Genomic DNA, 57671 nt, shown 5'->3' with positions numbered 1-57671 from the left:
ACGATGTATGACTACTATAGTTTGAAGGAGCAGCTGCGCAGTCAGATCAACTCCAATGATTTGTTTTACTCGGTGTATATTTACAGTGCTTTGAATGAACGTTTTATGACTTCAAATGAAGGGCTATTTGATGCAGATGGATTTTACGATCAGCAAGTCTTAACCCAGATTCGCAAAGAAGGCCGGCCGCATTTTTGGTATCAGGTTCGGGAAGACTATGTCACCTTCTATAAAGATATTCCCGTCACTGAGAGTAAGCCGCTAGGTACTCTGGTCATTAATATGCAAAAGAAGATGTTTCTAAATACGATGTATAACTTAAACATCGGGGATGAAGAGCGCACTTTCATCGTGGACCCAAGTGGTTTTGTCATATCGTCGCATCCGCAAGTGGAGAACGAAGCGATTCACCAGGTGATCGCGGATGGCGATGCAGCACCATCGTCAGGCACGATGCATAAAATCGTTCTGGATCATACGACTTATTTTGCCCATATCGCCACGATGAAAGGAAACAGTTGGACCCTCGTCAACTTGATTCCTTATGCCAGCTACAAGGAAAAGCTGGTTGAAAAGCTGTCCAAGCTCCTTACTATTGTCTTGTTCGTGTTCTTGATCGGCTTGGTTATTGCTTATGCGTTTGCGGTTAAGATGTACAATCCATGGAAGAAAATGATGGAAGTACTCTCTGGCGTCGGGGGGAATAAATCATCTTCCGATGAGTACATGCTCGTCAGTGGGGCCATCAGCTCCATGATGGCGACGATCAAACAAAATGAGCCGGTGATGAAGGATCACCTCATTTCGGATATTTTACGTAATAAAATTTCTGACAAACAAACGATTTCAGCGCGGTTGGAACAAGTTGGTCTCATGTTTACGGAAGCTAACTATGCCGTCATCGTCGTTGTGTTTGATGATATGCAATCGGAGGATGCGGAGGACCCGCAACGTAATCTTTTTATCTATAGCATGGTTTTGGAAACGTTGAAGGCGTATTTGCCCGTGGAGGGGACGATATTGGAACGGAGCAAGCTGGGCTTTATCGTTAATTTACCGCAAAAAGGCATGGACCCCGGTGTACGAGAGCTTATTCATCAATCTTACGCAGAAATGAACGCGGTAGGGCAGGGAGAACTGAACGTATCGCTTCAACTGATTGTAAGCGACGCGGATGCACCTGAACGTCTGCATCTTGCTTACGAGCAGATACGCAGAATGTTGAACTACAAGGCAGTTATCAACCGCAATGACATCGTCTTTTTACAGGATCATAAAAGTGAATTGAAGTTTGTTTACCCGCTGTCGCTGCAAAAGCAGTTGATTCACGCCGTCACAACGATGAACCGCGAGAAGGCGAATCAGTGCATTGGTGAACTCTTTGAACAGTATATCTATAAATCGAAATATCCGCTCGAAAAGCTGCAGGGCATGATTGTTGTCCTCATGAGTTCGGTGCTGACTGAATTGCTCAAGGAAGGCTATGACATTGGAAGTTTACATGAGGAAGCCGATATTTTTAAGCTGAACGAATGCCAAAATAATGATGAGTTGCATCAATTTATGATCACGCATATTCATAAAATCATTGCGTTCCTGGAAACGCTGCAGGACAAGCAGGTCACCAATTCCTATGTAGCCAAAACGATTACATATATGGAAGAGCATTATGCAAACCCGCTGTCCATTACGGAGATCGCAGAGCGCATTGGGGTCAGCAGCGGCCACTTGAGCCGTACATTCAAAGCTGAAATAGGGAAATCCATGTTGGAATACTTAACGGAATTCCGGATTAAGAAAAGTAAAGAGCTCCTGAGCACGAGAAATGATTCCTTGCAAGAAATTGGCCATGCCGTTGGCTACCATGATGTGCAGAGCTTTATTCGGTTTTTCAAAAAGTATGAAGGCATGACGCCCGGCGAATACCGTAAAAGCATTTAGAAAAACAGATAGTTATATTAAATTTCTAACATTGGCAGGACCTATATCATGAAATCCTCATGTTTATTGCAAACTGAGGATTTTTTTTATAGCCTCTCCCCACTACGATGAAAGCGTACACAGCAGCATGTGTAACACACGGTCGAGAGGAGGGGATGGGATGAGTCATCCCATGAAGGTATCGCATGGCGCGGTTGTAAATGCAAGACCTCGTGCAAGATCATCCGCCTTTAGGAAGTCGTTCCATAAACACAAGTACTATTATGTTTTACTACTGCCTGGTGTCATTTATTTTCTTCTCTTTAAGTACATTCCGATGGGCGGAATTGCAATCGCTTTCCAAGATTTCAAGATTGCAGGAAGTGTATTCGATAGTCCTTGGGTAGGGTTAAAATGGTTCCGCATTCTGTTCGACTCGCCAGACTTTTGGGTGGCGCTTCGGAATACGTTGATTATCAGCTTTTATAAGCTGCTGTTTAACTTTCCGGCACCGATTGTGCTTGCGCTTCTACTCAATGAGCTGTTCAACGGCGTATTCAAGCGCATCGTGCAGACGATTATCTATTTTCCGCACTTTGTTTCTTGGGTTGTGCTTGGAAGTATTCTGTTCTCCGTATTTTCGGTAGATACGGGGGTAGCGAAGCTGCTGGGCATGTCCGCGTCGCCACTCATGAATCCAGAAGTATTCCGGGGCTTTTTGGTCGGTTCGGAAATGTGGAAGGAAGTTGGCTGGGGAACAGTCATTTATTTAGCCGCCATTGCCGGGGTGAACCCGGAGCTGTATGAAGCAGCTAGAATTGATGGTGCGAATCGCTTTCAACTGGTCCGTCATGTGACCCTGCCGAGCATTGCATCGACGATTGTCGTGCTGCTGATTCTGCGGACGGGACAAATTCTGAATGTCGGCTTCGATCAGATTTACATTTTATATAACCCGCTCGTCTATAATGTAGCAGACACGCTGGATACGTATGTGTACCGTGTGGGGCTTACGATGGGCAGATTCTCGTTTGCTACGGCTGCAGGGCTCTTCCAATCGGTTGTAGGCTTATGCTTGCTGCTGTTTACGAACTGGCTTGTACGTCGTATGGGCGAACGAGGATTGTGGTAAGGAGGTGGATGGGAATGCGTAAAAGTTGGGGTGAACACAGTTTTGAAGTAGGGAATGTGCTGTTTCTGGCTATGCTGAGTATCGTGACGTTTTATCCTTTATGGCATGAAATATCCATATCATTAAGCTCGGCGGCTGGCGCCATGCAAGGCGGGTTGTTCTTCTTTCCGCGTGGCTTTACGCTGGATGCTTATAAGAGTGTACTGGCTTCGAGCTTTATTTGGCTGGCGTATCGCAATAGTATTCTAGTGGCCGTCATAGGGACGTTCCTGCATGTCTTGTTTACAGCGACAACGGCTTATGCGTTAAATAAAAGAAGCTTGCCTGGCGCTAAGGTCATCACGCTTCTGGTTATTTTTACGATGATTTTCAGCGGTGGGATGATTCCTACCTATTTACTTGTGAAAAGCTTAGGATTAACGAATACCCTATGGGCGCTCATGCTGCCGGGGATGATCTCTGCTTTTAACGTCATTGTTATGCAAAGTTTTATGAGGACCATTCCGGAAGAGGTCGAGGAGTCAGCTGCCATGGACGGAGCGAATCCGCTGCGGACGTTCTTCACCATTATTATACCGCTGTGTAAGCCGGTTATCGCGACGATAGCACTCTGGGAGTGTGTCGGCCTGTGGAACAATTTTATGCAAGCGTTGATTTATTTGAATGATAAAAGGCTATTTACCCTACCGTTGTTATTAAAAGAAATTATTGCTGGCCAGCAATTGGCGACAGATACCGGTCAGTTTACAACGTTTGCTGCCGAATCTGCGATTGCCGCTACTGTCATTATTTCCATCGTACCCATTCTTGCTGTGTATCCGTTTTTGCAGAAGTACTTTATGAAGGGCACCATGTTAGGCTCTGTGAAATCATAATTTGAAGATCATAAAAGGGGTGTTCTTATGAAAAAAATGAGTAAAATGGGTTCCGTATTGTGTGTCACATGTCTTGCAGGATTAGTAGCTGCTGGTTGCGGCTCCAATGAGCAAGGAAAAAGCGCGTCATCTTCTAGCCCAGTTTCCACGAAGCCGGTTACTTTCAATATGTTCTTTAATTATGGAATCCCGGAATATCCGGACACCGGTGGAGAAGCGAAGCCGAAAATTATTTCATTGATGGAGAAGGCAGGAATACCGGGTATAGATTACAAAATTAGCATGATTTCCGGCGATGAATACAAAACGAAACTGAATCTCTTGGTATCCTCTGGTGAGATACCGGATTACTTCAGTGTGGATACGACACAGCTTGCGCAGTATGTGAATCAAGGGCTATTGAAGCCGTTGGATGATTTGCTGGCAAAAGCGCCGCACTTGATGAAGTACATTCCGAAAGAGCGTTGGGACGGCGTCAAATTTGATGGCAAAATTTACGCAATTCCGCAAGGGGTTAGACAGGAGTCGTTCAACTCCCCGAATACGGCGGGCTTGTTGATTAGACAGGACTGGCTGGATGCACTCGGCATGAAGCAACCGACTACTTTAGATGAACTGCATGAAGTTCTCAAGGCGTTCACGTTCAAGGATCCGGATAAGAATGGTCAAAATGATACGTATGGGTTTGGCGGCAACAAATCCTCGCTGTTTAATACGGTCTTTGGCGCTTTTGGCATCGCACTAAACGGCCCCGTCTTCTGGACAGAGAAAGATGGAAAGATTGTCAAAAGCTTTGTGACGCCTGAGGCGAAGAAAGCTTTAGCCGTTCTACAGCAATGGTATAAAGAAGGTCTAATTGACCCGGAGTTCCCTGTCATGGAATTAAAGCAGTCAGAGGCTAGGATCGTGAATTCCAAGGTCGGCGTTTTTGAAGGCGATGCTTTTGCAGTCAATGCGACTGGCGGCGGCTATTACACTTCGCTGCTGAAAGTGGTGCCATCAGCGAATATTGCGATGATTAATCGGGTGAAAGGCCCCGACGGCAAGCTGGGCTGGCCGCAGGTTAATCCTTATTCGGGAGGAGCGCTGCGTGCGATAAGTGCGAAGGCGCAAGAACCAGAAAGACTTATTCAAATGCTGGATTGGTCGGTCAGCGATGACCCGAACGGCGGCGTGGATCTGCTTACCTATGGTGAGAATAACGTGGATTATACCTTTGACAAGAATAAAAATTTAATTGCCCAAACATCTAGTTATTCCGATTTATACAAAAAAGGTTTCTCTAACCCTGTTCGCTTTGTGCAAGTAACAGACCGTCGTTGGACGGACGATAAAGTGCGGGCGGCGTTGGAAATCGCTTCAAAGGATATTGTTAAGAATCAGCTTTGGAAGACAGTTCCGGCCGAGCTGGATTATCCAGATTTAGAGAAGAAACTGTGGACAGAGTACTTCGTGAAGATTGTGACAGGCGTGTGGTCTATCGACAAGTTTGATGAGTTTGTACAGAAATACTACCAGCAAGGCGGACAGAAGATCGAGCAGCAGGCCAACGATGAGTGGAAGAAAGCTTGTAAGTAAATAAAGATGAAGGTGATGGGGAAAAGATGAGAAAACAGCCGAACGTCATTGTTTTTTTTACGGATCAGCAGCGATTTGACACGACGGGAGTTCATGGGAATCCCCTCGGGCTTACGCCGAACTTTGACCGCATGGCGATGGAAGGGACGCATGTGTATAACTCGTACACCTGTCAGCCCGTGTGTGGCCCGGCACGTTCTTCCCTGCAAACAGGGAAATATGCCACGGAAACCGGGTGCTATGTCAATGGCATTCCACTGCGGAGTGATGAGCTGACGCTAGCTCATCACTTCCGTGAAGCGGGCTATCACACAGGCTATATCGGCAAATGGCATTTGGCTGGTCAAGAGCCTGTCCCAGAGGCGCAGCGCGGCGGTTATCAAGAGTGGCTCGGAGCTAATGTGCTTGAGTTCTCCTCCGATGCCTACGATACGGTCATGTACAACGGGGATAATGAACCCGTGAAGCTGCCGGGCTATCGGGTCGATGCGCAAACGGATGCGGCAATCCGATATATCAACAAGCATCAGGAGGAACCGTTCTTCCTGTTCCTCTCGTATCTGGAGCCGCACCATCAGAATCACAGCGACAATTACCCAGCACCACGTGGCTATGAAGGGCGCTACAGCGGCAGCTCCTTCGTGCCTGGCGACTTGGCGTCGCTGGGCGGCACGGCACATGCCCATCTCGGCGGCTACTATGGCATGGTCAAAAGGCTCGACGAAGCGCTCGGCCGCTTGTTCGACGCCTTGATCAGCCTCGGGTTAGAGGACGACACGATTGTGATGTTTACTTCGGACCATGGCTGCCATTTCAAAACCAGGAACAATGAGTATAAACGGTCGTGCCACGACAGTTCCATTCGTGTGCCGACCGCCTTCACAGGTGGCCGCTTCAAGTCAGGCGGTCGACTGCAGGAGATGGTATCGCTCGTGGATTTACCATCAACGCTGCTGGACGCGGCAGGGATTCCGGTTCCGGCTTCCATGCAAGGGCGCTCCCTGCTTCCGCTGCTGCGCGGGGAGCGGGAAGGCTGGCCGGAGGAAGTCTTCGTGCAAATCAGCGAAGCGCAAGTTGGCCGAGCCATTCGGACGCAGCGCTGGAAGTACAGCGTCTCCGCGCCGGAGCAGAATCCGAACCGAGACGCAGGATCGGATGTCTACGTAGAGGAATTCCTCTACGATCTGCAAGCGGATCCGCATGAATTGCACAATCTAGTCGGCGTGCAGTCGTTCGGCACGGTGGCGGCCGAGCTGCGTGAGCGCTTGATTCGCCGGATGCAGGAGGCCGGGGAGGCCACGCCTGTCATTCAGAGTGCGCCGCTGCAGCGAAATTCCGGTGCACGCCGTGTGGCTGTGAGTGAACTGCGGAAGAAGTTGTAAGGGGCTTTATTATTAAAACCTGGAAGGATTTTCATGCATTTACTTGAATGATTATGATACATGGTAACAATCAAGGGAGCAGGAGATCTTATGGTGAATAAATGGGATGAAACGTGTATACCCGATCAATCGGGAAAAACAATCATCATTACGGGTTCTAGCAGTGGACTTGGATTGGAAACTGCGACAGCACTCGCCAGCAAAGGTGCAGAAGTGATTCTTGCTGTTCGAAATGAACAGAAAGGAATTGAAGCGGCCAAGCAAGTGAATAGGCGTCACTCAAAGGCAAATGTAAAGGTAATGAAGCTTAATTTGGGTGATCTTAACGACATTAACAATTTTGCGGTAGATTTTAAAAAGCAATATGCAAGGTTGGACATCTTGATCAATAATGCGGGCGTCATGATGCCGCCCTACGAGAAGACAAAGGACGGGTTCGAACTGCAGTTCGGTACAAACCATTTGGGTCATTTTGCATTAACCGGGTTGCTGCTGCCCAAGTTGCTCAACACACCGAACTCTCGCGTGGTGACGCTTAGCAGCTTAGCTGCATTGAAAGGGCACATATTTTTCGATAATCTGGATGGTTCCAAAGGATATCGCGGATTCCCTTTTTATAGGCAGAGTAAGTTAGCTAACCTGTTGTTCGCAAAGGAGCTTGACCTACGGCTTCGTGCAGCCAAGATGACCACAATAAGCATCGCGTGTCATCCTGGCATTGCAGCAACCAATATTACTTCCCGGGGTTCGGGGCGCGACATGAAGTTCTTAACCACATTAATGAACGCGTTGTTCCAAACAGCAGCGATGGGTGCGCTTCCAACCTTATACGCCGCCATAGAACCGTCGTTAATCGGAGGGGAATACATTGGTCCCGATGGGCGAGGGGCGAAGAAGGGATATCCGGCAATCGATACGTCCAATCACAAGATGTTTGATAAGGGTGTATCAGAGAAGTTATGGCAGATTTCGGAGACGCTGACAGGGGTTCATTACACATTTGTCGGGTGAGAAGAATACGAATCAGATTAATTACCGCGTAATCGCGGTTTTTTATTATTAATGGCTGCTAAAGGGGGAAATTTATGAAACCAATTATGATTGATTTTCCAGATGAGTTTCATACGGAACGATTAGTAATTAGAATGGCAAAACCAGGGGATGGTAAAGAAGTTTTTGAAGCCGTTAATGCTTCGATGGATGAGTTGAAACCCTGGTTAAAATTTGTACAAAATGAATTAACCGAATATGATATGGAACTTGCAGTTAGAGAGGCACATGTCCAATTTTTAAGTCGTGAAAGTTTAAGATTTCTTGTCTTTTTGAAGGAAACAGGACAATTCGTTGCTACCTCAAGTTTACATAACATTGATTGGGATGTACGGAAATTTGAAATTGGCTATTGGGTAAATACACGTTTTAGTTGTAAAGGGTATATGACTGAAGCCGTTAAAGCTATCTGTGATTTTGCATGTAATCAGTTGCAGGCCCGGAGGTTGGAAATACGTTGTGATACGAAAAATACTAGAAGTAAGTTAATACCTGAGCGATTACACTTTGAACTTGAGGGGACTATCAAAAACGAGGATTTATCGGCAGATGGAAGTGAATGGAGGGATACATTTATTTTTGCAAAGATACAATGATGATATGCTTTATTAAGCGATAGTGTAAAACGGAAATGCTAGTCCTTTAGAAATGTGAGTAAAGGATTCTTGAGTAAATCATGAAAGAGGCATATAAAGGATTTGAATGCGAAAGCCAAGTTGAACCTGACTTGAGCTTTTTTCTTTTGGTCGCACCATTGGCGCCCAACTTTCAAGCATTTCGCTTTTCTAACGCATAAGGTGTAATCATGGAAGGAGTGGGTGGATTGACGACAATCACAATCGCTGCAGTCGGGGATTTGTTGATGAAAAAGAAGATGATCACCTCAGCCGCACGCGAAGGCGGATTTGATCCTATTTTTTCCAAAGTAAAACCTTATCTGCGAAAAGCTGACTTAACGATAGGCAATCTGGAGACGACATTCTCCGGCAACGATTTTCGCGAAGAACCTGGAAAACTATTGTTTAATACCCCTGATGAATTCGCTGCTACACTCCGGAATTTGGGCTTTGATGTGGTAGGCACAGCCAATAACCATTGCATGGACGGGAAACGATCCGGTTTGAGAAGAACATTAGACGTCCTCGATCGACATGGACTGCGACATACGGGAACGTATCGCTCTGCACAGGAAGCCCGCCAGAAACTAATTGTGAATGTAAAGGGAATCAACATCGGAATATTGGCTTATACGAAAGGCACGAACGGGATCTCAGTGCCAGAGCCATGGTTAGTCAACCGGCTAAACCATCAAAAAATAATAGCGGACGTACGCAGTTTGAAGAGTCATACAGATTTTATCATCGCTTGCCTACATTTCGGGAAAGAATTTCGAACATATCCCGACCGCAACCAAATCAGGCTCATGCAGCTGCTGTTCAAACAAGGTGTTAATGTCGTGCTGGGAGCGCATCCCCATGTACTGCATCCGATAAGAATGTTTAAGGTGAAGGATATCGACGGACTCATTAGAAATCGGGTAGCGGCATCTTCTCTGGGAAATTTCGTATCGACCGAACTTCCCCAGCATACTGCTAGACTGCGAGGAACAATCTTGATGTTAAAAGTAACGAAAAATGCAAAAGGAACAACGGACGTGTTGAAAATATCAAAAGTACCAACCCGTATTTTGCAAAATGCAGGGAAGAAAAACGTATATCGGGTTGTACCGGATTAGTAGAATGGGTATCTACAAATTGGGGTGAAGGTATGGTTTATTGGAATAACAAGTTAGGCAAGTACAAGGCGTTATTAACTAATGAGCAACTAGCACTTAATCTACCACCAACAAACCTTGCAACTGAAGCAACTGTGGAGCGGATGTTAGGAAAATATCATGTCGTCTATCTTAAACCCAGTCATGGCACCGGAGGGCATGGCATATTTAAGTTGTCTCGCGCTAATGCTGGATATCGGTTGGAGAACGGCACGCGGTCCCGCTCATTCTCAACCTTTAAGGGAACATACGTCGCTTTCCAGAAAGCAAAAGGGAAGAAAACCTACTTGGTTCAGAAGGGCATCCCCTTACTCCAATATCAGGGACTTCCGTTCGATTTGCGTATTATGGTGCAGAGAAACCGCACGCGTAAATGGGAGGTTACCGGTATCGTAGGACGATTAGCCATGCCTAATAAGATCGTGACTAACTACCATAGCGGGGGGAGACCAATGCCGGCGGGGAAGCTGCTTTCCCCTTTTATACCTAAAAAGGAGCAGGTTTCCTATGTTCAATTACTTAAGGATCTAGGCGTTAGGACCAGTAAACATATGAGTAGAATTTTCCCGAATTTTAGGTCGTATGGGGTGGATATAGGCATTGATAAAGAGATGAAGCCATGGATCATAGAGGTCAATACGCGGCCAGATAAATACATTTTTAATGCCCTTTCTGATAAGCGGATGTATCGCAAAATCTTACTTTACGAGAGATTCACATTGAAATAATAGATAATCTCCGATGTTAGAATATCAAATATTGGGGGACAAATTTGCTGAGAAAAAACAAGGAAATACTAACGCATGTGCGTTAGTATTTTTCATTAATAATATTATTGCCGTAAGCACGGTCGCGCCCGCGCCAGGGTCACCCCCTGCGCGTACGCTGATTATCAGTAGCTAAGAGATATAGAAAATAGGGTGCCCCGATAATGGCAACTATGATCCCTGTGGGGAGACCGGCAGGCGGTAGAATAACCCTGGATAAAGTATCCGCAACGGATACTAGCAATGCCCCTACCAGCGCACACACGGGTATCAGGATAATATGTCTGGAGCCTACCAAACGTCTAGCGAGGTGTGGCGCAATCAGCCCCACGAAGCTTATACTCCCGCTGACAGACACACAGGACGCTGCTAAAGCAACAGAAACGAATAACATATTCCTGTGCTGTTTCACAACCGAAACACCTAAGCTGACTGCGGTGTCATCACTCATGCTCAGTACATCTAATTTTCTCGAATTGTAAATGATGTAGGGGATCAAGATGAGAAGCCACGGGAGCAGGGCTAGCACAAATCGCCAATCTCCCCCCCATATACTGCCTGCTCGCCACACGGCTACAAAGTCGAACTGTTCCTCGTCTAGCTTGATGACAAGAACGGTGGTTAGGGCAGAGATTCCAGCCTGCATAGCAACTCCTGTTAATATCAATCGCATAGGCGCAATGCCATCTGTTTTCTTGTAAGCAAGGACAACTATTAAAATAGCCGTTAACCCGGCACCGAGTAAGGCTAGAAAAGGCAGCGTAAATACAGACAAGAAGGATGCCGTGCCAACAAACATGGTAAATAGAATGACCATAAGCCCTGCGCCTGCGGATATACCAAGCAGTCCAGGATCTGCCAACGCGTTTTTGGTTACCCCCTGAACTGTACATCCAGATAAAGCGAGCCCAGCACCTACAAGTATGGATAAGGTTATTCGAGGCAACCGGAAATCAAATAAGATGACATTTTCCTTCTCTGTTCCTCCCCCGAATAAAGTGCGCAGGGTATCAAGTGCAGAGAGCTTTGTGTGACCCGTATTCATACTAACAATAAAGGAAACGATAAGTGCGCTCACAAAGATGAGAACGATCGTTGTATTTCGAAACGCCACCTTTTTCTTGTACGCTTCATGCTTCTTGATCAGTTCACTCATTACACGGCTCTCCTTTGCCTGCGCGATAAATAAAGGAAGAAAGGAATGCCAACCAACGCAGTCAACACACCAACAGGTGTTTCAAACGGTGGGTTTAACATACGCGCACCCAAATCCGCGCTCACCATCAGGATTGCTCCTAATATAGCCGAGACAGGTATAATCGAGCGGTAATCAACGCCTACCAGAAATCTTGTTACGTGTGGTACAACCAATCCAACGAAACCTACGGCGCCTACTGCGGATACCGAAGCTCCTGCTAGAACCAGCACAGTCAGTGAGCATAGCAGGTTGATAAGCTTCGTATTTAAGCCCAAGCCCTTTGCTACATCTTCTCCCATATTGAGGATCGTAATATACCGAGCAAGGACAATAGCACTAATTAATGCTATGCATATCCAGGGAGACATGAGAATAATCTGTTCCCACGTGACACCAGCAACACCGCCCGCCATCCAAAACATGATATTTTGCGCAACTTTGTTATAAAGCGCAATACCCTGGCTTAGCGCGATAAACAAAGCACCGACAGCTGCGCCTGCCAGCACGATACGCATGGGCGTTGCAGTACTACGGCGAAACATGGCGATTCCGTTGACCATTAAGTAGGCGATTGTTGCACCGATAAAGGAAAAAACAATGATATTACTGTATCCAATTTGCGGAAAAAACGCGAAACAAACGGCCAGAGCCAAGCCAGCGCCGGCATTAAGACCCAAAAGGCCAGAATCCGCCATAGGATTGCGCGTTATGCCTTGCATGACTGCGCCTGAAGCTGCAAAAGCAGAACCGACTAGAGCGCTAGCAAGCACACGGGAGAGTCGAAGGTCCATAATGACGATGTGTGACATGTTGTTGCGGTCAAGGTTGAAAATAACTTCCCAGAAAGTTGAAAGCGGAATATTTTTGGCTCCCTGTGTAACAGAAAATGCCATTAAAATTAGCAGGGCGATACTCCCGCCAAGCATAATAAGGTAAGCTGTCATTCCGTTTTTATTATGAATGACGGAAGATGTAGCAGCGGATTTAGAAACCATACGGAACGCCCTCATTCTATAGAAAATAACATAAGAAATCGGGAGACTGGTAGAGTCGCCCGATTTCTTATGCGGTTTGATTCGCTATTTAACAATGCTTGCTACCACTTTTTCAATAGCAAGTTTCTGGCTTAGTGGGGCACCTGATTTAGAACCAGGAGGAAGATTGAAAACGTTATTCGTTTTTACAGCCTTTAAATTCTTCCATATTGTCGTGTCCGCTGTACCAGGCATAAGCCAGGTTGGCGCATAATTGTCTTTCTCCGCACCATCTATATTATCTAAGAATATGTAATCCGGATCCAATGCAGCCAATCCTTCTAGTGATATCTGCGAGTATTTCTCAGGGTAACCTTTCGGCGGGGTCAAGCCATACCCTACAGTCTTATCAAACCATGCGGTTTGACTAGTAGGACCCGAACCAACAAGGCCAAAGGTTTTGTTACCCAAGTCGCTCATAACAACAGAAGTTTTGTCCTTGTATGGAGCCAACTTTTCACGGGATTTCGTGATTAAACTTTCTAGATCGCTGATGATTTTCGCAGCTTCTTTTTCTTTGCCCAGGACCTTACCATAATTATTTACAACCGCTTGCCAAGTTTGAGTGTTAAATAGCAGTGTGGGCGCAACCTTATTAAGTGCTGCATAATCATCAACCGAATTAGCTGTTCCTACAATTAAATCTGGCGAGACTCCCATCATTTGTTCAAAGTCTTTTGAGCTACCCAATTCTTTGATGTTCAATTTATCTGCCATCGGCTTGAGCACTTCTCTAGTCATAACATACGATTTTGCGGTTGGTGCTGCAACCGGCGGCACACCAAGTGCTATAAGCGTTTCAATGTGTCCGAAATAAATTGGGATTATTTTTTCAGCTGCCTTTTTTAAAGTAACGGTATGCCCAAAATCATCCGTGATCGTTCGCGGCCACGCGCTTTCGAAAGTTGATGCCGTTGGAGCCGCTGACGGTGCTGTTGAAGGCGCCGTTGTAGGCGATGCTGCAGCCTTGTTTTCTGATGCTGTGGGTGTACTTGCACAACCTGTCATTATACCCACAATTAATCCGAAAGAGATAATAGTACTCATACTTTTCTTCATTTTTTTCCCCCGCTTTGTAATATTGATAATGATTATCAATATCGTTTTCTTTTTAGAATTTTATAGGCACTAGCTTTAATTGTCAATACTTTCTTTTACAAATACCTTAGGAGCGCTCAACAAGAAATTCACGTTTGTAAATTTCATCAATTCTTTCCAAAACGTTTCGGGATTGATCGTTAAATTTTAATTCCGTGGTCCGACCTTTCAACAAAAACACGCCGGTCTCATTGCAGTGTTTCCCAAGGGCCACCTCGTACAACTGGTTCGCACCGTGGGTAGGTGGAGAGAAAAATAGCTTCATTAGCCATGTTACCACTAGGGGCAGCCCAGATTTTTTCCCTTTTCTTAGTGTATTATTGCCGCCCGGATCAACACGCGAATCTTAATACCTTCTTTGGCAAGTTGCGGTGCAGAAGCCTGAGTCCACAGCGAAAGAGCTAACTTGGAAGTAGCATAAGGTCCCAGCAGTTTACGGAAGGTTTTAGGATGTTCTAGGATTTCGATAGTAAACTCTTTCACATAATTTAGTGCTGAAGATGAGGTGTTGATCACCGTCTTTAAGCTGCCATTACGGTTCCCCTGATAGCTCACATTCTAAAACTTGGAGTCGGCTCCAAGTCAAGACGAGGCAAAAGAGAGGTTTGACCCAAGGAGTGAAGACTTGACTTAGCGTCAACTCCAAGATGTATAATGTACAAAATAATCTCTGGGAGGGAACGGGATGAAGACAGAGCTAACTTTTACGATAAAACAAACCGCCGAAAAAACTGGAATTTCCGAGGATACGATCCGATATTACGAAAAGATCGCGTTGCTTCCTCGAGCGGAGCGGAAGGATAACGGTCATCGCATATACCGGCAGGAAGACATCGATACAATCCATCTCATATATTGCCTGAAAAAAACAGGCATGCCACTAGAGGAAATGCGGCCGTTTTTGACAGTCTCCGTCGACGCCGATCCTGCAAAAGTAAGGGGAGAAACGAAACTAAAGCCCGTCTCTCCCGTCGAGATTAGCTATTTTCCGTCGGCCAAAGAGGACAAATCACCGACTTCCGTTAGATAAAGGAGTACATAAAAGTGGAAAAAAGTATAGGTAAGGTCAACAAAATATACGTTATGCAACTGGCAACCATATTTATTGGATTCATTATATTTGGGTTCTCGGAAAATATTAAAGGACCGGCAATACCACGTATTCAATTCGAGTTTATGCTCAGTGAGTCTCAACTTGGTACTTTGTTATCCTTGAATGCGCTGGGTTACTTAATAGCCTGTTCCTTTACAGCGTATTTGACCAAGATATGGGGAATCAAATGGGTAACTATAACAGCATTCGCTTCTATGGCTGTATCCGGTATTTTAATTTACTTTTCCAATTACTACATGATGTTTTCGGCTTCTTATTTCCTAATGTACATCGGCAATGGCATGCTAGAGATTGGGCTTGCCATTCTAAGCGCTCGAATTTTCGTGAAAAACACGGGAATGATGATGAACATGACGCATGGCTTCTATGGCTTAAGCTCAACAATTGCTCCGCTTATTGCAACTGGCTTGATGAAGGTAACCATTGCTGGTCACACGCTTGATTGGCGAGGGATGTATCTGGTGATGCTTCTATTGTCCGTTATCCCGATTGTGATTGCTTCGTGCAGCACATTCCCAGGCGAGCACATTTCACATGAAGACCGGATTCCTATAAAAGTCTTGCTGAAAGACCGCGTATTATGGTTAATTGTTCTAGTTCTTACGTTTGGTGTTGTATCTGAATTGGCCGTTGGTGGCTGGCTCGTTAATTTTTTGGAGAAAGCTTATAACTGGAATAGCGTTAATGCTTCCGGAATGCTATCCATTTTCTTCTTATGCTTTGCATTGGCGCGGCTCTTACTTGGTCCGCTAACAGATCGGATAGGCTTTGTATTATCTCTCATTATCTTCTCAGGGTTTTCGGCATTATGTACATTTACTGCAATAGTAGGTGGTGAAAGTGTCTCGTTCCTGTTTGCTGCTTCAGGTATAGGTATTGCGCTAATTTATCCGACTGTGATGGCTTTTATCGCGAAGCGATATCCGAATGACAGTGATACAGCTATCACGTTCACGGTAACGGTAATGGGACTAGGCAGTGTGATCGGCAATTATCTCATCGGTGGAGTCACTGAGCTCGTCAAACACATGGTTGGTGAAGATTCGCCTACAAGTCTGCTTCGTGGACTTCAGGCTGGCTACGGCTTCATTGGATTATGTGCAGCATTATGCGCAATAACCGGATTTATTTTATACGTGTATTTATATAAAAGAAAAGAAGTTATTTAAAATGTAATAACGCCATTAACCAGCCTTGGAGTTGGATATTGGCGTTATTATTTTCATACAATTGAAATATCTAGTTGCAACATCGGCGGTAATAGGAAGACTGAACGGATGGGGAGTGGATGCAACGAATGACAGACCTTTGTTCATTCCAAATTTTCCATATTTTAGTGAACCGATTTAATGTTTACTTCGTCTGTTTCAGGATACATGCTTAAACAGAGGGGGCTATAAAGCAATGAAATCGCCGATTATGGATGATCCGAAGAAAAAAGAGATTGCTAAAAAGAGGCATTTTTCGCTGCGAATCAATCTATTTTTCTTTATAACCTTTGTATTATTTTCCGTACTCATCGTGCGGTTGGCTATGCTGCAGTTTGTTCAAACGAAAATGCATAAAGCCGCAGAGAATAGAAATGGGACACAAACGATCCAAATTGCTCCCATCCGCGGCAACATCTATGACTCCACGAAATCTCCGCTTGCGTATACCATTCCCATGCAATCTTTATTTTTTCGAATTGATCCCAGCGTTCAAAAGTTAGATGAGTTAATTGCTATAGCCGATCGGCTTAAAGCCAATGTGTTTGACAAATATGCCAAACCAAATTCGAAAAGCCCAACCGCAGAAGAAATTATTCTAGCCATGGATATTGGCTACGACTATCACAAGAATGAAATCAAAAAGCCAAGCTATTACTGGGTTCCCCGAAGAATAAAGGCGGATTTGTCCAATGATGAGATCGCCTATATTTTGGAGCATCGAGATGAATTTAAATGGTTAGACGTAACAGAAGAAAGCATTCGCACCTACGAAATGGATGATGACGGACATACGACAATGGCTACGCATTTAGTGGGATATACGAATTCTTTTACTTCACCGACAGCCAAAGAAATCTATAAAGATAACCCTATGATTCAGGAATATTTAAGCTCGGAAAATGTGGGATTCGATGGCATCGAGCGTATGTATCAGGATGAACTGCGAGGCAGAAACGGCAGTAAGACATACCCTGTGGACGCCGTTAACAAAATCATCGGAAGAGCCGAAGTCCTGGCTCCAATTAAAGGAAACAATTTGTATCTAACCATTCAAAAAGATATTCAGAAAGCGACAGAGCGAATGCTGGAGGAGCATATTAGCTACTTGCGCAGCCCATCTCACGTTAATGATATGTATTTGAGTGTTGGGATGAAGGCGGCTTCTGGGTTCGCAGTTGCTATGGAGGTGGATACAGGCCGTGTTGTTACCATGGCGAACTTTCCAGATTACGATGCTAACGCTTGGACGGGTGGTATGTCACCTAGTGTGTATAAAGAAATTGAACCATTTATTCCTAATGGCAGTATTCGAACGGCTAAAGCTAAGTATCCAGATGAAAAAGAAAATGCGAAGCATCCATCATCGATTGTATTTATGGGCTCCACGATCAAGCCAATGTCTGTATTAATTGGTCTTAAAGAGAAATTTTTCAGCGGGTCTGGCAAGGTTTATTACGATACGGGGTCCTTTAGCTTCGGTAGAGGTGGCAATAGCACCATTACGAATTCAGGGAAAACGGCTTACGGGGATATGGATGCTGCCGGGGCCATTGAACATTCCTCTAACACGTTTATGTCTGAAAAAGTCGGTATTCCTTTCTGGAATAAATATGGCAGAGAGAATTCTGCAGTGACTGCCAAATGGGCAGAATACATGGCGAAATTCGGAATGGGCATTAAGACAGGAAGCGGCCTGCCAGGTGAGCTTGCGGGATCTAATGATTTTATTAGAAATGCTGTAAATGACAGTTATCAGTCAGCGATGGTCTTTGCCTCGTGGGGACAAAATGAGAAAACAACCACCTTGCAGCTTGCTCAGTATACAGCTACATTGGCTAGTCGCGGGAAGCGGATGAAGCCTGTGTTCGTAGATGAAATTCGCGACTACCAGGGCCAGTTAGTTAGAAAAATCGAGCCTGAAATACTAGAAGACTTCTCCAAAGAGTTTGCCAAAGAGGACTGGAACACGATTATCCACGGGATGAAAAGCGGCGCCGAGGGGATTGATGCGTTACCGTTTAATGTGGCGCGAAAAACAGGAACTTCTACACAAAACGTAGCAGGAGGTTCGGTTGAAAATGCGGTATTCATCGCCTTTGCACCCGTCGAGAATCCGAAACTTGCGGTCGCGGTCGTCGTGCCAGAAGGCGGCTTTGGGCGTTATGGGGCTTCTCCGATTGCGGCTAAGATCTTTCAAGCGTATGACGCTGCCAACGACAGCATTTTGACGAAGCTTGGTGGCGGGAAGCGTCCTTGGTAGGTGTGTGGGATGGCTATTCCACATTACGAACGGGATAATGTTGTTTGGATACTATAAGTTTTTGGAGAAAAACTTTATCTGGGTATACAAAGATAAAAATTATAGGGGCATCGCACCTTCCGAGGCTGGTGATGAAGGGTTCAACGTTTCATCACCGTAAGAAAGGGCCATCCCTAGTGGGATGACCTAAAAACTTGCCATTATAGATAGCGCAGAGAACCGTACCACAAGTAACGACGAAAGACCAGTCAGTGCCTTAGCAAAAAGACCGTAACTCGGCAATGAGGTCGTCACTCGATCGATACTTGTCCTTATTGTTTACGTCAAAGGGATTTAATAACACACGCCTAAGATCTCTATCGCGAATTTCCGCCTTATGGATATCGGCTAGCGTCCCGTTCATGAGGAAAGCGCATATTTTGCAGACAGCCTGCAACTCCTTTGTCATGACAGCGGGACTCTCAATCTTTTTGGCAATGTTGAAATCGATTACTTTGACCGTCTCTGGTTTATTTTGAAGTATCATTACATTTTTGGGCAGCACATCATTATGGATATACCCCGTTTTGTGGAGTTGTCTAAGACCCTTGAGGATGTTAATTGTAATCTCTACACTCAAGTCCTGATCCCGCTTAATGGTGAAGGTATTATGAAAGTCTCCACCCAAAGTCGACCCCAGAATAAACTCAGTGACCAAATAGCCTTTTTCCCCAATTTCAAAATAATCATAATAGCGTGGCAAAAATTCACCAATCCGGTAACTCTGCATAATCCGCGCTTCGCGTCTTGCCGCCTCACGGTTAGAAGTCTCTTTGATAGCCAGCTGGCGTCCTTTCAAATCATAAGCTTTATAGACCTTGCCTAAAGCTCCGGACCCAATCAAGTTAAGATCAACGCTATATCCACCCCACATAGTTCGCATCATCGGCCCTCCTATTTCTACAAGTTTAATAGATTGATAGATTGATAGATTTATTTTATGTGGAGCGTGCAGAATTGCTTGGACATATATCAAAAATTATAGTGGGATAGATAACGACAACTAACGCGCCAGTAAACAATGTAGGTAGAGGAATAGAGGGAAGGAAATGAGATCCGGCTACGCAGAAGAGTTGATTATTAATAGTTTTGTATCTATGAGGTATACAGCCATGGTGCTAAGATATTTTTAAACCTTAGTTAAGGAGCTGTTGGAGTGATAGAGAAAGGCAAACTTATCTCTCAAGTGTTATTAATTGCAGAGAAAACTGGTTTAACTGAAATTACGCCTATTGAGCTTAGTAATGGTGGAAACCTGATTATTCACTTGTCTCCCTATCCGATTGTGGCTCGAATAGCGACTGTCAGTTCAAAAGAAGATTCAGCGTATGCAATTAAGATACTTGATCGAGAGTTACGCGTAGCTCGTCACCTGGAATCCAAGGGCATCCCCGCGTTATTGCCTTCAAAACTTATGGATGCAGGACCGTACGATGTTGGTGGTACATGGATGACGCTTTGGAGATATGTTCCTCCTACACAATTACAACCTCCTTCACCGAGTGAAGCCGTTGAAATGGTAAACGAGCTCTCAATAGCAATGAAAGACTTCTCTGGCGACCTTCCAGTGCTTGGAGTTTGGGAGCGAACATGTCAATCGGCTAATAAAATGAGGTATAATTCCGATCCGCGTATACAAGCTTTATTAAGTGTATTTCAAAAGGTAAATAAACAGATGCGCATGGAACCAAGTTTATTAATACCGTGTCATGGCGATGCCCATGCAAGAAACTTATTACCAAGTCCAGATGGATGGATCTGGTCGGACTTTGAGGATGTATCATTGATGCCTGCCTACTGGGACTTGGCTTCATTTGTTGGGAATCATGCATTATTTGGCGGAATACAGCAGCAAACTTTTAGATACATTTTGGACCATTTAGATAACGGCACCGATCTAAAAGCTTTTGGATTTGCAATTACTGCACGTACACTAATGTCCACGCTAGGAAACTTGGATTTCGCTCTTGCAGGTTACGGAGATTTGGATTTTGCCACTAGACAGTTAGAGCTTGCGGAAGATTTTATACGCCAAATAGAACTAATAATTGCAACGGGGCAGACGTGAGGAGAAGTAATGGGCATTAGGAATTATCTGATTGAAGGCGTTTCCGGCGTTGGCAAAACTACGGCCTGCAACGAATTGCAGCGGCGTGGCTATCAGGCCATTCATGGTGATCGTGAGTTGGCTTATCAGGGCGATCCCAAAGACGGGATTATAATCGACGCCACCGAATCGATCGCTCACGTCGTTGACGAAATCCTCCATCAAATTAAAGCAAATGAAATAAGAGACAGTAGAAAAAGGCAGCCGACATAAATCGGTTGTCTTTTCCAGGGACGGGCAGTTTAACTCAACTTTCCAAGCATAAATTACGTAACAAAAGAAGCAATAATATCCAATCAGGAAGTGCCTTTTGAGGGGAGAAAGTGAGCTTTTATGGATAGTTATGAACTAACGGGCGAAATATTTCCGATTTATGGTATTTTAAAGATGGGAACTTTATAGAGATAAAATTGAAATGTATGTAATTTAGGAGGCTAAACAATGAATAAAGCGGAAGCCAAAAGAATATTCATTGTGATTATTTTTATTGGCACTATATTTTCTACAATTGCTATGTTAATAAAATATCCAACTAACTTAGATGCAGTAAATGAATCAACACTCAGCATATATACCCAATATGGAGAATTTAGACGTACATCTACTGAAGAATATTATCCTGTTATTGCAATTGCCCGCAGTAAAAAGCAAATAAATAAAGAAACAGAAGTATTATTTCTTGATATTGGAACTTTCGTAAAAGAAAAGAAAAAGTAATGTTAATATTTGCATTATGAATTAATAACTTAATGGATTCCGCTAAGGGAGAACGAACGGCAGCATAATAAAGACACTTTGCCAGCCGATTAATACGATCGGCTGGCGTTTCCATACTAATGGGCAGATTAATTCATATGTAAAAGGAAAACTAAGGAAATTGGCGAAAAGGTTATTAGGGAGGGGAATTTACATATCTACTCTAGAGCTAACGAAAATGGAACAAACCATATATCGGTATTGTTTGCATATTACCCATAACCAATGGGATGCAGAGGACTTATCGCAAGAGGTTCTATTTAAAGTGTATAAGGTAGTTAAATCGGATCCTTCACGTATTCTATCAAAGGCTTATCTGTATCGAATCGCCGCAAATGCATGGAAAGATAAAATGAAAATGGATAAACGCCGCATCCAGACCACAGATATGGCTTTTAATGATTCATCATTTCATGATGGGGAGCTATCTACAAGAGAGCTGCTGGAAGCATTAGCTCACCGATTATCACCACGTGCCTTAGTCATTTTGTTGCTCATGGATGTATTTGATTTTACTGCGAAAGAAACCGCCGAGTTCTTATCACAAGCGGAAGGGACCATTCAGGTGACTTTGGGGCGTGCACGATTGAGATTAAAGAAGCTGGCCCATCGAATAGAGACAGCTAGTGCAGATCCTTTTGAGAGGGAGGTTCCGAAACCTGCCTCACAAATGGATTTGGATAGCCTCGTCGAAGCCTTCAAACAGAGAGACCTTAGTGCGATATGTAGATGTTACCTCAAACTGGTAAAGATACAGGTGAAAATCAGTAACATTCAGTTGGTAAATGGGAGAATCGCTTTTTATATAGAAGATCCAGACGGGAATCAATTTATGGTTACGGAAAAAATATATTAAACCCTCTGTTTGGTTTTCAGTGAGTGTGTCGTTTATTAGTCGAGTTCACTTTAATACTTAAGGAGGAGATCTTCAAGATGAGTCAAAGCCCATTTTTTGGAGTTGGTATTTTTGTCCCGGTCAGCGACCTGAAACGATCAACTGAATGGTACACCCGTATGTTAGGTTTTGAAATCAGGCACAAAGATGAACCGAACGCTACTGTGACTATGATGAATGATAACAAAATCATTTTTTGTCTCGTGCGTTCCTATAACATTGAACAGAAACCTTTTCCGAAAAATGATTATGGTGTTGGACAGTATTTTAACTTTCATGCGTACGATGTTGAGTCGGCATATAACCTGCTGCGGCAGCGAGGAGCCGATGTTGGTGAGATTGAGGAGTTCGACGGAATGCGAGGATTCTCCATTCAGGATCCTGATGGGAACAGATATGGGGTAGTGAACTAAAGCCTACAAACCAGCTAGATTGATTATAAAAAAGAGACAGTCAAGGACTATTCTCATGTCCATGGCTGTCGCTGATCTAAATCATATACATTATTTTCCCACAACCCAGTACTTTTTTATCTACTTATAGAGGTAACGCTTGGATAGCTCTTGAAATGCGATCCGGTGGAACTTTTTCTTTTCAATTATCAATTTCTGAGCCATTTGCTTGTACATTCGCTTATACCGAGGGTTCGGAGAGTGGTCCGCCGCCTGTTCCAAAGAGAGTGCCATCATGGTTAGTTCCTGACCATCAAAGTCGTCTAACACATTTTTGTATAGTTTTCTCGCTAGCTCGCGGTACATTCTGGACTGAAACCGACTCTTCGTCTTCTTTGACCATTGTATTAAAACGTTCATAATAATCAGTTTGTCGTTTAACGTTAGCTTGATCTTGGCTTTTGTATAGCGCATCTAAGTTACACTCCTTTGTTCTCGATTGGCTGAAGCAATTATCGAGAGCAGGAGCTACAGGAGGACGCAGAGGCGGAGCATGTGGCCAACTTAAGTAATGTCGGGTACGGCAATGCCATGACATTAGGATACACTGTATCCTAGCATCGGCTTTATCAATTAGCACCGCCTTAAGATAATTTCCAGAATACGAAGGTTTCGCTTTACCATCTTTGACACTAGCAACCAAAGGCAACAGTGAGCCTACAGCTGATGCAGACGGAGGCAGCGTAGGTTTCGATGACGGTATAGTCGGAATGGTTTCTCTTTCTGGAAATTGGCTTGTATGTGCATTCATAAATTTATTCGACGAATTCGTGATTGCCGATTGGTGACTTTTTTCCTTGGATAAAGGAGGCGTAGGCTTCGGGATTGATTGAATTGCAGCCATGTATGAACCTCCCACAGTCTCCAAACGGCTCGCAACAGGCAATGAGGGGGCAGACGAAGACGCTATTCCTGAAGAACCAGCTTGCGGGGGCGGCGATTTATCGGCTGTGGTGCTCTCTGCGGGCGAAATAACCAAGTCCAACTCTGGCTGCACAACTTCGTCCGTGAGCTCCCCAACCGCTTCCGCGATAGGCTTCAGCGGTTCCGTGACTGCATCTACGACAGGTTGCACAACTTCGTCCGTGAGCTCCCCAACCGCTTCCACAATAGGCTTCAGCGGTTCCGTCACTGCATCTACGACCGGTTGCACAACTTCGTCCGTCAGCTCCCCAACCGCTTCCGCGATAGGCTTCAGCGGTTCCGTCACTGCATCTACGACCGGCTGCACAAGTTCATCCGTCAGCTCCTCAGCCGCTTCCGCGATAGGCTTCAGCGGTTCCGTCACCGCATCTGCAACCGGTTGCACAACTTCGTCCGTGAGCTCCCCAACCGCTTCCGTGATAGGTTTCAGCGGTTCCGTCACCGTTTCTACGACCGGCAGCACAACTTTGTCCGTCAGCTCCCCAGCCACTCCCGCGATAGGCTTTAGCGGATCTGTCACCGATTCCGCTATCGGTTGAGTGATTTTATTCAATAGCTCAATGGAACTCAAGGTCCCCGTAGCATGAGCTAAATGGATTCCTACCCAAAAAGGCAATGTAAGCAAAATCAATGTGATGACGAGGCCTTTCAAAAGCTTTCACCTCTCTTTGCAGTTAAGGCGATCCTCTTATGGAAACATTCGCCATTTATCAACAAATATCCTGTAAAATGTATCCAAATTGAGTCTTTCGATCTAAAAGTAGCACTTTTGTGCTATCAGTCATAACCACTCACACGTAAACGGGTTAACCAATTCTTTCGGTAAGCTTGAATAACTTATTATGTTATAATTTGGTAAAATAATAGGGGGGAATATAGTGGATATATTGCGTTATCCGATTGGATCGTTCACAGTCGTTCTGGAACCTACCGAAGAGCAACGAAAGCAATTCATTGAATCAATTGATGGGCTGACTGATAAGCTTCGCCAAGCGGTTGATGGTTTGAGTCTGGGGCAACTGAATACGCCTTACCGTCAAGGAGGATGGACTCTGCAACAAGTAGTTCATCATTTAGCCGATGCAGAAATGAATGCATATTTTCGATTTAAACGTGGTTTAACCGAGGAACATCCTATTGCTGGAACATTTCGGGAAGAATTGTGGGCAGAGTTGGACGATTATAAGTACACACCGATCGAATCTTCAATAGTACTATTGGAAGCACTACACATAAGGTTTGTGTCACTAATAAGTCGATTAAAGCCTTCGGACTTTAAAAGAGTAGTTACGAGTCCAACATACGGGGATATGACTTTAGATGAAGCTGTACAAAGGTTTTCCTGGCATGCACGACATCATATTGCCCAAATAACGGCTTTGCGGGATCAAATGGGATGGTAAATTGTTTTTCAACATTATTTAGCACAACCATTTCTAAATTGGAATTTCACGTATTATGAATAAATACAAATTATGAAGAAACAGAGGTCTAAAATGATCATAACTGCATTAAGGGGAAAAGAAATTAAAATTGATTCTGCTTATTTACAGTCACTATTACGGCGAATTGTACCTTCTGAATTTTTACAGTTATTATCATGGAATTGCAGCCCTCTTGGAGAAAGCAAGGAAGAAAGTTCGGTATACAGGGTATCTTGTACAGTTAAAGAAAACGATAAAGAACAAAATTATGCCCTTATACTTAAAATATTAAAACCCGACTCTAAGCGAAATCAGGTTGATCACTACTACTATTGGAAACGTGAAGCGCTGGTTTATCATTCGGGGCTACTGAATCAATTGCCACTTGGAATAAGGGCACCTTTATGCTATGAAGTAGAAGAATATCCGGATGGAAGTGTCTGTATCTGGCTCGAGGATTTAGCTATTGAATCTAATCAAAGTGACTGGTCGTTAACGCATATGAGTAAAATATCTTATTTACTTGGAACATACAATGGTGCTTACCTAACAGGAACACCACTCCCGACGGAGTCTTTTTTATGCCACACTTGGATGAGTTCTTGGGTAGAAGTTTGTGCTGCTTATGCTAAACCCATCGAGGAGCAAAAAGTTATTTGGGATTCATGTGTAGATGATTTTGAAGGTAAGAGTTCTATGTGGGAGATTTATCATAATAATAGAAGACGAGTAACTAGCTTGCTGAAGACATTAGAAATTCTTCCCCGTGTATTTACCCATCAAGACGTACATTGGGATAACTTTTATAGAGCAATTGAATGGATGCGATTCATAAATAGCCATCGATTGGCAGTTTGCGAGCATCTCAGGTGTAGGAGAAGAGCTCGGTCGAATGTTTGGATATGCATTACTAAAGAAGAAAGTTCCAGTTAATAAGGCAGCAGAATATAAGGAAGTGTTATTTCTAAACTATATGCAAGGACTTAGAGATGCGGGATGGAGTGGAGACTCAAACCTTTCTCGTTTCGGGTTTACTGCAAGTGCATCGCTTAGGTTTATCATGGTTATTGATAAGTTACTTAGTAACTTAGAAGAAGATAGAATAAATCAGAAAGAAAAATCAAGTCATCTTTTGCTAATCACTCAGGAACTGCTTCAAATGGCAGAAGAATCTTGGAACCTTAGAAGTCAAATAATATAGAACATACAATTGCAGGTTATTGGTTATGATGCAATGGAATAAGGTCTTATCGAATTTTTCCTGTAACCGCCTCGTTTAGCAATCGTAGGAACGATAGTTCAACGCGCTGCCAAACCAAATTAGCGAAAGCAATTAATTGAGGTGAAACTAATGATGGAAATATTAGTAATTCGACATGGGGAATCTGAGGATGAGAAAGTAAATGTACTTGAACCGTTAACAAGTTTAGGAATTAAGCAAAGTAAAAAAATGTCTGCTCGAGTTTCAAAAGAATTTCCACCAGAGGTTATTTGGTCAAGTACACTTCAACGTGCAAGGCAAACGGCGGATATTTTAGCGAGTATCGTTGATTGTGAAGTGAGATATCTTGATAATCTATGCGAGCAGGAAGTTGATGAAAGTGACATAAAATTTTATGAGCGAATCAAACAAATCTTTTCTTACATAAAAGAGAATAGCAGCCAATATAAAAGAGTTGCCATTGTTTCCCACGGAGGAACTATTACGAAACTCATTGAAAATTTCCTCCAGTTACCTTCAAATAATAATGTCTGGTTCCATACCAATAACACCGGGATCCATTTCTTACACTATCATCCCAAAGCAGATATTTTAAAATTTTCAAATAGCACTTGTCATTTAAACTAAAGGGAGGCTGCCGGTACGATTGGCAGCCTTTCATTCAATTAACGCAGGATATTTAAATAAATTTCTCGAATAACTCAATATTGAATTGCGCTTTTCGATATCATGTTTTCTAAAGCTATTTAATCTTCACTAGGAGAAACACCACATGAAGAAGTCCGTAATTATTTTCTTTTTAGCCATGATTCCGAGTATTGTAAGCATGGTATTATTAGTCGAATTCTTCCCTAAAACAGGTCTCGGAAGAATTTTAAGTATTCCAGAAACTTTACTTCTTAATAGTGTTATTTTTATATTGATTCTGAGTTTCACACGGAAATTAAACTCAAGGGCATTCAAATGTTTAATTTGGATTGTAGCAATATTATTAAGCGTTTTTTTGGCTGCAGTCCTACATCCCCAGGAATATTTGCCAAGCGTTTTAAAACAGCTTTGGAAACTTATGTTTTCTTAAATATCTAATCCATTACCGAAATAAATGAAAATGAAGCTAACGCAGAACGAAAGTGTAAAAACAAGGGATAGATCGCCGCGACAGGCAGCTGTCCCTTGTTTCATTGAAGTAATTGGGATTGGGCAGCATAGTTCTATTACTTCATCCATTCAATAGGAATTTATCTTAGTTATGAAGAAATAAGAATAGCAATAATTGTACCCATAGTAAGGGAGGGATGTTTTCGTTATGAAGTGTGTAAAAAATGCTAAGTTTCGTAGTTTGGATATTCGCTCCATGCAAAGTCTATGTGACTATAATGCGGTTGTTTTCATGGAGCGGTTCTAAATAATCGCATAACAAGTAATTAACGAAATAAATCGCTTGTCATATAGGCTTTGCAACCTTCACATCGCTATTAGATGAAAGGGCGAAGCCAATGAAATATATTTCAGCAAGTGAGATTTTGCCAGAAGATTTGATTCAAGAAATACAAAAATATATACAGGGCAAGACTTTGTATATTCCAGCACCCAAAGGAAATAGAAAAAAATGGGGGAAAGATTCAGGGCAACGTGAGTTTCTTCAAAAACGAAACGCAGAGATTCGGCAGCTTTTTCAACAGGGTGAAAATCTGGACCGCCTTGCGTATTCATACTGTTTATCTCATGAAAGTATTAAAAAAATTGTTTATAAAAGAGAAATATAAAAAATGCAGGCTCGCGTGAAACAATAAGTGAGCTTTTTTATGTAATAAATTATTAGAAAAATACTAGGCCTATAATTGATACTGTAGCTATTTTACACTGATAGCTAGGCAAGGAGTTAAATTAAGGGGGAATTAATAGTGCTAATCATTGAAAAGGTGGACGCAACTCGAAGAGAAATATTGAAAAATATAATGACTCTGTTTCTACATGACATGTCCGAATTTAATGAAGAACTTGATTTGAATCCTGAGAATGGATTATTTGAACTCGATGTTCTTGATTGGTTTTTTGATAAAGAAGGATTAACACCGTTTTTTATTGTTTCAGACGGTAACCCTATAGGATTTATTTTACTGCAGAGTGGCCCTTATTCTAATCAAGAATTTGCTGATTATGTACTCAACTCATTTTTTATCCTTAAGAAGCACAGAAGAAAAGGAATTGGTAAACTAGCTTGCTACAAATTCTTTGAGATGTATCCAGGAAGATATGCAATTAGTCAGGCAAAAAATAACACTCAAGCAATAAAATTTTGGAAAAGTGTTTATGAATCAAATAGCATAAATGTTTATGAAAAAGAAGAAATAGAGGATGGTATGAAGGTAATATATCAATACTTCAAAACAAATTAAATAAAATATATTCCTGTATAGACAGTATTCTTAAAGAATCAATTCCATGGGGGATAGTATGAATAATTTAACAATAGAATTGTGCGAACGTAAAAACAAATGTATCATCAATAACCTGTATCCCCTGTACTTACATGATTTAGCGGAAATTCGGAATGTACTACCAAATAAATATGGTGTATTCGAGGATGATGAAAAATACAACAACTGGAGTGGATATTATGCTTACTGAAGAAGATTATGCTAAGGTGGCGAAAGAAGCGTTAATTCAATATCCGATTATTTGTGAGGAACTTGTTTACATCGGGAAAAGTGATAATGTTACATTTCGAGTGCATACAAATTATGATAATCAGAAGTTTCTTATCAAACTTCATATCTCGACGAGTTCCAATATATCAAAGGAAAATATCGAATCAGAACTCATTTGGCTTGAAGCTTTGGATGGAGATACGGATCTCGTAGTACCTGCTCCTGTAAGAAATATTAAAGGTGATCTGGTTACAAATATATCCACTGATCATAGTGATAATAAATTTATTGTGACTATTCATCATTGGGTTAATGGCGAAGTGCTTAACAGAGAGCCAACAAGTAGCGAAACTGCAAATTTGGCTCTTTTAATGGCGGCTCTTCATAAACATTCTATGCAATGGAATGCACCAGACGGCTTTAACAGGCCAATCTATAATTCCGATCATTTATTTGCATCACTTAATCAATTAAAACAGTTGGTAAATCTAAAAATTATATCAAGCGAAGCGTTTGTTCATGTGGAAGAATCAGCACATAAAATTGCAAATGTGATACAAAGTCTTGAACAATCACAGAGTAACTGGGGAATCATTCATTCTGACCTTCATGAGAGTAATTATGTGTTTTATGAAGATATTCCTCGACCAATAGATTTTTCAAATGGTGGTTATGGCTTTTACTTATTTGATATGGCTGAAACATTTCTACATCTTTCATTTGAAAACAGGAAAATATTTATTGCATCATATAACAAAGTAAATGAACTACAAGAAAATTATTTCGAGCTATTAGAAGCTTTTTTTATTTGGTCAATAATAAGGACTTTCGCATTCCATTCTTTAAATCCTAACGAACAACAATCTTTGGCGGAAAATTTTCCATCAGTTATTCAAGATTATTTTATTAAATATCTTAATGGGAAAAATTTTCTATTACACTGACGGTGAACTATAGTTGAGGAGCATGCTTCGCGGCATCTCCTCTTTTTGCTCATTCAAGTAACGGGGAGTTTACATAAAAAGGAATTTCACACGCGTTAACGAATATAAACAAAGAATATACTTTTTACGTTTAGAGGGGAAGAGCCATGAAGAGAGGAAGTCAAAAGTCACTTATAATAGCGGTAATTGGGGCAGTTGTTTGGATATTTAGTGCAATAATAGGCTTATACATTCAGATCAACTCTACACCATTCCACCCAACATTCGAGGAAGCTCTTGAACCTCATAGTCCAACTCCATTTTTTATATGTTTGGTAATTGCAGGAATTGGCTTTGTAGTTGCTGTTATATCAGGTATTAAGTATCTATTAGATCGATTCGCGCATCGTTTAGACAAATAAGTTAATCGACAACTGATTCAACTAACGCAAAGCGTTAGTTGAGAACAGGTCTTTAACTATGAGAAAATCCGTGTATTATAAGCTAAATATTTAAAGAGATTAGTGCACCCCAGGCTGCGGAGAATAGTACAACAACCCAAGGCGGAAGCTTCCACAGCATGAGTAATCCAAATGCTGCAATCGCAAGGCAAAAGTCCAGAGGCGTATGAACCGCACTTGTCCATACTGGATTATACAAAGCAGCAAGCAAGATGCCTACCACAGCAGCGTTAATGCCTTTTAGAATGGATTGAAAATTGGGGCGTCGGCGAATCACATCCCAAAATGGTAAAGAGCCGGTAACTAATAAGAAGGATGGCAAAAACATAGCGATCAGAGCAATGAACCCTCCCAGCCATCCATTCATTACGGTCCCTAAGTAGGCCGAGAAGGTGAACAATGGACCCGGTACGGCCTGGGCTGCACCGTAACCTGCAAGAAATTGGGAGTCTGTCAGCCAACCGGTCGGTACGACTTCGGATTGAAGTAATGGTAGTACGACATGCCCGCCGCCAAATACCAGCGAACCGACGCGGAAAAAGCTATCAAACACAGCCAGGAAGTGCGAATGAACAACTTGCCTTAACAGCGGCAGCCCGATCAGTAACCCGAAAAATAAGCTCCAAGCAACAACTGCTGCACGTCGGCTGATGGAGATTCCGAGCTGAGGAGTTTCTGGAATCTCGGATTTTGCTAAAAAGAACCTGCCGAATAAGCCTGCGACCGCAATGAGAATCAGTTGTCCATAAGCAGAGGACCAAAGTAAGGTAATGATGGCAGTTAAGATCGCGATTGTCCCCCGGGTACGATCAGGTGCAAGGGTGCGCGCCATTCCCCAGACAGCCTGTGCGACTACGGCGACTGCGACGATCATTAACCCATGAAGCCAACCAGCATTGCCCACATCGTAATTGTTTAACACATAAGCGAAAATCATTAATGCCAATGCAGATGGCAATGTAAATCCGCACCAAGATGCAATTCCACCCAACAAGCCACCGCGCATCATCCCGATTGAAATTCCGATTTGGCTGCTTGCCGGTCCTGGTAGGAATTGACATAGAGCGACCAAGTCAGCATAGCTTTTCTCATCCAGCCACTTTCTGCGTTTAACATACTCGTCACGAAAATATCCTAAATGCGCAATAGGACCACCGAATGACGTCAATCCAAGTTTTGTAGACACTACTAGAATTTCTAGTATCGAGTTCTTGCCCTTTTCCACTGTTGAACACCTTCTTCTGCAATTTGCAAAGCACTCAATTGATATTGATTTCCGATATCGAAAATCGATATTATTGTAGCACAAACACATAACTACCAATGTTGATTTATTATTAATTAACTACCGTCGTTGTAAAACAATCTGCTAGATAAAACATAGGATTTTACTACAAGAGTAAAGAGGTTTAATATGGTATTTGAAAAAGAATATTTAGTTCTTAAACACATCGTACAGCGATATTTCGGTAACCAGTGTAATCTCTGTGAGTATGAAGTACTACTAAGAAAAGTTGATTATTTAGTTGTTCGTATAACCCTTGTTAATCCAACTGAGCGTGTAGTTTTAAAATTAGCGGGACCTAATGCTCCGATTCTAAGTCCGTTTGATCGTACTTTTGCGATGAACCAGCAAGTTCGTAAGCAGACCACGGTGCCCACGTTTGAAGCTCTAGCCTTTGATATGTCATACGATATTGTTCCATATCGTTATCTTTTAATGACACATATTGATGGACAATTGTGGTCCGATGTAAAAAAGGACATAGATTCGAATGATTCACAGAAAGTATATCAAGACTTTGGTCGTGCAGTAGCTCAGCTACATTCCATTGAATATAGGACTTTTGGTGAAATTGGCGTTCAGGGGGAAATCAACACTTCAGATCCAAGTTATATATCGGCTTTATCGAATCGAGCTGAACAACGCATCAGAAATCCTTACCATCGAGAGTTGTTTGTATCGCTATTATATCAAAATAAATGTTTGTTTAATGATGTTTTAACTCCTCGATTAACACACGAAGATTTAAATCCTGGAAATATCCTTGTTAGAAAAAGGAATGGACGATGGGAGTTAGCGGGTATTGTTGATTTTGATAGTGCGTGGGCAGGTGGATTTGAATCTGATTTGGCACGGTTAGAATTATGGAAAGGAATGATTGGTGAGGGCTTCTTTGAAGAATATCAAACCATCAACCCCATACCTACAAACTACACACAACGTAAATTATTACTTCAATTGCTATGGTGTCTCGAATATGCCAATCCATCTGAGGAACATCATAAAGACACAAAGAATATCTGCGACAAATTGGGAATTCCAGTTGTGACTTTTCTTTAACTGCTTCACAATAGGGTGAACAAACAGGTAACGATAGCAACACAACATTAAGCTTAAAAAAGGAGCCATTTAGCCATGTACGAGCATATCGTTGTATTCAAGTTCAATACGAATATCACACTAATCAAGCAACAGGAATTGCTGGATCAATTGTTAACGTTTCGTGATCGTATCCCCGGGATAATTGATATCAGTGCAGGCATCAACGTAACGGAAGAAACGGAAAATATGAAGGGCTATACCCTTGGATTACGGGTAACATTTGAAGACCTTGCGTCGTTGCGTTCCTATGGTCCGCATCCCGTTCATCAGGAATTTGTTAAATCGCTGGATGGCATACTGGAAAATGTTATTGTAGTTGATTACCCATTGGTTTAAGCAACCAATACGAGGCTGCCGGTATAGATCGGCAGCCTCATTGCGCTAAAGAGCAGTTTAGTTTGAATGTATGGTAAAATAAGGATAAAACAATATTTTAAACATGATTACTTAGAGAGGACAACACTTTCGATGATGATACATAGTTATGATTTCAAAGATCGAGATGAATATCGCGCAAGTTTCAATCGACTTTCCAAACTAGTATTTGGTATTGACTTCGAAGCATGGTACCAAAAGGGAGCCTGGGATGATCGCTATAATTGTCATTCAATCATTGCCGATAACCAAATAATTGCTAATGTTTCAGTAAGCAAGATGGACTTGGTCATTAATGGAGAAAGCAAGCGGGCTTTACAAATTGGAACTGTAATGACTCATCCCCAGCATCGTGGAAAGGGGTTGTCCAAACAACTCATGGAGTATGTATTGGAAACCTACGAAGATACATGCGATTTGTTTTACTTGTTTGCAAACAGCACGGTGCTTGATTTTTACCCCAAATTTGGATTTACTACCTTACTAGAAAATCAATTTTATTTAAACTTATCTTCTCAACCCAAAGATAAACTAAATTTGCTTGATAAACTGGATGTTTCGAAGGAAGAACATTGGAATTTAATTAAACGAATGCTTAGTTCCCGTAAACCAATTTCAAAACATTTTGGTATCACAAGCAACGAAGGTTTATTTCAGTTTTATGCTTTGAACGTTTTTCACGAATGTCTTTATTATTCGCGAACGGATGATGCCATTATTGTTTTTAATCAAGATGGTGAGTTGCTGCATTTATACGACGTAATTTGCGATAAGCAAATAGACATGGAAGCCTTGTTTTCGCAGATTACAACGAAACAGACAAGAAAAGTTCAGTTTCATTTTACGCCTGATCAACTCCTCGACAAAGTTTATGTTGAACCCATTGATAAGCATGAAGATGTCTTGTTCATAAGACCGTTTTCTGATTTGGGAAATTTACCAGCTTTTTGTATCCCCAAGTTGGCCCATGCTTAGCAACTAAATGCAATCGGAGAATGATAGAACAAATAACAGGGAGCAACTGCCGTGGCAGCCACTCTCTGTTTTCAAAAAGGGGTACAGTAATAATGAAACGTTATGTAAATACAGCACTTATTTTTAGTGTCGCTGCATTCATTGGTGTCATGTACATCTCACAACTACTTGGTATTATCTGTGGAATTATTAGTATAGTACTAAGTCTGCTACACATGAAAACGGAGAAGAAGAGATCTATAGTTGCTATTATAATTAGTACTATTACAATATTGGTACCTATTGTCTTGATACTAGCCCTAGTTAATTCGCTCGAGGGATTTTAACCTAATCGAAAAGTAAATGATCAATACGCTTTGGGGTTGAGACCACTCAATAAAAATATGGTGTTTACAAACGAACGTATATTCGCTACCATATAAATGGGTATATTTACCACGAGTATGGGGAGGAATAGAGATGTCTTTTTTTAAGAACATGATGGCTAAAATAGGAATTGGGAACATTGATTTCGATACGAAGTTTTATACAGAATCATTCATTCCAGGAGAACTGGTAGAGGGTGTTATTGTTGCTAAAGGCGGCAGTGTAGAGCAAAAAGTGGACAAAATCTATTTTCAAATTATGACACAATACCGCAAGCCTTCGCCCTCTGAGAGCAATCCGAATTTTACGGTGATAGAATCGGTTGTGATAGCTAATATCCTGTTGGGAGAAAGCTTAGTTTTTGCCCCAGGAGAATCGATCGAAATTCCCTTTCATTTCGTGCTGCCACACGAGACACCTATTTCTATTGGCGTGAGCCCGATCTGGATTCGTACAGGCATGGATATTGACAATGCAGTTGATCCATCGGATCGTGATGATATTCAAGTACTGGCTCATCCGCACACCTCCGCTATTTTTGAAGCGTTGGAGGAATTGGGCTTTCATTTACATAAAGCAGAGAACGAATATTTTCCGCAACGCAATTCTCACTTGCCATTTATTCAGAATTTTGAATTCGTACCTTATAAAAATAGTGAATTTAGCCGTTCTGTTGAAGAGGTGGAACTTGTATTTTCTCCGGATGAGAACGGAGTTAAGATTCTCTTGGAATTTGACCGTAAAGCGCGTGGTTTTAGCGGACTTCTAGCGGAAATGCTAGATATGGATGAGTCTCATCACCGTTACTATTTCAGCGCCGATGAGTTAAATGAAGGTACTGCAGCAGTGGCTGCGCAGTTCCGAGGCATTTTCAATCATTTGCTAGGTTAATAAAACAAGAAGAAATGTTTCTCGTGAAAAGCCAGCAAACATAACAGTTTGCTGGCTTTTTGCACTTCGGAGATTCAATGCCAACTATTTATTCTTATACGCTTCATTGATTTCTTTTACAATTTTTTGTACGTTCGGATCAGCTTTCGTTTTGGCGACAAACTCATCCCAAGCGGCAAGGGATTCTTTGCCCATGATGACTTTGACTTTCATGTCTGTAATTTTCTTGATCAAGTCAGGCCCATTCGTTAAAAACGTTTGAGAAATGAGGCCGTTGCCAACGTTCGGCGTGCTGAAAGCAGCGCGGTCGTCAATAATCTTTTTGCTGCGCTCATAAAAATCTTGCGGAATGCCGTTGTAGTAAGCGCGTTGGTATTTATCAAATTTTTGGAAGATTTGTGCCATATTATTCGATGTATCCGCTACGTTATCTGTTTTGGCTTGTGCCGTTGCAACTTTCATGCCGTCTTTCACTGTGTAGTGCGTGTCAGGCAGGCCGTAAAGGGAAAGATTGGAGATTTCCTCGTTATACCCTTGATCGATCAGAGCCAGAATCCGCTTCATTTTCGCTTCTGGCACGGTCTTTGGAATGACGTACATGCCAAAGTTGCCTGTGTCCTGGCCGGCGTATTTTTTCCCATCTGGTGTTTTCAAATAAGTTAATGGGAAAGAGTCGGCTTTCGGGTCAATTTTCCGCATCGCATCGGTGTACAGCCATTGAGGGTTCAGCGCGGATCCTAATGCCCCGGCTTTGCCGCCCATATATTGCTCGCGAGCTTGCGTCATTTTAATGACGGCAAAATCCGATGTCAGCACTTTTTCGTCATAGGCCTTCTTCAGCCATTCCAGCGCTTTGCGCTCGCTCGGCTCGAGGGCAATAAAGGCAAGCTGGTCGCCCACCATTTTGAAAATACCGAAAGCACCGTTGAATGTATCTTCAACCCACGTGTAAAGGCCCATACCGTCTGCTTCCACTTGTCCAGTGAGTCCGACGGTGTCCGCTTTGCCGTTGCCGTCCGGATCTTTTTCCGTAAAAGCCTTCAGAACCTCATACATCTCATCCATCGTCTCAGGCACTTTCATGCCAAGCTTATCAAGCCAATCCTTACGAAGATGAACCCCCCATGACCCATCCAGAGGACGCGGCCGAGGGACACCGTAATTCTTTCCTTTGATTTTGGCGTTATCCCATACACCGTTCGGTAACGCACTCAAGGTCTTGTAGTCTTTGATATAGGGAGTCACATCCCAGAAGGCACCAGATGTAGCCAGCTGGATAACCTGCGAGTCAAAAATATTCGTAACTAGCGTCATATCGGCAAGATCGCCAGAAGCAAGCATAACTTTTGTTTTTTCATTAAAAGAATTTAAAGGGCTCCAAGTAATGTTGAGTTTGGTATTGGTTTTCTTCTCGATTTCTTGCAAAATCGGGTTACTCGGGTCAACAGCCTGAGCGCCTTGCTGTATCGTATAGATCGAAACGTTCATAGGCTCGTTGGAGACAGCAGCTGCGCTTGTACCGCTAGGTCCTTCTGTCTTGGAATCGGTGCCGCAGGCGGCTAGCACTGTCGTCAGACTTAGCAGAGTGACGAGCGTCATTGCTGTGTTTTTATACAATGTTTGTTTGGTTGTTGGCATAGAAGATCCTCCCTTTGTGTATCATAGCTTATTTTTTTATAAAAAAACATGAGTTAGCTTCTTGCGGTTGGAGCGGCAGTCATCCTTTGACGGAGCCAACCATCACCCCCTTGGCGAAATGCTTTTGCAAGAAGGGATAGACGATAAGAATAGGCACGGTTGCGATGACGACAGCCGCCATTTTCAATGTATCCGTTGGAATTGGGATGTCCCCGGCCATTTGGGTGGCAATTTCCCCGGAGGCGGAGCTGGAGGAATCAATGAGCAGCATTTGCAGCACAATCTGCAGCGGACGCAGATCGGGTTTGGTGATATACAAAACGGCGGAGAAGAAGGTATTCCAATACGCGACGGCATAGAAAAGTCCGAATGCGGCAAGCGATGGCAGCGATAGAGGTAAAATGATGCGAAACCAGACGCCGAGATCGGTTGCGCCGTCGATTTTAGCCGCTTCCTCAAGCTCATCCGGAATACTGTCGAAGAAGCCCTTCATGAGAATGACGTACCATCCGCTCGTGAGTACCGGTAAAATAAGCGCCCAGACGGTATTAATTAAATGAAGTTCGCGGACGACGAGATACGGCGGAATGATCCCAGGATTAAACAGGGTCGTCATTAAAATCAGAATGAGCAGGACACGACGGCCTAGCAATCGCTTTCGGGAAAGCGTGTAAGCGCCTGCCGAGGTGACGATGAGGCTGAGTGCTGTTCCGACTGTTCCTAGAAACGCGCTCATGCCAGCTGCTTTCGTAAATACATTGTTGGATAGCAGGTAACGGTACGAATCTAACGTCCATTTGTCAGGAAATAGGACCATCGTTTTTTGTAAATATTCAATTGGCGACGTAAAGGATACAGCGGTAATGTAGTAAAAAGGGAAGAGCATGATCAGTGCAATGAGGATCAAAGCACCAAGGATACTGCCTTCAAACCATTTATCTGATAACGTTTTTTGATGCATGACATAACCTCCTAATAGATGCCTTCCTCACCAAACTTCTTGGCAAGGCGATTGGTAATGACGACGAGTACGACACCGACAATGGATTTGAATAGTCCAACGGCTGTACTGTAACTGAACTGCGCCTGTTGAATACCACTTCGATAGACATACGTATCAAAGACATCTGCCACTTCGGAGACGGCGCCGTTCATCATGAGATAAACTTGTTCAAAGCCTACGTCCATCATGTGTCCGACTCGAAGAATAAGCAGAATGATAATGACGTTACGAATTGCAGGTAAGGTCACATGCCAAATCTGGCGGATACGCCCAGCTCCATCGATTCTTGCGGCTTCAAAAAGCTGCGTATCGACGGACGCGATAGCTGCGAGAAAGATAACCGTTCCCCACCCCACTTCCTTCCAGATGGATTGGATCGTTAAGAGCCCCCAAAACATTTCAGGACTCGTAAGAAAGTCGATTTTGTCCATGCCGAACGTTTCAAGCAGTTTATTAACAAAACCGCTAGAGGTAGAGAGCATAAGATACGTAATGCCTACGATGATGACCCAAGACAAAAAATGCGGTAAATAGATAATGGATTGAATGATCCGCTTGACCCACTCCAATCGCACTTCATTGAGCATGATGGAGAGCAGAATAGGCAGCGGGAAGAAGAAGATGAGATTCAGCACATTGATCGCAAGCGTATTGCGGAGGAGTAAGAAGAAGCTATCCTCGCTGAAGAAACGCTGGAAATGCTGAAAGCCGACCCATGGACTTTGCGCAAAGCCAACAAATGGGGTGTAATTCTTAAAAGCAATAAGCACCCCCCACATGGGTACGTATTTAAAAATAAGGAAGAAGAGAAGCATCGGTGATGCGATAAGATAAAGCATCCGATCACGCTGAAGTGCATGCCATATCTGAGACCATTTGGATTTGGCCGTTTTGACAGATCGGGTATGTGCATGGAAGGGGGCGACCGGTGTGGTCGATGTTTTCATGAGTTTCACCTGTCCTCTGAAGTTAATTAATCCTGCTTATGGATCTAACAGTAGAGCAGCGGCTCATTTCCGACAATTAGACAGATATTCTTATCGATTTCCTAGCATTGGACATTCATTCTAGCGGCGTTTTTTACAGATATTGGTTTGTATGGGGTTTGTATTTCTTATATGATGAAGGAACATTTGGTGGGAAGAGAATTAATCTGGGACGAGGGAGGGAGCATTATGTGGCGGCAGCCATACAGAAAAAAAGGTCTTCTGATAGCTATTCTCAGTGCTTGTCTGCCTGCAGCAATTATTGGCGTTATCCTCTATATGCTTGGCACACAGCAGATTGAAAAGGAGGCACAGAAGACGTATCGCAACCAAGTCGCCTATGCAACGGAACGGATTAATCAGAATCTTGTTCATTTAGAAACGATTATGGCCCAGTGGTCCTTCAATTTAAATCTAGGGAGTGCTTACTCCGAACTGGATATTTATAAAGATTATAAAAGCACACGATCCATCTATCAGGCGTTGACCTGGATTAAAGCTTCCGATCCGCTCATCGAGGAAGTCCACTTATATTTGGACAAGCAGCAAGTCGTCATTAAAGAGAGCTCAGGTATTAATCCGATCAAGAACGAGCAGGAGCTGAATACGTACCGTGGACTCGCTTCCTATCAACGGGATGTCTACTGGACCAAAAGTGATGTGTTACCTCTAATGAATCCAGATAAATCGGCGCCTTACGCCCTCATTGTACGCTTACCTGGAGGGCTTGTGGAAACGGAGGCTGCGTTAATCATTGAAGTGAGTGCGAAGCAGCTGAATAAACTCATTGCTGAACTCGATGTGGAAGGAGCAGGATCGACGCTTCTGATGCAACAGGACGGCGACGTCATTTCACTGGGGGGACATGCTTTATCGAAACCAACCGATCTGGATAAGGCGTTGATGAAGTCGATCACTCACCATCAGAACTTAGAAAAGACGTCCTCCATTGAATCGTGGAACAAAGATACGTATTCGGTATCCTATGGAGGAATGAATCGCGTAGGGAATACGTGGACGTTTGCGGTAGCCACACCTCTGTCTCAGATGACAAAATCGGTTCAGACACTGTCTAGGTTTATTATTTTGACTGGTTGTTTCGGGATTATACTAGCCCTTATCTTGTCTTGGTATTCATTCCGGCATATGTACAACCCCGTACGTAGACTCATGCAGCAGCTCTTGCCGGGTCGTGTATCTACTTCTTCGGATGAGTTTGTAACCATTGCAGACGAATGGAAAAATCTATCCAGAGAAAGCCAGATCCTTCAAGAACGCGTGGATCGTCAGCTGCCGTCCCTGCGAGAGAGCTTTCTTTTACAACTCATGCAAGGACACTTGTCCTTTCTAAGCGAAGCAGAACTTGCAGGAAGGATGGAGCAGTTTGGGTGGGATGTACAGGAGCGGGAGTTTGCGGTTATCGCGGTAAAACTTCATGGACTTTACAGGTCAGAGGGCAAGTTTTCACCTGGAGATGAGCAGTTGGTCACATTCGCTGCTGTTAACATTACACAGGAACTGGCAGAAGCGATGAATCTAGACGCAAATACGATTAACCTGCAGGATTTAACCTTGGGTCTTCTTGTAGGCAGAACGGAAAGGACCTCACAGTTAGAGGAAATGCGTGCTAATTTGTTTCATTTCGCAGAAGCACTTGCCCTAACACTAAACAATTTATTACATGTTGAAGTGACGGTGTGCGTCGGAGCAAGTACGCAAGAGCTGCATAAGTTATCGCTATATTTTGAAAATGCGCGCAATGCTTTGAATCATCGAACGCTAGGTGATGAACAGCAAGTGTTGGATGTGAACGATATTATGCCTGGTGGTCATGATGCGATTGCCTATCCCTTCGATGTGGAAGCAGCCATTCTTAAAGCTTTGCGTTCTGGTCAAAACCTGGAATTGGATGAACTATTAAACGGTTTCCTAGCACAATTGAAAGCGCGTACGACTAAGGAACTAGATGTTCGCCAAGGGTTACTGCAACTCTTCGGTAATATGCAGAACACCATCATGCTTTCGGGATTTAGTCCGTTGGCATTTAACGATGGTATTGACATCTGGCGCCAAATGTCCGAGCTGAAAGAACCCGAAGCCATACTGTTGTGGATGAAAAAGCATATCGTGACACCTTATGTGAATCGACTTCACAGAACGCAAGATATGCAATTAAGACAGTTGGTTGAGAATGTATTATCAACCATTCATGCGAATTATGCCAAGGATATTTCCTTGGAAGGCTGCGCTGATTTACATGGCACTTATGCCAAGAAGCTAAGTATCGGCTTTAAGCAGATAACCGGGCTAACTTTTATTGATTATGTGACGCAATATCGCCTGAATAAAGCGAAGCAGCTTTTGCTGGAGACGGATGAGAAAATTAACGATATCGCAGGAAGCGTCGGCTATCAGGCACCCTATTTTAACCGGCTATTTAAGAAGTATGAAGGGATTACCCCGGGGCAATATCGTGAACAAGCGGAACAAGATGCGTAAGTACGAAAATGTGGGGGACTGCTTATGGATTACGACTTCTTCAATAGCTTAAGTCCAAAAGTGTTGGATGTAGTGAAAAGGGATTCTTCCTTCTGGCAGTTCGTCTAGCCGGGGATAGGGAATCAAAGCATGGAGGATGGATTCAAGCAGCTTTACCAGATTTGGCATCAGAAAGAAGCAGGATTCGAATGGGAAACGCGTGTTGGATTCCTTAACTTCATTAAGGAAGTCACAGTAGCGAGGGCTAGAAGACGCTCAGCAGAAGAGGTCGGATTCGTCGATTCCTTTTATTTCACACGACTGTTTACCCGTGAAACGGGGCTGACGCCAAGCCAATATCGCCAAACCTAGCGATCAACTAAAAATCCAGATTTACGATAGGATTCTGCATGTACCGCTGGTCCTTTTTCTTTTATCCTAATGTCATGAGGAATGAATCATGCAAAGGGGATGGGGCAGATGACAACGGAAACACCAACACCAAACCAATCAAAACCGCGTATTATTGACGCTGACGTACACAACGCAATTGCCAAAGCGCAGGATATATTACCCTATTTACCTAAGGTATGGCATGAACAGTGGCTTGCCGTTGGACCAGGCTATAGCGGTGGCTGGTATTCACCAATTGGGGTCATGCGCAAGGATGCGAAACAGCCGAATGGCGGGATGCCGGGTAGTGATCCGCACTTTATGCTGAAGCATCATTTTGAGAAGTGGGGTATCGATTATGGGATCCTTACAGGTTCTGGTGTTCTGGGGGTATCCCTGAACCCGGATCCCGATTACGGCAATGCTGTGATGAGTGCATACAATGACTGGCTTGTGGATCATTGGCTATCCGTGAGCCCGGTGTTCAAAGGCTCGATTCTGATTAACCACGCGGATCCGCTTGCATCAGCGAAAGAAATTGATCGTATGGCTAAGAACAAGAATATGGTTCAAATTATTATGTGCAGCGGCTCCCGAATGCTGTACGGTCAAAGATTTTTCCATCCGATCTATGAAGCTGCTGAACGAAATGGGCTGCCTGTTGCCGTTCATCCTGGCACAGAAGGTCGCGGCATTGCAGGGGCACCGACACCTTCGGGCTATCCGACGAAATATATCGAGTGGCACAATATTCTGCCGACCAACTATATGGCGCACGTGAACAGCCTTGTTTGTGAAGGCGTTTTCGAGAAGTTCCCAGGGCTAAAATTTGTCGCCATCGAAGGTGGCATTGCTTGGGCACCTCATCTCATGTGGCGTATGGATAAAAATTATAAAGCGCTTCGCGACCAGGTACCTTGGCTAAAAAGATTACCATCCGAGTATATTCGTCAGCACGTATACTTTACAACGCAGCCGATCGAGGAACCGGATAGACCGGATCAAATGAACCAAATTCTTGACATGGTGGGGGCTGACAACAACATCATGTTCTCATCGGATTATCCGCATTGGGATTTTGATAATCCGAAGGTTGTTTTGCAGCCTATTCGTAAAGAGCTGCGCCAGAAGATTTTATGCGACAATGCGATGAACTTGTATCGCTTGTTCGAGCGGCCGCAGTCAGCTGTATTGCCAACTAGCATCCTTGGGGAGGCATAGGCCATGGAGACGACAAAGCAGAAAGAGAAAACCTTGTATCCCGTGTGCACCGTAGATGAAGTACCCGAAGGTGCTCGTAAAATTGTGGAAGTCAGAGGGATGGAGCTCGGAATTTTTCACATCGGGGAACGCTGGTATGCTTGGCGTAACGTGTGCCCGCACGCTGCGGCTCCAGTCTGCGAGGGGGTTGTTTGCGGAACGCGCATGCCGTCGTTGGTATACGAGTATACGTATGGCAAGGATCGTGAAATCTTACGATGTCCATGGCATGGCTGGGAGTTCGATTTGCTGACGGGTAAGCATTTGGCAGAAGAAAATGGTGTAAAGCTGCGTGGGTATGAGCTTGAAGTTGTTGGAGAGGCCGTGTTTGTAAGAATTTAAAAGAAGAGTTCGTCCGTTAAATGTTAACGACCTAAAATAGTTGCGTTCACTCTTAGGGGTGGACGTTTTTGTTAGTTTGGTTCTCGCGTAGTGAAACTGTGGGCAGAGTGGCGGTAAGTGCAGGATGCCAGAGTGACGTTTGTCCGGTTTTTCCGAACTAAATCGGAGATTTCGTGCGAAAAAGCATGAATAGTCCGAATCTATCCAACTAAATGACCATTTTTCGCAGAAGGGCGTCGATTAGGGCGATTTAGAACGGCTATTTCGGACTAATTGAGGATTGTTGGTGTAGGGAGGGGAATTAGTTCGGTTATTCCTGACTATTAAGTGATGTTGCAGCGTAACTATGACGATATCAAGGTTTATTAGGAAAAAAGGAGTGACTAACATGGAGATAATACGAGATATCAGCTATTCCGATCATTTTACTGAATATAGAAAAATGGATTGGTTTATCCCGCTCAAACCGAGCAAACAAACAGCTCTTTTGTTCATTCACGGCGGTGGCTGGTATAAAGGCAATAAAGAGCAATGGCACGACGTTTGTGCCCATTTCGCAAGTGAAGGTTATATCTGTGCCACGGCAAGCTATAGACTCGTACCGCAATTCAGGTTTCCAGCGCAGATTGAGGATGTGAGACTGGCCATGCAGCATATGAAGACTACCAGTGAGAAGTTTGGTTTTGATGCAGATCGGATCGTCGTCGTGGGTTCTTCAGCTGGAGGACACCTGGCGAGCCTACTGGGAACGATACAGGTGGACGATTTGCTGGGTGTGGGGGATGAACTGCATGACCGAAATACCTTGCCTTATGCTGTGATTGGCTATTGCCCGGTAGTTACGATGTTCGACCGAAGGGAAACGATTGAGAATTTATTAGGTTTCCCGTTAGGGGCTAACGATGAGCTATACCAATTGGCTTCGCCTGTGCACCGATTGGTTGGAAACGAGCCTCCATTTCTGCTATTGCATGGTGATAAGGATACCCTTGTCCCGTTAGATCAAGTGACTAACTTCCATGAGCAAATAATGAAGCATGGCGGTCGTTCCCATCTTGTCGTTTTACCCGGTGTTGACCACGGATTTGGTTACGGTGTGGAGACGGAAGCTCAGCAACAATCGATTGAGGCCATTGAGCACTTCTTACGCAAGCTTCATAGCTAAATCTTGTTATTCATCTTGTGTAGGTCTGAATCCTAATGTATTTAGAGGGCGGAAATGCAGGATTATGATATAATTGATTGCATAAGTGAGGTGTCTATTCTGCAACAATTTCTATGTGGTCAATGCGCGCAATCTAATCAATTAAGTCTGGAAGATCGTATGGCTTTAGCACTCCAAATCAAGAGAGGCTATCCCTACATGTGCAGTCAGTGTTCTCAAACCTTTTTATACTCTTTAATTAGTGCACCTGTTGAAGTTGGGACTGAAGTTCTCGAAGAGCCGAATAATTCCGTTTCTGTTGCTGTTTCAACGCCGACACTTGAGAATAATAAGAATGAGGAAACTCCAAGAAAATCAGAAGCCGGTAACGTAGAGCAACTTGATCTCTTTCTTCTTTAATGAATACCCAAAAGGCTTAAACGAAATAAGGTGCCGTCTCCACAGTCATGGACTGAGGGGCGGCACTTTGTTTCGTTCAAGAGGAAGCATGCAAGCGTCAGGATGCCTTCTGCGTTTCAGCCGCGAAGGCGCGCTTCGCCCTTTCCGCTGGTAAAAGCAAGATCAAGACCGTCAGTAGCGATGCTGACAGGAAAACGACTGAACCCACGAGTGAGATGGAGACCGCATGGGCAAAAGTCGCATCCGAAGGAGGGGCTGACCGGTTCACCATCTCAAATACAGCGATCAGGACCGCAAGCCCAAGCGATGCGCCTGTCTGATGTGCAACATTGACGAGCCCTGACGCTGCTCCCGCGTCTTTGGCCTCAACGCCTGCCAATCCCAACGTCGTGAAGGGTTGGAAGATCATCCCGGCACCGCAGCCCATAATGAGTAGAGGGAACAACATATGAGATAGAAAGCTCGAATCAGCCGAAAGTTGGCTTAGCCAGCTTGTTCCGATGATGGCGATGATCAATCCAGCGATCAGTATTCTAGCGTTCCCGAACCGATTTACGAGCGAAGGCATGGCGTACATCATCCCAAACTGAACGATCGTGAATGGCATGATCGCAAGTCCAGCTTCCAAAGCGTTGAAATGAAGCACGTGCTGAAGAAATTGTGGAACAAAGAAAAAAATCGGATAATTTCCACACAAAAGCAACAACCTACCAAGATAGGCTCCTGATCGTGTTCGGCTTGCAAAAAGGCGGAGTGGTGTAATTGGCTCTTTGGCGCGTGCTTCAATCCATACGAAAGCCGCTAGTGAGATACCTCCGATAGCAATCGAGCCCCATACATCGGGCGATTCCCATCCGGCAGACGCGGCTTGAACAAATCCAAAGGCCAGCGCCGTCATGCCGATCACCGACGTCAGGGCTCCGAAGATATCCAATCGGCCGGCTTTGGACGCTGTCTCCTGCATAAAGCGAGGTATCATAAGAAGCAGAGCGATGCCGATCGGCACGTTGAGGAACATCCCGGCGCGCCAAGAGATCAGATCCGTCAGCATGCCGCCAATGAGCAAACCGACGCTGCCGCCGGCTCCCGCTACGGCACTGTATACCGCGATCGCTTTTGATCGTTCTCTAGCTTCCGAGAAGCTGACCGACAATAGGGCGAGCGCAGATGGCGTCGCCATCGCTGCCGCCAGTCCTTGCATTGCGCGAGCCGCGAGCAGCAGTGAAGCGGACGGGGCCAGGCCAGCCAGCAGAGAAGCTAGAGAAAACAAGGCAATCCCCACGCTAAAGGTTTTTCTTCTCCCTAGTATGTCCCCCGCGCGAGCTCCTAACAACAAGAATCCACCGAAAGCCAAAATATATGCGTTTTGCACCCAAGTCAAAGCGGTTGTCGACAGATGCAGCGTGCGTCCAATTTCGGGTAACGCCGTAACCAATACGGAAGCGTCGAGCACCATCATCAACTGACAGGCGACGATCATGATCAAAATAATTCGTTTCGAATGTTCACTCAAGTTCAAGAGGAAGACCTCCCTTTCACGTTATAACGCTATTATGCCGTGAATTTGCAGCGGGAAGTAGCTCGTTTCTGTCTAAAAATTGCTCAATACTGCAAATTAGAATTTCCTTTGTAGATGGATAGTCGGGTTGGCACTCTTGGTTGGCACTCTTAGGGGAAGGGGGTATAATAGGAAGGGGAAAAGGATGGAGGGATGTTATTATGCAGACGAAATTGGCAGAATTATTACATGTGGTGGAGTCGCTTGATCTTACGGAGGGGCGGAATGAGACGTCCATACCTTTTTTTTCGCTGGTCCGGCGTAACGGGCCGACGGCAATTATGCCCGGTGTACTCACTCCTTCTTTTTGCCTAGTTCTACAAGGGTCAAAAAAGCTTCATCTCGGTCAGGACACGATCTATTATGGTACGGGAGACTATTTAGTATCGTTAATGGATATACCGGCCTCTGGTCAAATCGTCGGTGCTAGGTGGCAATCGCCATATTTGGGCTTGCGAATTGACCTCACGGGGGAAGAAATTGCTTCTGTCCTGACGGATACGGGGATCAGCGTAAAGCCGCCCGACCGAAAGTTAGGCCCTGCTGCTTACGTAGGTAAATCCGATGAACACTTGCAGCACTTATTCATCCGGCTCCTAGAACTGCGAAGTAAACCTGAAGTGGAAGTCCGCTTCTTGTCTTCTCTGATCAAGCGTGAGATGATTTTCCGCTTGCTGACGGGAGATTATGGTCATTTGTTTGTCCAAAGGGTGTTTATGGACCAGCAGAACGAGGGGATTAGTCGAGCCATTGCTTGGATTAAGGAGAATTACAACAGGACCTTTACTATCGAAGAGGTCGCGAGATCGTCCAAAATGAGTGTCTCAGGACTTCATCATAAATTCAAAGCTGTCACGACGATCGCTCCTCTGCAATATCAGAAGCAACTACGCCTTCAGGAAGCGAGACGCCTCATGTTGAACGGCTCCACGAACGCCACGGCTGCTGCGCTGGAAGTCGGTTACGAGAGCCCGGCTCAATTCAGCAGGGAATACCGCCGGCTTTTCGGACTTCCTCCGTTGCAAGATATAAAAGCATTTCACAATAAACCAGTACCGGAAGCGTTCGAGAATAGTTGATTATTCATACATTTTTCGTACCCATAAGCAAAAAGGCAGAAATGTTCGATCACATGGATATTTGATAACATTCAGGAAAAAAGAATATTGAATCTTCCTCGCGCTTTGTTGATAGTTAGACTTATAAATGTTTTCGCTGGGGATACTCTAATAGTTCGATGGGAACTAGACGAATATTCCCTTTTTGTGTAGAGTATTATCATCGACCATACAGACATAGGGGAACGAATTATGACAAAAAAATGGTTTAATCGCTTACTGCTTTCCTATATTCCTGTATTGATATTAGTGACTTTCGTGCTGTCGTTTGTATTCTTCTACATGGTGAATAACATTTCTTCAAATCAAGCTAAGCAGGCTAATCACGTGTATACGGAACAAGTATTGAGTACGGTTGATTTTACGTTAAAGAAAGTCGAGCAGCTCGTTGTTAATGCATTCAACAATGATGAAAGCGCTCACTTATTTTTTTACAATACTCCGGAAGATCGCTATAACTCACAGTTCATTCCTTCAAAAAAAATAGGAGAGCTGACTTCACTAATTCCTGAAATTGACTCTTTGTATTTATATAGGGCAACCGATCAGTCTGTATTGATGAAGGATTCTCTCATGCAGGCAAGCGATTCAACGGAGTATACGTTTATTCGCAAGCTCCTACAGGACGGCATTCCACCAGGCTGGGTACCGGTTCGTTCCTTTAAGCAATCCGACGATGCACCTGTGAATTCAGTTGTGTCATTGGTTAGGGGTGTGCCGCTGCTGACGGGTGAAAAAGGGTTCGTCGTTGTGAACATCAACGTGAAAGCGATTGCCAGCTTAGTAAAGGATATGTCAGCTTCTAAATTTAGTTATGTAGATATTGTAGACCAAGCAGGGAATCAGGTCGTCAAGGAAAGCGAGATTGGGCACACAACAACGCTGACAACGTTGGTTTCAAGCTATTCGGGTTGGCAGATCGAGAGCGGGCTGCACGACGGCGGTACGTTCAAATTGTTTGCTACGATCCCGATGATTTGGCTAGTGATTATTCTTCTGGCGATTCTGAGCGGAATTGCGTGGATTGTATTTGTGACTAGGCGCAATTATAAGCCGCTAAAGGCGATTATGGACAAGCTAGAGAGTTCTTCCTCCTCCAAAAGCAAGTTATTCCAAGATTCGGAGGGGCAGGACGAATTGCAGTTCTTGGATAAGGCGATTACGAGTCTCATCGAGCAGTCGAATGAATATCAACAACAACAAGCGCAAGGAGTGGCCTATCGCCGTCAGCGTTTCATCCATGATTTGCTGACCGGTAACCGGATGTTCTCCGATGAGGATTGGCGGCTGGAGGCTAGCCTTCTTGAAAGTACGGATGCCTACGATTATTGGCATGTGATGGCCATCGGTATTGATGGATATACGGAGTTTACGAAGTTATATGATTATCGCGATCAAATTTTGCTTAAGTTTGTCGTGCAAAATGCGCTGCAAGAAATCGCGGACAAGCACGGTTGCCGCATTTGGATGGCGTGGATGGATGCAACGCGTCTGGGAGCGGCGATACAGGTGTTGCCGGATACGCAGAATCCTCAGGATCGAAGAAAAGTTGCGGCTCATATTGCCGGGGAACTCAACGAATGGATCCGCAATCATTTGAAATTTACGGTTTCCGTCGGAATTGGCAGTGACGTTACGGATGTGAGCGAAGTTTCGTTGTCCTATGAGGAAGCGATGCATGCGCTCGATTACAAAATCGTGCTTGGCGCAGACCAAGTCATTTCCTCCAGTGAAGTGAAAGTGAACAGCCAAGCGGCTTATGGTCACTATCATGAAATTCGTGTCATTGCCGGTCAATTTAAGCAAGGGAATGCCGAGTGGAAGCCGTTATTCCGTCGTTTGACGGAGTCGATGAAGCAAGATACGATGTCCCGTCAAGAATTACGGATGATTGTGGATTATATGAACTATCAATGGAATGCGGCATTTCAGGAAATGCTGCCCGAATACCGAGGCTACTGGGAAGAAACGGCTTTCCCTCAGCTGCAGGCTGAGATTGGTCAGTTGGAGACTGTCGAAGTGACGATGAGTCGTTATTACAATTGGCTCGAGCGAACAGACGATCAACTGAAGGAATTACGTGAGCGACGCAACGTGCATTCTACGGCACCACGTATTAAGGCGTATATTGATGCCAATTATGGGGACTCTAATTTATCACTGAATCTATTGAGTGAACATTTTAATCTAAGCACGAAGTATGTCAGCCAGCTTTTTAAAGATGAGATTGGCATTAAGTTTACGGAGTATTTGGCAGGTTTGAGAATTGAGCAAGCTAAAGTTCTGTTGAATGTCTCCAATGATTCAATTCAAGAGATCGCCAAACAGGTGGGCTACGACAATACATTATCCTTCATCCGGATGTTTAAAAAGATTGAAGAGATCACTCCAGGGGATTATCGCAAGTTAGGGAAAGGCGAGTAGTACTAGGAGGCAAATGGCTGTGTGAATAAGGTTCAAATGGCGATTCCGTAGGAGTGGAGCGCTGTTTGGGCCATTTTTTATAGTATACAAAATTCTAGATGATAATCATAAATCCGCCTCATCCTTTCCAACCAGAATATCGTGCGTAAAGCATGAAAATGAGCTCTTGTCGAAGGCTGTGTGTAGCCGTTTTAATAAGGGTACAACATGCAACACACAGAATGTGAACAAGGGGAGGATTGGATGGACAACGTGAAACAGGCGGTAGGGGTTTTATCTTCGTCTAGCACACAGGTAGTAAAGAAGACCAAACGTCAGGATCGCTGGTTATTCGTTATGTTTTTACCGGCATTGGTCTACTTTGTACTTTTCAAATACGTGCCGATGGGTGGACTCGTACTCGCTTTCAAAGATTACAACTTACATGATGGTATTTTGCACAGTCCTTGGGTAGGCTTCGATAATTTCCAGCTGTTATTTAAAAATCCAGATATGTTGAAGGTCATTCGTAATACGCTGATGATCAGCTTCCTGACCGTGGTCGTCGGATTTCCATTCCCGATTATCATCGCCATCTTGCTGAATGAAATGAAAGCGCAGTTCTTCAAACGAACGATACAAACTGTTCTGTATTTACCTCATTTTCTGAATTGGGTTATCGTGGGTTCATTTGTTGTACTTTTGTTAGCGCAAGAGCACGGCATCGTGAATAACCTCTTGGAGCGTTTGACGGGTCATTCGTACCCATTCTTATATAAAGAAGGGTCTTGGCTGGCCGTATTTCTAGGCTCTCATATTTGGAAGGAAGCGGGATACGGATCTATTATTTATCTCGCAGCACTGAGCAGCATCGACACCAGTTTGTATGAATCTGCCTCTCTAGATGGGGCGAACAAGTGGAAACAAATTTGGCACATTACACTGCCAGGTATCATGCCCGTCATTGTTCTCATGATGATCTTATCCTTAGAGCATGTGATGGATGTCGGATTTGATGCGATCTATGTCCTGCAAAATGCGAGCGTTCGAGATATTGCGAGTGTTATCTCTACTTGGAGTTACGCCATCGGCTTGGGCCAAGCAAAATACAGTTTGACGACAGCACTTGGGTTCTTTCAATCGCTTGTTGGACTGATCTTGGTGTTAACGGCGAATACAATTGCACGCAAGTTTAATCACGGATTATGGTGAAGGGGGAGATCACATGAAACAGTCATCTGGAGAACGGATCTTCTACTCCGTCAATTATGCGGTGATGGGCGTTATCGGTTTTATCTGCATACTCCCATTAATCTATCTGTTGGCCGTGTCCTTCAGTTCAGAACAAGCCGTCGTTTCAGGCAAGGTGGGATTGTGGCCGGTCGGGTTTAATTTGGATAATTACCGACTTGTTATTGAAGGTACAGGTATTGGCAAAGCGTTCTGGAACAGCATCGTCATTACCGTCTTTGGTACTTGTTTAAATATGGGTTTCACCGTTCTAGCCGCTTATCCGCTGGCCAAGAAAGCGTTCAAAGGCCGGCGATTCTATACCATGCTGATCTTGTTTACAATGTTGTTCAACGCAGGATTAATTCCCAACTACTTGTTGGTGAAAAATCTAGGACTCGTGAACACGTACTGGGCGCTTTGGCTACCCTCGCTTATCAGCGTATACAACATGTTGGTGTTAAAAACGTTTTTTGAAACGCTTCCCGACGAAGTCGAAGAAGCAGCGAGAATCGATGGAGCAAGCGAAGCGCGACTCCTTCTGCAAATCATCTTGCCGCTGTCTATGCCGGTACTGGCTGCGCTCACTTTATTTTATGCCGTCGGACATTGGAATTCTTTCTTGAATGTCATGCTTTATATTAACTCCAGCGACAAAAAGAACATGGCCGTTATGGTTCAAGAGATGGTAGCAAATAGCTTCTCTCGCCAAATGGATCAAGTGCAACCTGACCAGGTGCAAATGATTACCCCAGAAGCGATTCGAGCTTCAAGCATTTTCATTATGATTGTCCCTATGCTGATCTTGTATCCGTTCTTACAGAAGTATTTTGTTAAGGGGATTATGGTCGGTTCGATAAAAGGGTAAACCACATGAATGATTAATCACATTTATTTCAGGAGGGTTCGTATGAAAAACAAAAAGACATGGGTGTACGCAGGTTTAGTAACAACAGCAGCAATTGGGATGGTTCTGACAGGCTGTGCGAAAGAGGAGAAAACGACATCAACTTCTACTTCCTCTCCGAGTGCTGCTGCAACGCCAGCGGCAAAGGGAAAAGTATCGATCACTGTCTACGATCGGGCTAAAATTCCTGCGGAAGAAGGTAACTTCGAGAAAAATCGTTGGGTTGATTATATGAACAAAAATGGCCCTGTTGATCTTACAATCGTACCTGTGCCTCGCGACAAAACGATTGATAAATTAAACGTGCTGTTCGCATCGGGAAGCGCGCCAGATATTATCGTCGACTATAACGCGCCTGACCGTTCGACTTGGTATGAAAGTAAACAATTAATGCCGTTAAACGATATGATTGATAAATACAGCACGGTCTATAAGCAGCAGTTGGAGAAATATCCGGTTCTGAAAAAGCTCGGTACCCGTGCGGACGGTAAAATTTACGACATCGGCGCTGTACGCCAAGGTGATATCAACTGGATGCTGTGGGTACGTACGGATTGGCTGAAGAAGTTGAACCTAGAAGCGCCGAAGACAGCAGAGGATATGTTGAAAATCGCGAAAGCTTTCGTCGAACAAGATCCTGACGGAAACGGCAAGAAAGATACGTACGGCATGGCACTTGGCGGGTTCTTGAACTGGAAAGTTGCTGATTATATGTTTGGTGTACCGTATAACACGAACTATCAAGATCAGAACAGTGCTTTCTCTGTGTCTTGGAAAAATATGCAAGCAGCAACAGCCTTTAAGAAGCAACTATTCGATGGCGGCCTCGTTGATAAGGATTTCTTGACGGATCAGAACGGGGATAAAGCGAAACGTGATTTTATTAACGGTAAGCTCGGATTTTATATGACACAGCGCAGCGAAGCACAAGGTGTATTCGAATCATTGAGAAAGAATGACCCCAATGCACAAGTGACGCCAATTGCACTGCCAAGCACGCCGAACGGCCAATTCAGCCCTGCAATTAATACGCCGTTCACGATGGCTGGTGTTGTCAATGCGAAAGCGAAAGATCCGAAAGCGGTCATGCAATATATCGACTTTTTGAACACAGAGAAAACGGTGAAGACGCTTCGTTGGGGAACGGAAGGGGAGCACTATAAGCCGAATGCCAATGGCTGCCCGGTTCCAACAGATGCTGCGAAGAACACAGCAGAACGCAGCTGGAATGCCGATTATTCCATTCTTGTTAGCGAAGAATCCATGATGAAGTGTGATCCGGTACTAGATCTGCTTGATGCTAACAACGCGACGCAAATGGAATACAAAAAGTTGGTTGAAGCAGCTCGCAAAATCTACTTGAACCCAAGCAACCCAATGCCAGGTTCGGTTATTGATCTAAGCTTGCCATCTTTGCCTTCTGAGCTAAATACTATTGTCGCTAGTGTGAACTTTGACGATGAGTTGAAAAAATCCGTCGTGACAGGCAACTATTCCGCAGATAGTGTGATTACGAACATTCAGGGTACATGGACTAAGGCTGGCGGAGACAAGGTAGACGAATTCTACAACAACTGGTATAAGCAAAATAAAACGAATGCGGTCTCCATCAAAGATGTTTACGACCTCTTAGTTCAACAACAAAAACAAGCTGGGAAATAAAGATTAGGGAAATAAGGTGAATAGAGCGGATCATTGTCTGACAGACAGTGGTCCGCATTTAACTAAGTTGAAAAGCAATTTTCGTACTACTCTCATAGCAAATAGGAGGGAATTTAATGAGAAGCAAGCCCGCAAGCGCTGTGATGCTCATCCTTTGTTTATTGGTTCAGCTAGCAGGAGTAACGTGGAGAACTCCTGCCGCTCACGCCAACTCGGGTCCTGCACTGGTTTCAATTCGTTTGGACTCGAATGCTTATTCGCTGTCTGGGAATCAAACGCATGCTACTGTTGTTAACGCCCAATATGCCGACGGCAGTGAAGCGAATGTGACGGCAAGTTCCAGCTACTACAGTTCTCGTCCGTCCGTGGCAACTGTGAATAACGCAGGTGTCGTTACAACAGGTTTGTTTTCTGGAAACGCTTACGTAACAGCGCTGTTTCAAGGTCAGACGGCTAGCGCTGTGGTGACCGTCAACCCGCTCGTTAATCCTGGATTTGAACAGGATGCAACCGGATGGAGCGTAGGTTCAGCATCTGCGATAGTCACAGAGGATAAGTACACGGGCAGCAAATCATTAAGACTGACTTCGCAAGCTAGTTTCGGCAATTCCAAGAAAGTGAATATTCCCGTGCAGCCGAATACGAACTACAAGCTGAGCTTCTACGCCAAGAGCGGCGGCGGATTTCGCGTGTATGCAAGGAATGATGCTGCAGCGGTGGAACTGAGCAATAGCCGTGTGCAGACAACCAACAATGCTAATCCGATTTGGCAATTGTACACCAGTGGCACATTCAACTCAGGCGTGTATACCAACGTGACGATTTATCTATCCGATACAACAGCAGCTGTAGCGGGCAGCAAACATTATATCGATGATATCCAATTGATCGAGGTCCCGGCCGTGGTGCCGCAGGTAAGCTCGATTGCGTTTGCTGAGCCAGCATATGCCGTAAACAGCGGTTCGCAAACGGCAGCGGTCGCCCACGCGGTGCTTGCGGATAGCTCCTCTTCGCCGCTTCCAGCCGAAGCTGTCTACGCATCGTCCAATCCGAGCATCGCTTCGATCGATGCGAGTACGGGACAACTGACAGGCGTGGATATCGGCACCGCTCTAATCACCGCCATTTACCAAGGAAAATCGGCAACCGTGCCGGTAACCGTCAGCAAACGACTGGATCATATTCAATTTGGCTCAAACCAGCTTTACATGGCGTCAGGATCAAGCTATTCATCTGTTTTGCAAGCTGTTTATGAAGGAGGAACGACCGCAGTGATTACGAACGGAGCTTCTTACAGCTCATCAGCTCCACAAGTCGTTGCCGTTGATGCATCAACGGGCGTAATAAACGCCACGCAGGCAGGCAGCGCAACGATTACTGCCAATTATCAAGGGCAAGTTGCACAGACGACGATCGTCGTGGTGACGCCAGCGCAAATGCAATCTCTTCAAGTCAGTGAAGCGCCAAGCCTTCAAATGGAAGTGAAGCAAAACCGCAGTCTGCATGCCACAGCGGTCTTGCAAGATACGACGGTTCATGATGTGACCCTAACGGCCTCTTACCTATCCGACCATCCTGAAGTTGCTGCAGTGAATGCGCAAGGCCAACTAACTGCTTTGGCGGAAGGTACGGCGCAGATTCAAATTACTTTTGCAGGTCAGACTGCTTCCCTGCAGGTGCAAGTGACCGATCCGTATCGCGTGCTACGAGACAAATGGAAAACACAGCTCATCGGCGGCAACACGCTGGACTTAAACGATGCCGATGTAGCAGCGGCCTTCACCAAACGGACGAACTCGGCTCAAGCCCAGTGGAGTTCGATGCTTAAAACGCCGAATCGTACGTCCATTTGGAGCGATCTCAGCACGCAAAACTCCACGTCAGTCGTAACGAGCTATGCGAGATTGCGGACCATGGCGATCGCCTTTGCAACGCCAGGAAGCACTCTCTACCAGAATGAGACACTTGCACAGGACATTGCCCATGCGATGGATTGGTTGTACACGAACTGGTTCAATGAATCATCGACACTTGAAGGGTACAATAATGAATTCTATAACTTCCAAATTGCTACCCCGATGCAAGTGACGGATATTACTGCGCTGATGTATGACTATTTCACGCCTCAACAACGCAAGCATTATATGGACGCAGCTGAAAATGCCTGTCCGACCCCTGCCAATGGCGTCGGGTATACGGATGAAGGGGCTAACCGGGTATGGCGGGCCACGTCGGTCGCGGTCCGAGGCATTGTAACGCAAGATAGTAACGCACTTATGCTTTCTAGAGACGCTCTTGCAGATGTACTGAAATATGTAACGGTTAGCGACGGCTTCTATGTGGATGGTTCCTTTATCGCTCACGTTGCGCATCCTTATACGGGCGGCTACGGCAAGTCCTTGCTCGCCAGCATAAGTGATTTGGTCTACTTGCTCGATCAGTCGCAATGGGACTTGAATCAGACCTCGAAGCAGTTTCTATTCCAAACGGTGTTTGACAGCTTCGAGCCGCTCATGTACAAGGGTGCGGTTATGGATATGGTCCGAGGCCGAGAAATCTCACGGCCGCAAAAGACGGATCTAAACGCCGGACATGATATTATTGCGGCGATTCTCAAACTGAGCGAGTTCGCTCCGCAGCGGTCAGCACTTGCTTTTAAACGGATGGTGAAAGGTTGGGTTCAAGGAGAAGCTGAGGCGCAGAGCTTGTATAAAGATCTACCGCTTGGCGCGATTCCGTTAGTTAAGAACGTGATTCAAAATCCTGCAATTCTGCCACGCGAGGCGGTAGCAACGCACCAAAATTATGCCAGCATGGATCGCGTTGTCCATACAGGAACGGATTATGCTTTTGGATTAGCGATGGATTCGAGCCGAATTCTGAATTATGAGCAAGGAAATGGCGAGAACAACACGGGTTGGTATGCGGGAGAAGGCACAACGTACTTCTATAATGGCGATAGCAGTCCCTATACCGATGGCTTCTGGCCGACAGTGAATCCGTATCGGATGCCGGGGACGACCGTAGATACGCGTACGCGGCCAGAGAATCAGTCCGAAGCGAATAAGTATACACCGAATAACTGGGTAGGCGGAACAGAGCTGGGCGATCAGTTTGGTGCTTCCGGTATGGAGTTGAAAGCCTACAATTCGACGCTTACAGCGAAAAAGTCCTGGTTTATGTTTGATGACGAGATCGTCGCACTTGGAGCAGGCATTCAATCATCCGATAACCGTACCATTGAAACGATTGTCGATAATCGGATGCTGAATGCGGCAGGCAATCAAACGCTCACGGTTAACGGGACGGTGAAGCCTTCCACCTTGGGGTGGCAGGAGGAAATGAACGGTGTGAACTGGATCCAACTGGAGGGAACAGGCGGCTACTACTTCCCGCAATCGACGACAGTCAAAGGACTAAGGGAAGCGAGAACGGGCACTTGGAGCCGTTTGAATGCTATGTATGGAAGCGCAGATCCGATTACGCGGAACTATGCAACGCTTTGGCTTGATCACGGTGTGAATCCAGCGAACCAAGCGTACGAATATGTTTTTCTGCCGAATCAATCAGCGGCTCAGGTGGGGCAATATGCGGCTAACCCCGACATCGACATTCTCGTGAACAGTTCGGCAGTTCAGGCTGTGAGAGACCATAAGTTGCAGATCACCGCAGCAAATTTCTGGAACGATGCCGTTCAGACAGCTGGCGGGATGACATCATCCGGCAAGTCGTCCGTGATGGTACGTCAGATTGGAGATGAGCTGGAAATCGGTGTTTCTGATCCGACACAAGCGCAATCTGCAAGTCTTGAAATCGAGGTGGATCAAGGAGCGGCAGCTGTTCTATCCGCTGATCCCAACGTGACGATTACGCAAATTTATCCAACGAT

General features: G+C 44.3%; 51 protein-coding genes and 2 pseudogenes (2 of these 53 cut by a window edge). 42 read left to right on the top strand and 11 right to left on the bottom strand.

Annotated features, from left to right (window positions below; translation table 11 throughout):
- The 9 genes from J2736_RS14860 to J2736_RS14820 form a co-directional block, all read left to right on the top strand.
- On the top strand, positions 1–1941 hold the 3' portion of the coding sequence (locus J2736_RS14860; protein WP_310499381.1) for an AraC family transcriptional regulator. It extends 282 nt beyond the left edge of the window; only the last 1941 of its 2223 coding nucleotides appear in the window; its start codon lies off the left edge, out of view; the stop codon is at positions 1939–1941.
- A 160-nt stretch (positions 1942–2101) separates the two neighbouring features.
- Entirely contained in the window at positions 2102–3052 is a 951-nt protein-coding gene (locus J2736_RS14855) for an ABC transporter permease (RefSeq protein WP_310499380.1), read from the top strand.
- Positions 3053–3066: 14 nt separating this feature from the next.
- Positions 3067–3927, top strand: a complete 861-nt coding sequence (locus tag J2736_RS14850) for a carbohydrate ABC transporter permease (protein ID WP_310499379.1) — start codon at positions 3067–3069, stop codon at positions 3925–3927.
- A 27-nt stretch (positions 3928–3954) separates the two neighbouring features.
- A complete protein-coding gene (locus J2736_RS14845; protein ID WP_310499378.1) occupies positions 3955–5505 on the top strand; it encodes an extracellular solute-binding protein in 1551 nt (516 codons plus the stop codon).
- Positions 5506–5531: 26 nt separating this feature from the next.
- Positions 5532–6887, top strand: coding sequence for a sulfatase-like hydrolase/transferase (locus tag J2736_RS14840; RefSeq protein ID WP_310499377.1), 1356 nt, complete (start codon positions 5532–5534; stop codon positions 6885–6887).
- 90 nt (positions 6888–6977) lie between these two features.
- Positions 6978–7898 carry an oxidoreductase gene (locus tag J2736_RS14835; RefSeq protein ID WP_397340827.1) on the top strand — a complete coding sequence of 307 codons (921 nt, stop codon included), beginning with the start codon at positions 6978–6980 and terminating at the stop codon, positions 7896–7898.
- A 74-nt stretch (positions 7899–7972) separates the two neighbouring features.
- Positions 7973–8533, top strand: coding sequence for a GNAT family N-acetyltransferase (locus tag J2736_RS14830; protein WP_310499375.1), 561 nt, complete (start codon positions 7973–7975; stop codon positions 8531–8533).
- Between the two features lie 218 nt (positions 8534–8751).
- Positions 8752–9672, top strand: a complete 921-nt coding sequence (locus J2736_RS14825; RefSeq protein WP_310499564.1) for a CapA family protein — start codon at positions 8752–8754, stop codon at positions 9670–9672.
- A 32-nt stretch (positions 9673–9704) separates the two neighbouring features.
- Positions 9705–10439 (top strand): YheC/YheD family protein, encoded by a 735-nt coding sequence (locus J2736_RS14820; protein ID WP_310499374.1) that lies wholly within the window; start codon positions 9705–9707, stop codon positions 10437–10439.
- 139 nt (positions 10440–10578) lie between these two features.
- On the opposite strand, the gene J2736_RS14815 is transcribed toward J2736_RS14820, so the two are convergent.
- The 4 genes and pseudogenes from J2736_RS14815 to J2736_RS14800 all read right to left on the bottom strand — a co-directional run.
- The gene (locus J2736_RS14815; protein ID WP_310499373.1) at positions 10579–11634 is read right to left on the bottom strand and encodes a FecCD family ABC transporter permease; all 1056 of its coding nucleotides are present in this window, start codon (positions 11632–11634) and stop codon (positions 10579–10581) included.
- Positions 11634–12671 carry a FecCD family ABC transporter permease gene (locus J2736_RS14810; protein ID WP_310499372.1) on the bottom strand — a complete coding sequence of 346 codons (1038 nt, stop codon included), beginning with the start codon at positions 12669–12671 and terminating at the stop codon, positions 11634–11636. Before J2736_RS14810 ends, J2736_RS14815 begins: the two co-directional genes overlap by 1 nt.
- A gap of 84 nt (positions 12672–12755) precedes the next feature.
- Positions 12756–13769: an ABC transporter substrate-binding protein gene (locus tag J2736_RS14805; protein ID WP_310499371.1), complete on the bottom strand. Its 1014-nt coding sequence runs from the start codon at positions 13767–13769 to the stop codon at positions 12756–12758.
- 106 nt (positions 13770–13875) lie between these two features.
- Positions 13876–14339 (bottom strand): annotated as a pseudogene (locus J2736_RS14800) (SDR family NAD(P)-dependent oxidoreductase); the annotation flags it as partial.
- Positions 14340–14493: 154 nt separating this feature from the next.
- Here J2736_RS14800 and J2736_RS14795 point away from each other — a divergent pair.
- The 3 genes and pseudogenes from J2736_RS14795 to J2736_RS14785 form a co-directional block, all read left to right on the top strand.
- A pseudogene (locus J2736_RS14795) lies at positions 14494–14742 on the top strand (MerR family transcriptional regulator); the annotation flags it as partial.
- A gap of 110 nt (positions 14743–14852) precedes the next feature.
- Entirely contained in the window at positions 14853–16091 is a 1239-nt protein-coding gene (locus tag J2736_RS14790) for an MFS transporter (protein WP_310499369.1), read from the top strand.
- A 235-nt stretch (positions 16092–16326) separates the two neighbouring features.
- Positions 16327–18393 carry a peptidoglycan D,D-transpeptidase FtsI family protein gene (locus J2736_RS14785; RefSeq protein ID WP_310499368.1) on the top strand — a complete coding sequence of 689 codons (2067 nt, stop codon included), beginning with the start codon at positions 16327–16329 and terminating at the stop codon, positions 18391–18393.
- A 256-nt stretch (positions 18394–18649) separates the two neighbouring features.
- Here the strand turns inward: J2736_RS14785 and J2736_RS14780 are convergent, their stop codons facing one another.
- Positions 18650–19318: a protein kinase domain-containing protein gene (locus J2736_RS14780; RefSeq protein ID WP_310499367.1), complete on the bottom strand. Its 669-nt coding sequence runs from the start codon at positions 19316–19318 to the stop codon at positions 18650–18652.
- Positions 19319–19588: 270 nt separating this feature from the next.
- On the opposite strand from J2736_RS14780, the gene J2736_RS14775 reads away from it, so the two are divergent.
- The 5 genes from J2736_RS14775 to J2736_RS14755 all read left to right on the top strand — a co-directional run bounded on the left by J2736_RS14775 (position 19589) and on the right by J2736_RS14755 (position 22603).
- Positions 19589–20500, top strand: coding sequence for a phosphotransferase (locus J2736_RS14775; RefSeq protein WP_310499366.1), 912 nt, complete (start codon positions 19589–19591; stop codon positions 20498–20500).
- Positions 20501–20509: 9 nt separating this feature from the next.
- Positions 20510–20752 carry a DEAD/DEAH box helicase family protein gene (locus J2736_RS14770; RefSeq protein WP_310499365.1) on the top strand — a complete coding sequence of 81 codons (243 nt, stop codon included), beginning with the start codon at positions 20510–20512 and terminating at the stop codon, positions 20750–20752.
- A 228-nt stretch (positions 20753–20980) separates the two neighbouring features.
- The gene (locus tag J2736_RS14765) at positions 20981–21256 is read left to right on the top strand and encodes a hypothetical protein (RefSeq protein WP_310499364.1); all 276 of its coding nucleotides are present in this window, start codon (positions 20981–20983) and stop codon (positions 21254–21256) included.
- A gap of 217 nt (positions 21257–21473) precedes the next feature.
- Entirely contained in the window at positions 21474–22151 is a 678-nt protein-coding gene (locus tag J2736_RS14760) for an RNA polymerase sigma factor (RefSeq protein ID WP_310499363.1), read from the top strand.
- A 77-nt stretch (positions 22152–22228) separates the two neighbouring features.
- Positions 22229–22603 (top strand): VOC family protein, encoded by a 375-nt coding sequence (locus tag J2736_RS14755; protein WP_310499362.1) that lies wholly within the window; start codon positions 22229–22231, stop codon positions 22601–22603.
- A gap of 292 nt (positions 22604–22895) precedes the next feature.
- Here J2736_RS14755 and J2736_RS14750 read toward each other — a convergent pair whose 3' ends face one another.
- Positions 22896–24218, bottom strand: coding sequence for a hypothetical protein (locus tag J2736_RS14750; protein ID WP_310499361.1), 1323 nt, complete (start codon positions 24216–24218; stop codon positions 22896–22898).
- Between the two features lie 226 nt (positions 24219–24444).
- On the opposite strand from J2736_RS14750, the gene J2736_RS14745 reads away from it, so the two are divergent.
- The 9 genes from J2736_RS14745 to J2736_RS14705 all read left to right on the top strand — a co-directional run bounded on the left by J2736_RS14745 (position 24445) and on the right by J2736_RS14705 (position 30208).
- Positions 24445–24969, top strand: a complete 525-nt coding sequence (locus J2736_RS14745) for a YfiT family bacillithiol transferase (RefSeq protein WP_310499360.1) — start codon at positions 24445–24447, stop codon at positions 24967–24969.
- A gap of 93 nt (positions 24970–25062) precedes the next feature.
- The gene (locus J2736_RS14740; RefSeq protein ID WP_310499359.1) at positions 25063–25923 is read left to right on the top strand and encodes a hypothetical protein; all 861 of its coding nucleotides are present in this window, start codon (positions 25063–25065) and stop codon (positions 25921–25923) included.
- Positions 25883–26191, top strand: a complete 309-nt coding sequence (locus J2736_RS14735; RefSeq protein WP_310499358.1) for a hypothetical protein — start codon at positions 25883–25885, stop codon at positions 26189–26191. The genes J2736_RS14740 and J2736_RS14735 overlap by 41 nt, the downstream gene beginning before the upstream one ends.
- 150 nt (positions 26192–26341) lie before the next feature.
- The gene (locus J2736_RS14730; protein WP_310499357.1) at positions 26342–26839 is read left to right on the top strand and encodes a phosphoglycerate mutase family protein; all 498 of its coding nucleotides are present in this window, start codon (positions 26342–26344) and stop codon (positions 26837–26839) included.
- 145 nt (positions 26840–26984) lie between these two features.
- Positions 26985–27290, top strand: a complete 306-nt coding sequence (locus J2736_RS14725) for a hypothetical protein (RefSeq protein ID WP_310499356.1) — start codon at positions 26985–26987, stop codon at positions 27288–27290.
- Between the two features lie 418 nt (positions 27291–27708).
- Entirely contained in the window at positions 27709–27978 is a 270-nt protein-coding gene (locus J2736_RS14720) for a CD3324 family protein (RefSeq protein ID WP_310499355.1), read from the top strand.
- Positions 27979–28116: 138 nt separating this feature from the next.
- Positions 28117–28611, top strand: a complete 495-nt coding sequence (locus tag J2736_RS14715; RefSeq protein WP_310499354.1) for a GNAT family N-acetyltransferase — start codon at positions 28117–28119, stop codon at positions 28609–28611.
- Between the two features lie 188 nt (positions 28612–28799).
- On the top strand, positions 28800–29807 hold the full coding sequence (locus tag J2736_RS14710) for a phosphotransferase enzyme family protein (protein WP_310499353.1): 1008 nt from the start codon (positions 28800–28802) through the stop codon (positions 29805–29807).
- A 146-nt stretch (positions 29808–29953) separates the two neighbouring features.
- Positions 29954–30208 (top strand): hypothetical protein, encoded by a 255-nt coding sequence (locus J2736_RS14705; protein ID WP_310499352.1) that lies wholly within the window; start codon positions 29954–29956, stop codon positions 30206–30208.
- Between the two features lie 82 nt (positions 30209–30290).
- On the opposite strand, the gene chrA is transcribed toward J2736_RS14705, so the two are convergent.
- Entirely contained in the window at positions 30291–31433 is a 1143-nt protein-coding gene (gene chrA / locus J2736_RS14700) for a chromate efflux transporter (RefSeq protein ID WP_310499351.1), read from the bottom strand.
- A gap of 228 nt (positions 31434–31661) precedes the next feature.
- On the opposite strand from chrA, the gene J2736_RS14695 reads away from it, so the two are divergent.
- From J2736_RS14695 to J2736_RS14680, 4 genes are all read left to right on the top strand, one after another.
- Complete coding sequence (locus tag J2736_RS14695; protein ID WP_310499350.1) at positions 31662–32591, top strand: phosphotransferase family protein; 930 nt, start codon at positions 31662–31664, stop codon at positions 32589–32591.
- Between the two features lie 75 nt (positions 32592–32666).
- Positions 32667–32969, top strand: coding sequence for a Dabb family protein (locus J2736_RS14690; RefSeq protein ID WP_310499349.1), 303 nt, complete (start codon positions 32667–32669; stop codon positions 32967–32969).
- A gap of 66 nt (positions 32970–33035) precedes the next feature.
- Positions 33036–33983 (top strand): GNAT family N-acetyltransferase, encoded by a 948-nt coding sequence (locus J2736_RS14685; protein ID WP_310499348.1) that lies wholly within the window; start codon positions 33036–33038, stop codon positions 33981–33983.
- Between the two features lie 459 nt (positions 33984–34442).
- A complete protein-coding gene (locus tag J2736_RS14680) occupies positions 34443–35240 on the top strand; it encodes a sporulation protein (RefSeq protein WP_310499347.1) in 798 nt (265 codons plus the stop codon).
- 84 nt (positions 35241–35324) lie between these two features.
- Here the strand turns inward: J2736_RS14680 and J2736_RS14675 are convergent, their stop codons facing one another.
- The 3 genes from J2736_RS14675 to J2736_RS14665 form a co-directional block, all read right to left on the bottom strand.
- Complete coding sequence (locus J2736_RS14675; RefSeq protein WP_310499346.1) at positions 35325–36878, bottom strand: type 2 periplasmic-binding domain-containing protein; 1554 nt, start codon at positions 36876–36878, stop codon at positions 35325–35327.
- A gap of 79 nt (positions 36879–36957) precedes the next feature.
- Positions 36958–37839, bottom strand: a complete 882-nt coding sequence (locus tag J2736_RS14670) for a carbohydrate ABC transporter permease (protein ID WP_310499345.1) — start codon at positions 37837–37839, stop codon at positions 36958–36960.
- 11 nt (positions 37840–37850) lie between these two features.
- Positions 37851–38828, bottom strand: coding sequence for an ABC transporter permease (locus J2736_RS14665; protein WP_310499344.1), 978 nt, complete (start codon positions 38826–38828; stop codon positions 37851–37853).
- A gap of 228 nt (positions 38829–39056) precedes the next feature.
- Between J2736_RS14665 and J2736_RS14660 the strand changes: the two genes are divergently transcribed.
- The 6 genes from J2736_RS14660 (at position 39057) to J2736_RS14635 (ending at position 44904) form a co-directional block, all read left to right on the top strand.
- Entirely contained in the window at positions 39057–41366 is a 2310-nt protein-coding gene (locus J2736_RS14660) for an AraC family transcriptional regulator (protein WP_310499343.1), read from the top strand.
- Between the two features lie 129 nt (positions 41367–41495).
- Positions 41496–41717: an AraC family transcriptional regulator gene (locus tag J2736_RS14655; RefSeq protein WP_310499342.1), complete on the top strand. Its 222-nt coding sequence runs from the start codon at positions 41496–41498 to the stop codon at positions 41715–41717.
- Between the two features lie 108 nt (positions 41718–41825).
- Positions 41826–42959, top strand: coding sequence for an amidohydrolase family protein (locus J2736_RS14650; RefSeq protein WP_310499341.1), 1134 nt, complete (start codon positions 41826–41828; stop codon positions 42957–42959).
- Positions 42960–42962: 3 nt separating this feature from the next.
- Positions 42963–43340, top strand: a complete 378-nt coding sequence (locus tag J2736_RS14645) for a Rieske (2Fe-2S) protein (RefSeq protein ID WP_310499340.1) — start codon at positions 42963–42965, stop codon at positions 43338–43340.
- Between the two features lie 388 nt (positions 43341–43728).
- Positions 43729–44505 (top strand): alpha/beta hydrolase, encoded by a 777-nt coding sequence (locus J2736_RS14640; protein WP_310499339.1) that lies wholly within the window; start codon positions 43729–43731, stop codon positions 44503–44505.
- Between the two features lie 54 nt (positions 44506–44559).
- The gene (locus tag J2736_RS14635) at positions 44560–44904 is read left to right on the top strand and encodes a hypothetical protein (RefSeq protein ID WP_310499338.1); all 345 of its coding nucleotides are present in this window, start codon (positions 44560–44562) and stop codon (positions 44902–44904) included.
- 97 nt (positions 44905–45001) lie between these two features.
- On the opposite strand, the gene J2736_RS14630 is transcribed toward J2736_RS14635, so the two are convergent.
- Complete coding sequence (locus tag J2736_RS14630; RefSeq protein ID WP_310499337.1) at positions 45002–46423, bottom strand: MFS transporter; 1422 nt, start codon at positions 46421–46423, stop codon at positions 45002–45004.
- Positions 46424–46623: 200 nt separating this feature from the next.
- On the opposite strand from J2736_RS14630, the gene J2736_RS14625 reads away from it, so the two are divergent.
- The 6 genes from J2736_RS14625 to J2736_RS14600 all read left to right on the top strand — a co-directional run.
- A complete protein-coding gene (locus tag J2736_RS14625) occupies positions 46624–47541 on the top strand; it encodes an AraC family transcriptional regulator (RefSeq protein ID WP_310499336.1) in 918 nt (305 codons plus the stop codon).
- 231 nt (positions 47542–47772) lie between these two features.
- Positions 47773–50004, top strand: a complete 2232-nt coding sequence (locus tag J2736_RS14620) for a helix-turn-helix domain-containing protein (RefSeq protein WP_310499335.1) — start codon at positions 47773–47775, stop codon at positions 50002–50004.
- A 243-nt stretch (positions 50005–50247) separates the two neighbouring features.
- Positions 50248–51195 carry an ABC transporter permease gene (locus J2736_RS14615; protein WP_310499334.1) on the top strand — a complete coding sequence of 316 codons (948 nt, stop codon included), beginning with the start codon at positions 50248–50250 and terminating at the stop codon, positions 51193–51195.
- A 13-nt stretch (positions 51196–51208) separates the two neighbouring features.
- Positions 51209–52081 carry a carbohydrate ABC transporter permease gene (locus tag J2736_RS14610; protein ID WP_310499333.1) on the top strand — a complete coding sequence of 291 codons (873 nt, stop codon included), beginning with the start codon at positions 51209–51211 and terminating at the stop codon, positions 52079–52081.
- Between the two features lie 42 nt (positions 52082–52123).
- Positions 52124–53782, top strand: coding sequence for an extracellular solute-binding protein (locus J2736_RS14605; RefSeq protein WP_310499332.1), 1659 nt, complete (start codon positions 52124–52126; stop codon positions 53780–53782).
- Between the two features lie 116 nt (positions 53783–53898).
- A protein-coding gene (locus tag J2736_RS14600) for a polysaccharide lyase family 8 super-sandwich domain-containing protein (protein ID WP_310499331.1) crosses the window boundary here: on the top strand, positions 53899–57671 show its 5' portion. Its footprint extends 775 nt past the window's final position; only the first 3773 of its 4548 coding nucleotides appear in the window; the start codon lies at positions 53899–53901; the stop codon falls past the right edge of the window.

This window comes from Paenibacillus qinlingensis (genome assembly GCF_031455095.1).
Lineage (GTDB): Bacteria > Bacillota > Bacilli > Paenibacillales > NBRC-103111 > Paenibacillus_E > Paenibacillus_E qinlingensis_A.
This window is presented reverse-complemented; position numbering and strand designations above follow the sequence as displayed.

What these genes read in the sequence shown, in the direction of transcription:
- J2736_RS14855 (WP_310499380.1), top strand. Translation starts at nt 2,102, where the DNA reads ATGAGTCATCCCATGAAGGTATCGCATGGCGCGGTTGTAAATGCAAGA.
- J2736_RS14850 (WP_310499379.1), top strand. Translation starts at nt 3,067, where the DNA reads ATGCGTAAAAGTTGGGGTGAACACAGTTTTGAAGTAGGGAATGTGCTG.
- J2736_RS14845 (WP_310499378.1), top strand. Translation starts at nt 3,955, where the DNA reads ATGAAAAAAATGAGTAAAATGGGTTCCGTATTGTGTGTCACATGTCTT.
- J2736_RS14840 (WP_310499377.1), top strand. Translation starts at nt 5,532, where the DNA reads ATGAGAAAACAGCCGAACGTCATTGTTTTTTTTACGGATCAGCAGCGA.
- J2736_RS14835 (WP_397340827.1), top strand. Translation starts at nt 6,978, where the DNA reads ATGGTGAATAAATGGGATGAAACGTGTATACCCGATCAATCGGGAAAA.
- J2736_RS14830 (WP_310499375.1), top strand. Translation starts at nt 7,973, where the DNA reads ATGAAACCAATTATGATTGATTTTCCAGATGAGTTTCATACGGAACGA.
- J2736_RS14820 (WP_310499374.1), top strand. Translation starts at nt 9,705, where the DNA reads ATGGTTTATTGGAATAACAAGTTAGGCAAGTACAAGGCGTTATTAACT.
- J2736_RS14815 (WP_310499373.1), bottom strand. Translation starts at nt 11,634, where the DNA reads ATGAGTGAACTGATCAAGAAGCATGAAGCGTACAAGAAAAAGGTGGCG.
- J2736_RS14810 (WP_310499372.1), bottom strand. Translation starts at nt 12,671, where the DNA reads ATGGTTTCTAAATCCGCTGCTACATCTTCCGTCATTCATAATAAAAAC.
- J2736_RS14805 (WP_310499371.1), bottom strand. Translation starts at nt 13,769, where the DNA reads ATGAAGAAAAGTATGAGTACTATTATCTCTTTCGGATTAATTGTGGGT.
- J2736_RS14785 (WP_310499368.1), top strand. Translation starts at nt 16,327, where the DNA reads ATGAAATCGCCGATTATGGATGATCCGAAGAAAAAAGAGATTGCTAAA.
- J2736_RS14780 (WP_310499367.1), bottom strand. Translation starts at nt 19,318, where the DNA reads ATGATGCGAACTATGTGGGGTGGATATAGCGTTGATCTTAACTTGATT.
- J2736_RS14770 (WP_310499365.1), top strand. Translation starts at nt 20,510, where the DNA reads ATGGGCATTAGGAATTATCTGATTGAAGGCGTTTCCGGCGTTGGCAAA.
- J2736_RS14765 (WP_310499364.1), top strand. Translation starts at nt 20,981, where the DNA reads ATGAATAAAGCGGAAGCCAAAAGAATATTCATTGTGATTATTTTTATT.
- J2736_RS14760 (WP_310499363.1), top strand. Translation starts at nt 21,474, where the DNA reads ATGGAACAAACCATATATCGGTATTGTTTGCATATTACCCATAACCAA.
- J2736_RS14755 (WP_310499362.1), top strand. Translation starts at nt 22,229, where the DNA reads ATGAGTCAAAGCCCATTTTTTGGAGTTGGTATTTTTGTCCCGGTCAGC.
- J2736_RS14740 (WP_310499359.1), top strand. Translation starts at nt 25,063, where the DNA reads ATGATCATAACTGCATTAAGGGGAAAAGAAATTAAAATTGATTCTGCT.
- J2736_RS14735 (WP_310499358.1), top strand. Translation starts at nt 25,883, where the DNA reads ATGTTTGGATATGCATTACTAAAGAAGAAAGTTCCAGTTAATAAGGCA.
- J2736_RS14730 (WP_310499357.1), top strand. Translation starts at nt 26,342, where the DNA reads ATGATGGAAATATTAGTAATTCGACATGGGGAATCTGAGGATGAGAAA.
- J2736_RS14725 (WP_310499356.1), top strand. Translation starts at nt 26,985, where the DNA reads ATGAAGAAGTCCGTAATTATTTTCTTTTTAGCCATGATTCCGAGTATT.
- J2736_RS14720 (WP_310499355.1), top strand. Translation starts at nt 27,709, where the DNA reads ATGAAATATATTTCAGCAAGTGAGATTTTGCCAGAAGATTTGATTCAA.
- J2736_RS14710 (WP_310499353.1), top strand. Translation starts at nt 28,800, where the DNA reads ATGATGAAAAATACAACAACTGGAGTGGATATTATGCTTACTGAAGAA.
- J2736_RS14705 (WP_310499352.1), top strand. Translation starts at nt 29,954, where the DNA reads ATGAAGAGAGGAAGTCAAAAGTCACTTATAATAGCGGTAATTGGGGCA.
- J2736_RS14695 (WP_310499350.1), top strand. Translation starts at nt 31,662, where the DNA reads ATGGTATTTGAAAAAGAATATTTAGTTCTTAAACACATCGTACAGCGA.
- J2736_RS14690 (WP_310499349.1), top strand. Translation starts at nt 32,667, where the DNA reads ATGTACGAGCATATCGTTGTATTCAAGTTCAATACGAATATCACACTA.
- J2736_RS14685 (WP_310499348.1), top strand. Translation starts at nt 33,036, where the DNA reads ATGTATGGTAAAATAAGGATAAAACAATATTTTAAACATGATTACTTA.
- J2736_RS14680 (WP_310499347.1), top strand. Translation starts at nt 34,443, where the DNA reads ATGTCTTTTTTTAAGAACATGATGGCTAAAATAGGAATTGGGAACATT.
- J2736_RS14675 (WP_310499346.1), bottom strand. Translation starts at nt 36,878, where the DNA reads ATGCCAACAACCAAACAAACATTGTATAAAAACACAGCAATGACGCTC.
- J2736_RS14670 (WP_310499345.1), bottom strand. Translation starts at nt 37,839, where the DNA reads ATGCATCAAAAAACGTTATCAGATAAATGGTTTGAAGGCAGTATCCTT.
- J2736_RS14665 (WP_310499344.1), bottom strand. Translation starts at nt 38,828, where the DNA reads ATGAAAACATCGACCACACCGGTCGCCCCCTTCCATGCACATACCCGA.
- J2736_RS14660 (WP_310499343.1), top strand. Translation starts at nt 39,057, where the DNA reads ATGTGGCGGCAGCCATACAGAAAAAAAGGTCTTCTGATAGCTATTCTC.
- J2736_RS14655 (WP_310499342.1), top strand. Translation starts at nt 41,496, where the DNA reads ATGGAGGATGGATTCAAGCAGCTTTACCAGATTTGGCATCAGAAAGAA.
- J2736_RS14650 (WP_310499341.1), top strand. Translation starts at nt 41,826, where the DNA reads ATGACAACGGAAACACCAACACCAAACCAATCAAAACCGCGTATTATT.
- J2736_RS14645 (WP_310499340.1), top strand. Translation starts at nt 42,963, where the DNA reads ATGGAGACGACAAAGCAGAAAGAGAAAACCTTGTATCCCGTGTGCACC.
- J2736_RS14640 (WP_310499339.1), top strand. Translation starts at nt 43,729, where the DNA reads ATGGAGATAATACGAGATATCAGCTATTCCGATCATTTTACTGAATAT.
- J2736_RS14635 (WP_310499338.1), top strand. Translation starts at nt 44,560, where the DNA reads ATGCAGGATTATGATATAATTGATTGCATAAGTGAGGTGTCTATTCTG.
- J2736_RS14625 (WP_310499336.1), top strand. Translation starts at nt 46,624, where the DNA reads ATGCAGACGAAATTGGCAGAATTATTACATGTGGTGGAGTCGCTTGAT.
- J2736_RS14620 (WP_310499335.1), top strand. Translation starts at nt 47,773, where the DNA reads ATGACAAAAAAATGGTTTAATCGCTTACTGCTTTCCTATATTCCTGTA.
- J2736_RS14615 (WP_310499334.1), top strand. Translation starts at nt 50,248, where the DNA reads ATGGACAACGTGAAACAGGCGGTAGGGGTTTTATCTTCGTCTAGCACA.
- J2736_RS14610 (WP_310499333.1), top strand. Translation starts at nt 51,209, where the DNA reads ATGAAACAGTCATCTGGAGAACGGATCTTCTACTCCGTCAATTATGCG.
- J2736_RS14605 (WP_310499332.1), top strand. Translation starts at nt 52,124, where the DNA reads ATGAAAAACAAAAAGACATGGGTGTACGCAGGTTTAGTAACAACAGCA.